Origin of the sequence: Pantoea phytobeneficialis (assembly GCF_009728735.1) — a bacterium.
GTDB classification, from domain to species: Bacteria; Pseudomonadota; Gammaproteobacteria; order Enterobacterales; family Enterobacteriaceae; genus Pantoea; species Pantoea phytobeneficialis.
Genome location: NZ_CP024636.1, coordinates 3,722,602 through 3,769,119, shown reverse-complemented (window position 1 = coordinate 3,769,119; position 46,518 = coordinate 3,722,602). Strand labels below are relative to the sequence as shown.

Below are 46,518 nucleotides of genomic sequence, written 5' to 3'. Positions count from 1 at the left end.
ACGACTTCTCCGCCTGAGGTCACGGCGGTCAGTGAGCCGTCTTCATATTGCCTGCGCCACTTGAAGATCTGATTAGCATTGATACCGTGCAGTCGTGCGACGTGAGACACGGTCATGCCCGGTTCCATAGTCTGCTGAATAATGGCAATTTTTTCCTGCGGAGTACGACGCCGACGTCGCTCAGGTCCTGATAACACTTCAACCATCTTATTATTCTGACTGGTGTTAAACATAGTTCCAAGACTACCTCTTATTTTAAGAGAGGCGAAGTGTCTGGTGATCTAAGGGGCTAATCTATCGTAACTGCCATATGTGAGTGTTCAAGGTTCAGTGATGGGAGACACATAGGAACACATACCCACTTCTAAATTTAAATTTTCAATAATTGACTTATAAACCAACAGACAAAAACTAATGAGGTGCAAATATGTCTCAATCACATCATTTTGGTTATGGTAAATTCACTAAAGAACTTTGGATAGCAGGAAAAAAAATCTTCCCCAAAGTTGTTGAAGTTGATGTAGAGTTTGAGACTGATGTTCAATGGGACTGGCTTATTGCTGATATTAATGGAAATATAATTAAAACAGTCACCGGAGGCAAGGCATCCTGGTCAAGCCTTCACCTTGCATCTCATGGACTTTATGGTGACTATAGCATTGGTTTTAAGAGTGATATCTCTGCTGTCAAAAGCATCAAACAGGGTGATGTTCAGTACGGATAGCACAATTTTTTATTAGTGGGGTAACGGTTAGCCCGGAACCTCACTAATATAAAAAATTTAAAATAAAACTTCACTTTTATATTTTTTACGTCATTATTAATGCCAAGAAAAATCATCTCAATGATATCATCCAAAGCATAAAACCTAATCAACACCCGCTCAAAAAACAAAGTCCATTGCTATTACAACCTTACCTACCGCAGTCACCTCATCAACACCACAAGAAAAAGTATTTCCTTTATTTGTCACGCTAATCCTTCTACCAGGAAGAAGTGTTATATTATAGATGTCATATTTATCATCAACACCAAGTAACCATCGGCCGTTGCTTATACCAGCCACGCTCATATCGACAATCCAGGCACCTGTGTTACTCGAAATAAAAATAGGTTCACTGATTGTGTGGGCGATAAAACTTAAATTGATTTCCCAGTATCCGGCATCTTGCAAGATTCCAGCGACTAAGTTTTTACGCGGAATTGAAGAGCTAACGCTTAGTTGAGCGTTCTCTTTTTGTTGTAACCCCTTCCCTGTTGCTAACCATTGCAGGGAAACCCCGGTATCAAGTGCGCAAGTTACAACGACCTCACCGGGAAAATGATTTCTGCGCACCCAAGTGCTTACAGTACCTGATGAAATACCTAACAGCTCACAAAGCTGCTTTTGCATCGTAAAGCCATAAGCATCCATGATACGACGTAACACTGGCTTACCGCCGTTAGAGATAATCTGTTTGTAAAGATCACCTCCTACTAACTGACCAACGCCAGCATAGTTTGCATTTGCAAGCTCACCAGTCACCAACCATCGAAGATCGACGCCGGTATCCAACGCACATTTGATAATGGCATTGCCTGGAACGCTGTCTCTTTGTGTCCAACCGCTGATATTGTTTGGCGGGATTTCAAGCGCGGATGCAAGATCTTTTTGAGTATTAACCCCATAAGAAGACATGAGTCTTTCGAGAATCTGAGCACTACCGCCCTTCTCTTCAATCATAAAAACACCAATAAGTGATAAATAATCATTTACCAAATCGTCTTTACGATCTAAAGTGCATTCACACCACATGAAACACCGTAGAACAAAACGACCACAAGGAGATACTGCGTTATGCATACTGAAAATGCAAACAGTCAGAACGCATTTGACTTAGTGCAATCTCAAGATTTTATTGCCAATGTTGCCGCCATTTTAATGCCAGCAATCAGCGAAGCGGTTAACGACGCTGTAAACAAAGCTGTCACGCTGGCAACATCCCCGACAATGTCCAAGCATGACTTCGCCACCGCAAACCGTATCAGCCTGTCTGTGCTAGAGAAATGGATCGCAAACGGTGTTGTCCTGCTGGCACCCACCCCATCCTTCACCTATACGCAAAACCGCACCAACCGTAAGACCGGTAAAGTAGTAGAAACCACCATGACCAAACATGGAAATCCGCTTATCAATGTTGCTGCCTGGCGCGAAAAGAATCGCCAACAAGCAATCAAATGTCGCTACATCAAACCCTAATTTGATTTTGCAAGTTGAGAGGGATTTGAACATGTTTGATTTCAAGGTTTCTACCCATGCGCACTATGACGATGCCTGTCGTAAATTCGCCTTAGCGCACAACATGGAAGACATTGCAAATAAAGCCGGGATGCGCGCTCAAACGCTGCGTAACAAGCTCAACCCGGATCAGCCGCATCAGCTCACAGTAACAGAGGTTCTTACTCTTACCGACGTAACTGAGGATGCAACGCTTGTCGATGGGCTGCTGGCACAAATTCAGTGCCTGCCATGCGTTCCAATCAACGAAGTCGCAAATGAAAAGTTACCCCTGTATGTCATGAAAGCAACCGCAGAAGTGGGCCAGTTAGCCGCTGGCGCAATTTCTACAGAGCCTATGACCGCCAGCAGTAAACGCGGTTTGCTGCAAAACGTTAATAGCGGTATCCGCTGCTTAACACTGGCAGCAATCGCGGTGCAGGCACGAATTCAGGCTAACCCAGCGTTGTCCTCTACTGTCGATGCTATCAGCGGTATCGGTGCATCACTCGGCATGAGTTGAGGTGTATTCATGATCTCGATGGCAGCAAGGCTTAAACGCCAAAGCCCATCCATGTCTTACGGGCACGGCTGGATCATGGGAGAAGATGGTAAACGCTGGAATCCAGCAGCGCCGTCATCATCTGGAGCAAAGTCTCAGGCATTACCAAAGAGAGGCAAATCATGGCTATCGAAGGCGATTCCATGCTGGTCGAACTGACAGCCGGTCAACGCGTTGCCGCGCTTAATCATGTTGCTCTGCTTCGCGCACAACTGATGGGCGGTAATTGCGAAAACGATGTGGCGCGTTTTATTGCTGAAATGCGAGATGTGACTGACAGCAATTATCAGGATAACAAACGTGCGTTAAGCGCCATCTTTTTCCTGGCGAATATCGGCAAAGACAGGCACTCAGCCGATTTCACTGATCTCACTACCGATGAAAGAAACGCGCTCATTCGCGCAATGAACCACCTGAAAGCCGTTGTGAGTTTATTCCCTAAACGAATGACGCTTTCTAATTAAATAACCCAAAGCACTTAATTGGCGTAAACCCGCCGGTATTCGCTTTGCCTGAAGAAAGGAAAATTACATGCTGAATAAATTTACTAAGTCCAGTAAACCAGCTTCATATATTGAACTTGATATGATGCTGAATGACGCACGCCGCGAAGAACGCCGCGGTCGTGCTGACCTTATGGTCTCCCGCCTTAACATCTTGGCCTCAAAAATTCGCCGGGATGAACTTACCCACGTCGAGGCCGCAGAGCTTCTTTATCAGGAAGCAGAAAAGCTACAGGCACAAATTGAGGAGGCGCATTAATGGCTGACTCAATGGACATCGTGCAGCAGCGCACCGACGAAATGCTGGCTCGCAACATCGCGATTATCGTAAATCGCGGTCCCGCTGTAAGCGCCTCATTTTGTGAAGACTGTGAAGCCCCAATTCCTGAAAAGCGCCGCCGCGCTTATCTGGGCGTCACTCGTTGTATTTCCTGCCAGGAGATTGAGGAACAGCGTAACAAACACCTGATGGGTAATTCCTGATGCATCAGGAATTCGCTTACCCGTGGAATGCTCCACGGGAAGCCATTGCCAGCCCTTATCCTACGTATGAGCAAATACACAGCCGCAGTCAGTTGATTGCGGCTTTAGCACATGCGCAGGAGCTGCTCGAACAGCAGCCGAAGCTGATCCAACTCGATGTTAAACGTCGTGCCAGCGAGCTGGAGAAAGCACAGGGAACAGCCCGCGCCAATGCGTACTTAACAAAAACTTTTGTTGAGCGCACATTGCCGCGTGTTGAATGCGTAAACGCAAAGTACCAACTCGACGAAATGAAGACAGCCACCTTTAACCTGCTGGCCGAAAATGCCGGAGAAAGAGCGGGTGCAGCACGCGCTGGCGGTGGGCTGTGGGAATTGATGAAGCGCTTTAACCGTCTGCCTGATATGGCGCGTGCTGATGTTGATCTGCTGGCTGGTGACGTGGCTAATTTTATTATGGCCGAACTGGTACAGACTCATAGCCAGGGTAGCGACGAGACAGATTACAAATACACGCATCGCGTTTATATGACCGCCGCGACCATCACCCGCGAACTGAATCAGACACCGCCGCTGTGGGATAAAGTCACATCACGTTTATTTGACCCGGAAGAAGTTACCCCGGCCATCATGCGCATGAAGACTGAAAAATGGTGGAAAGGCCGACTGCGTCGTGTTGCGTCTGCCTGGCGCGAGCACTTGCAGATCGCACTCGCTAACGTCAGCAAAAAGCACACCCCATATGCCAGCAATATGACGGTTGCGGAATGGCGTGAGCAGAAACGCCGCACGCGCGAATTTCTCAAAGGAATGGAGTTAGAAGACGATGAAGGCAACCGAATTAGCCTGATTGAGAAATACGACGGCAGTGTGGCTAATCCCGCTATTCGCCGCTGCGAGTTGATGACGCGTATCCGGGGCTTTGAAAATATCTGCAACGAGATGGGCTTTATCGGCGAGTTCTATACCCTCACCGCACCAGCCCGTTACCACGCCACTATTAAGACCGGCCATCGTAATCGTAAATGGAACGGAGCCAGCCCGACGGATACGCAACGCTACCTCTGCAACCTCTGGCAGAAAATCCGCGCAAAGCTGCATCGTGAAGAAATCCGTATCTTTGGCATACGTGTTGCTGAACCTCATCATGATGCGACCCCTCACTGGCATATGCTGATGTTTATGCTTCCTGAAAATGTCGATCGCGTGCGTGAAGTTATGAGCGATTACGCCTGGCAGGAAGATAACAAAGAGCTGAAAAGCGAAAAGGCTCGCAGAGCGCGTTTTCACGCCGAAGCTATCGACCCGGAGAAAGGCAGCGCCACCGGATACGTGGCGAAATACATCTCTAAAAATATCGACGGCTATGCACTCGATGGCGAGCTGGACGATGAAAGCGGCAAAGAGCTTAAAGAGACAGCGTCAGCCGTTTCCGCCTGGGCGGCACGCTGGCACATCCGCCAGTTTCAGTTTGTGGGTGGCGCGCCGGTAACGGTTTATCGCGAGCTGCGCCGCATGGCTGACAGCGAAACCGCTAACGGTCTGAGTGTTGAATTTGCTGCTGCGCACGATGCAGCCGATGCTGGTGATTGGGCTGGCTATGTCAACGCTCAGGGCGGGCCGTTCGTCCGTCGTGATGATTTAGCAGTGCGCACCTGGTATCAGCCGAGCGATGACGTAAACGAATACGGCGAGGAAACCGTGCGTATCAAAGGCGTTTTTGCAACTGAAGTTGGTGCAGACACGCCAATCTTAACCCGTCTGGCGCAATGGAAGATCGTCCCCAAACGTGCCGTTGATTTGGCCGTTGACCTTCAGGGCGCGTCTGCGCCCTCTCGGAGTTCTGTCAATAACTGTACGGAGCCTTCACTTGATGAGTTCCCTGTTGATTTCTCACGACCGCCAACCAGGGCTGAGAGAAAGCGGATTCTGAAAAGATTGTACGAAAGTGCACCAGTAAAACCGCCAAAGCCTCGACCTGCTCCGGTAAACGGTCGCTATCGGGAACAACGCGAGAAGTTAAAAGAGACTTTTTATGATGTCTCACGGCTGACTCTGTCCGAGGGGGAAGCCACACGCATGATGATGGGACACAGACTCAAGGTTGGTGATCAGGTTTTCTGGAGTGGAACCAGTGGTCATCTGTTCCGCGACAGGAGAAAAGCCTCAACTGCCCTGCAACGATTCCAGGCATTGGCCGCGTGCCATCAAAATGGTAGTGATGTTCAATAAACAACCGTTCGGACATTTCTGAGTGATACGATTCTTTACGGTTCCTTAACGGCATGATACTGTTTATACATACAGTATATTTTAAAGGTAAGGAGTTAACGCGCTGATGGACATCGATAATCTGAGCGAGACAGTGGCAAGAATCCAGTTTATTGCCGACGTCTCACTGATTGCACACTGCAAGGAAGATGAATTAAAAATGGCACTGTCGATGATTAGCGATATGGCCGGAACCATTGATACATCGTCTTTCCAGGACGCTATCTTCTTCCAGGCAGATTGATGCCTGCCGTATAACTCCCCAAGCCTGAGCCGCCGTTTTGGCGGCTTTTTTGATGGTGCAGTAGAACGCATGTGCGTGCATGAGATTGCATGATCCGAACAGGATCGCTAATCGTCCCTGCCCTCATGGCTGGCGCGGTTTTGGGTGGAACATGCATATGCATGAAAAGCGGTGCACAAAGCGGGCAGGCGTGGCGGGGAAAGCATTGCGCGCCAATGACAATTCATTTCAATAATATATTCTTGATTTTGCTGAGTTGCAGGTTTAAATTATTAAAATTGGTTGTACAAAATGTAATTCCAACTAAACCATTTCGCGAAATTAAGAAACTTACGGGCATGAATATGTTGATAGACAACAAAAATATTTTAGAAATCATAAACGATCCTTTTCATGCGGAAATATTTAATGAAATAATAAACGCACCATTCAATCAGGGTTTTACTGTTAAAGATGATAAATACAAATTTGGTTTTTCTACACATCCCGGCCTAGTTAGGAAGCGTAATGAAGATAGATTAGCCTTATGCATTGTTAATTTCACGAATAAAGAATATTATTTTTGCGCCATTTTGTGTGACGGTGTCGGGGGAACTGAGTTTGGGGATATTGCGGCATCGATAGCAATAAGTTCTATTCTTACTAAACTTAGCAAAAACCATAGCAAAACGCCTCTCAAAGAACAGCTGACTACAATTATTCAGGAAACAGATAACCTTATCAGAAAAATTTTATCAGGCAGAGGAAGCACAACGTTAAGCTTATTTCTTGCTTCCTCTACCGGGGATATTATTTCCATAAACATTGGGGATAGTAGAGTTTTTTCATGGCAACCTATAACAAAACAACTCAAACAAGTAAGTATAGATGACACATTAGAAAATGAATTAGCTCATCTCAAATTAAAAGATGCATCGGCCTTAAGAGAAATGAAATTAGGTGGGACATTGAGTCAAGCCTTGGGCGAAAAAAACAGATCTGAATATGATCTAAACTTCAATTTTTACCATAAAGAGAACTTTCCAGAGGGCGTTATTCTAGCTAGTGATGGCGCATGGAAAGAATCGGAAAGTGCCTTTAAAAAAATAATAATCAACTCCCCAAATCATGAAGTTGCCAGGAGAGTTGTTGTGTCATCAACTTGGCTTGGCGGTGGTGACAACACATCAATAATAACCATTCCATCACTAATTACGTTACAACAAGAAATTGAATCCAGCAGATTGAGTGTTTATTCCAATACTCTTTCTTTATGGTGTGGCGATTTCAAAGCCAAATTCATATCACCAGTAACAGTTCCCTCCAATGAAGCAAAAAAAGCCAATTATAAAAAATCGAACAAAAAGATTACAACACCTACCACGAAGAAAAATATCAATGAAAAAAACTTGAACATACAAGAAGAGATAATAATTGAGGAATTCAATCTTGATAATAAACATAAAAATGACCACTAAACATATCACACCCAAGAAGGATTGAAAATTGAACAGGTATGAGCTTATCAAAGGACAGACTTTTTCTGGTGGTTTTGGTAATCTTCAGTTAGTCAAAGATACCTACTTGGATAGAGAAGTCCTTTTTAAAAGAATGAGCAATCCTCAGGATAATGATCAATTAATAAATGAAATACAAGCGTTATCTAAAGCCAGATCGCGACATGTGATTGAAATATACGACTTAATTAGAAACCCACAATCAGGATTGCTTGAAGGTATAATTATAGAGTTCCTAAAAGGTCGAGATTATTTAAATTACCACAATGAAACACCTTTCGACTCTTATTCCTTCCTGATAATTTTATATCAAATTAGCCATGCTTTGTATGACCTACATAATTCCGGAATAGTGCATCGCGACCTAAAGCTTGAAAACATAAAGTCTTCTGAAACGGGCGTTTTAAAACTCTATGATTTTGGATTATCATCTACAAACGAAGATTATTATACAAAATCGAATAGAGGGACAATCATATACGCTGCTCCAGAGTTATATGTTAGCAATGCCAAAATCACAACTGAGATGGACATCTACGCCTTTGGGATTTGTGCTTGGAATTTAGTTACTACCACTCGTAACTTCAGCCCGGCATTACTTGAAAAACCACCTATGAGATCTAAACCATACACTACAATTGGTAGATTACTCACGGGCAAAGTAAATGATGAAATAATAAACACGATTGATTCTTGTTTAAATTCAAACCCTAGTTTAAGACCCAGCTCAAAAAGATTAACAGAAACATTCTACAAACATTTGTTATATAATAAACACAAAGGTTTGTTTGTGGAAAAGAACAGCAGTATTTATGAGCTATCTCATTCAAAAACCGGTGTTCGTATAAAACTCAGTCATGGTGAAATAATAGTTAATTATGATGGTTTTGACTTTATAATTAGCGCCGTTTCTGGAGAAGTTTATATAAATAACACACCTGCCCAGATTGGGGACTGCCTCCCTAATGCTTGCCTGATTACTTTTGGACGCCCGGAATTTGGTTCTGGCCGCAGGTTCGTCACTTTCTTATCATCACATCCGGAACTAGTTATATGATAAGCACAAAATTTAATAATGGTGCAGTTTTAATTGACAGATATGTCATAATCGAATACATCGCCGCTGGTGGGATGCAGGAGGTTTATTACTGTCATGATAAAGTTCTAGATAGATTCGTTGTTTTAAAAACACCAAAACAAGGTATAAGCGACCGTCGATTCAGACGCGGAGCAGAAATGGGAGCTAAGATTCATCATTCTAATGTTGCCTCAACACTGGATTACTATGAAGATGATCATTTGACATTTATGATTGAAGAGTTCATAGACGGAATGGATTTAGGAAAAAAATTAGAACAACACTTTTATTACCTTGACCCACACCTTGCTTCGCATGTAATTAAGAACCTTACTAAATCGCTCGTTGAAGCGCATAGCAATGGTATATGTCACCGAGACTTAAAACCCAGTAACATAATGGTATCAAATGACTTTAATCTATCCAAAGTCAAACTTACTGATTTTGGGATCTCTAAACTTGCAGAAAATGAGATCGCAAAAGAGATAGAGCTTTTTGAAAAAGATAATAACACCCTGACAACATCTCAAACATTGCTTGGCGCTGTCCCATATATGGCTCCAGAATGTTGGGATGATTGGAAAAATGCTGGCAAACCTATGGACATCTGGGCCCTAGGCTGCATTGCATATCACTTGGTGAGTGGAACCCCACCGTTTGGTACTGGCCGTCGAGCTATCAGAGATGTAGCGAGATATCAGGATGGTGCATTTACATTAACTAAACCGGCAACCTTTGGAAAACATAAATCAGTTGAAGCTCTTGAGGATGAAATATGGAATTTAATAAAAGAGTGTTTGAGAGCTGATCCCAAAGCACGGCCAACCGCAGACAATATTTTAACCAGCTTCAATGAAATATGCTATTCCAATGACACCAGAAGCAATGGCGTCATATTATCATATGGCGTGCCATTTGAATCCACTGGTTTCATAAGAGATGTAAAAACAAATGAAGAATGGTTCTATCATTCTTCGGAGGTATATGGAAAGTCATCATTCGATATTGGTGAGGAAGTTTGTTTCAATACTTTCCCAGGACATCCTCGCGGAAGATGCGCAACCATCCTGATATTAAAAAGCTAATGAGTATTCAGATAACCTAAAGCAATAAATGCTTTAGGTTATCTGTCAGAATGTATACTCTTTGAACTTTATAGCTTCCAAGTTCAGCTTGTAATTAATTTCCTTAAACCTTTCTTGCAAAGGAGTAAGCTCATTCCTAACAAACACCTGCGCCGCCTTAACCGCATCACCAAACCCACCCGAATTATCCGGGATGATACCCATCATCTGCGGCGGCACACGATGCGCACTCAACAAATCATCTCGACTCGCTTTCTTGATATTGAAAAAATCATCCCGTGTTGCCACCTCACTCAGCGGCAAAATTTTGATTCCATCCGGCTTGCCGTTAGGCGCATACATAAACAGATTCCGAAAATTGCCTAAGCCTTTTGTATCACGCATCGCCTGACGCATACGGTCGATATCGCTGCTGCTCTGCGCCGCGTCGGTCATGTACAGGATGTAACCGGCGTGCGCGCCGTTCTGGTAATACTTGCGGCGGAAGAGCGTGGCCGACTCATTCAGCCAGGCGGAGTTAAGCGCGCTGAGATATTCCGGCAGGCCGTACAGCTCCTGATTGATATCCGGCTCGATAAGGTGAAACACCTGCCCGGCTTCAAACTGGTGTGCGTCCTTCCATTCGTTAATAAACCAGTAGACTCCATCTTCAACCCCGCGTCGCGTATATTTGGCCGGAGAGGTTTCCAGTCGCAGTGGCTGGCCGAGCGCGTTGCGGCGCAGTTCGGCAAAGGCATTACCAAACACCAGATAATCAAGCGCAAACTTGCTGAATTCCTGCTGACTCAACAGCGGATGCGGGATAAAAGTTGAGGCAAGAATGTTGCGCTTCACATACAGCGGTGAGCTGTGATGCACCGCCGAGCGCAGGCTTTTCGCCAGCCCGTGAAAGCTGACCGGCGGCTCATACCAGCGGCCGTTATGGATGCATTCGGCATAATCCAGAATGTCGCGCTTATCCATCACCGGCGTGGGATCGCCAAAGGTGAACGCCTCAACCGGCTGCGATGCAACCGGTGCGGCGTGGGCGGGTGCGGTAAATGCCTTGCGGCCTTTGCGTTTGCTCATCAGTAAAATTCCATGAAAGAAGGATTTACGCCGCCGCTGGCTGCGGTAAGCGGTTCGTTTAGCAGTGCGTGCATGATGGCCCAGGCGACGTCGGCGTGGCTGGCGTCTTCGCTGCGGCTGGCCTCGTAGGTAGAACGGTTGCCGCTGGCGGTCATGGTTTTGCGGATAGCCATAAAGGATTGGGTGATGTCGGTCTGTCCCGCGTCGTATTCCAGTCGCCCGTTGCTGATGGTGTCTTTCGCCTTCAGCACCATTGCGGTTTTCACCTCGGGGGTGTAACGGATTTCCCTTGCGGCCGGGTAGAACTGGCGGACCAGCTGAAACACACCCTGGCCGATGCCGGTCGCATCAATGCCGATGTATTCAACGGTGTATTTTTCCGTCAGCTCCTTAATCGACTGCGCCTGCGCGGCAAAGTCCATGCCGCGCCACTGGTGGCGCTCCAGCACGCGGAATTTGCCACCGGCAACCAGCGGTGGCGCGATAACGGCACAGCCTGCGCTGTCGCCGGTGTGCGAGGGATCGTACCCAATCCACACCGGGCGGTAGTCGAACGGGCGCAGCGCATACGGGTTAAAGTCGGTCCACTCCTCCAGGCTGTCCACCATGCAGCCCTGCAACTCGGCGAACGGAAACACGCTGGCCTCGTCGTCGACAAATTCACACATCAGCAGGTTCTGATACTCAGCCGGGCTGTATTCGAGTTGCAGCTGGTCGATGTCGAACAGGTTGCAGCCGCCCGTCAGTGCATCCTCAACCGTGACAATCTGCCGCCACTGGCCGTCACCGCACAGCGCGCCTTTCGCCAGGTGCGAATGTGACAGGTCAATTTCAATGCGGTCATCTTTGTTGCGGCGTCCCTTATTGAACAGCTCCCCGGACCAGAACGGGTACGCGCTGTGCGACAGGCTCGACGGAGTGGAGAAATACGTCGTGCGCCATTTCTTGTGCAGCGACATGCCGCTGGCAACTTTGCGCAGTTCCTGGAATTTCGGTATCCAGAAATATTCATCCAGGTACAGATTGCCGGTGTAGCTCTGTGCGGTGCGCACGTTGGTGCCGAGAAAAATCAGGCGGGCACTGTTCGGCAGCACAATCGGATCGCCTTTCAGGTCCACATCCACCGAGCGGGCAAAATCGATGATGTAGTTTTTGAAGACGTGCGCCTGCGCCTTGCTGGCTGACAGGAAAATCTGGTTGCGACCGGTAGTCAGCGCATCAAGCAATGCCTCGCGGGCAAAGTAGAACGTTGCACCAATCTGGCGGGATTTGAGGATGTTGCGGATACGGTGCGCCAGCCCGGCTTTATGCCAGTTGAGCTGGTACTCAAAGCAGCCATCTATAAACAGGCCGGTCAGTTTGTCGGTCTGCTCGTCGCTGAAAATATTCTTGATAACCGGCTGACGTTCGCCCCGGTTGCGGTTGCGCACGTTCGGATTAAGATCCGCCTCGTTACCGCTGCCCCGGTAACGTTCAACGCGGGCCAGCCGTTCAATCTGTCGCCCGAGCAGGTCTATCTCTTTGTAATCCCTTCCTTCCTTCACGTCTTTGAGGATGAGCTGAGTCAGCCGCGCCTCAAGACTGAATTCCACGCGGCTGATGGGCGCAACATCTTCCCAGGCGTCGCGGAGTTTCCAGCTCTGCACGGTTGGTGTTTTCTGTCCGAGCGTCTCCGCTATCTGGCGCACGGAATACCCCTGCCAGTAAAGCAGTGCGGCCTGACGGCGCGGATCGCTGATGGTGGTGCCGGGTGTCATGTTCATGCCGCTAAGGCTACCGGCGGCAAAATGGGCGCGCCTGCCCTCACTGTCTGCTGGTCGGTGAGCGGGCGGGCATTCGTTGAGGGATGCGGTGCTGACGGGGAAACTGGCCCCGAACCGAACTTATCAACCGACCGGAGCCTGATAAATGGCAACTAAAGCAAAGCGTTTTCGCATCGCAACGGAAGGCGCAACCACCGACGGCCGCGTGATTTCCCGCGAGTGGATTTCGCAGATGGCGAAGAACTACAACCCGGCGATGTACGGCGCACGCGTCAATATGGAACACATCAAGGGTTACACCCCTGACAGCCCGTTCCGCCGTTACGGCGACGTCACCGCCCTTACCGCTGAGGAAATCACCGATGGTCCGCTGAAAGGCAAGCTGGCGCTGTACGGTGAGATTGACCCGACGCCGGACCTCGTCGAGCTGACCAAAGCCCGCCAGAAGATTTATACCTCCGTGGAAATCAACACCAAATTCGCGGACACGAATGAAGCCTATCTGATTGGTGTTGCCGTCACCGATGACCCGGCCAGCCTCGGCACCGAAATCCTGAGTTTCAGCGCCAGCGCCAAAGCTAACCCACTGGCGTCCCGCAAGCAGGACAAAGACAACCTCTTCAGCGCCACCGAGGAAACCCTGATCGAATTCTACGAAGAAGCCGACCCCGGTCCGTCCATTCTGGACCGTGTGAAAGAGCTGTTTTCCTCGAAAAAGAAAACCGATGACGAACGCACCAGCGCAGTGGATGGCGCGATCACCGCCGTGGCCGAACAGGTCCAGTTGAACAGCGATGCGCACGCGAAACAGCTGTCAGCGCTGGAAAAAACCTTTTCTGACCGCCTTGAGGCGCTGGAGAAGCAGACCGGTGAAGACCGCGAAGCCATGAGCGCATTACAGAGCACGCTCGCGAAAACCGACGGCAGCTTTAGCCGCCGCCCGCCTTCCACCGGTGGCGATGGTAAGAGCAGCGCGCAGACCGACTGCTGATAAGCCCGGCCTGAGAACACCCCGAACACTGATGAACAGGAGCGCCAATGCGCCAGAATACCCGCTTTAAATTTAACGCTTACATGTCCCGTCTGGCCGAGCTGAACGGCGTCGAAACCGGCGACATGAACAAGAAATTTACCGTAGAGCCGTCGGTGTCGCAGACCCTGATGAACCGCGTGCAGGAGTCATCCGAGTTTCTGACCCACATCAACATCGTGCCGGTGGCAGAGATGAAGGGCGAAAAAATCGGCATCGGCGTATCCGGCTCAATTGCCAGCACCGCCGACACGGCGGGCGGCGATGAGCGTGAAACCGCTGATTTCTCCGCGCTTGATGCTGAAGGTTATGAGTGTGTGCAGGTCAATTTTGACTTTCATATCCGCTATAACCAGCTCGACCTGTGGGCGCGCTATGAAGATTTTCAGGCCCGTCTGCGCGATGCCATTGTGAAACGCCAGGCGCTTGACCGCATCATGATCGGCTTTAACGGCACCAGCCGCGCCAAAACCTCCAATCGTGCGGCCAACCCGATGTTGCAGGACGTGGCGAAAGGCTGGTTGCAGAAGTACCGCGAAAACGCCCCTGACCGTGTGATGGACAAAATCACCGCTGGCGATGGCACCACAACCGCAAAAATCCGCGTGGGTAAAGGGGGTGATTACGCCAACCTCGACGCACTGGTGATGGATGCGACCAACGACCTGATCGAACCCTGGTATCAGGAAGACCCGGAGTTGGTTGTTATCTGCGGCCGTCAGTTGCTGGCTGACAAGTATTTCCCGCTGGTTAACCAGAGCCAGGCCAACACCGAACAGCTGGCGGCTGACATGATCATCAGTCAGAAACGCATCGGCAACCTGCCCGCCGTGCGTGTGCCGTACTTCCCGGCCAGCGCCCTGCTGATCACCCGTCTGGATAACCTCTCCATCTACTGGCAGGAAGGCACGCACCGCCGCCTGATTGATGAAGTGGCGAAACGCGACCGCATCGAGAATTACGAGTCCATCAACGAGGACTACGTGATCGAGGATTATGCGGCCGGTTGCCTGGTGGAAAACATCGAGCTGGGCGACTTCAGCGCAGCAGGAGAGTAACGGATGCTGAGTCCCGCCCGCCGTCACCGGATGCGCGTCCAGGCCGAAACCGTACAGCAGCGGGAGGCAAACCCGCTGCGCCACGCCACCGGCTATGAGCAGATGCTCGTGAAACTCAACGAGGACAAGCGTCGCCTGAAAAAAATCCACTCAACAGAGCGCAAGGCAGAACTGAAACGCCGGTTACTGCCTGACTACCTGCCGTGGATTGCAGGCGTGATGAACAGCGGACGCGGTGCGCAGGATGCCGTCGTGATGACCGTCATGATCTGGCGACTGGACACAGGCGACATAACCGGCGCGCTGGAGATTGCCCGTTATGCCCTGCAACACGGTCTGGTATCGCCCGACGGATTCAAACGCGACAGCCTGCCCTATCTGCTGGCCGAAGAAGTGGCCAGCGCCGCGACACGCGCCTGGACGGCAAAAGAGACGGTGGATATGGCACCGCTGCTGGAAACCATCCGGCTGACCGAGGCCGAAGACATGCCCGATCAGGTGCGCGCCAAGCTGCACAAAATCGCCGGGTATGTGTATCGCGACGCGGGCGGGACTCATGAGGCGATGATCCACCTTAAACGTGCGCTGCAACTGCATGAGGGTTGCGGCGTGAAAAAAGACATTGAGCGGCTGGCGACTGCCATGAAAAAGCAGGCACAGGCCAGCCGCTGACCGGACGCGCCCCGCGCCGGGCGGCAGGACAGCAACGGGCCTTTCAGGCTCCTGCGCTGTCCTCCACCGCCCACTTATTCAGAGGCCATTTATGACCACCTTAGTGATCCCTGCACCGCGACCGGCAGAGAGTGCCGAGCCGCCGGTAAAGAATACGTTTTTCTGGCCTGACATTGACCTGAAGCAGCTGCGCGACGCGCTGCGCTACGAGGGCACGGTCACGGCGGAACGTCTGCGTCTGGCGGTGAAAACGGCAATTTCAGAAGTAAACGCCGAGCTGTACGACTGGCGCGCCGACCAGATGGCAGCGGGCTTTAAGACGCTTGTCGACGTTCCGGCCGAAACCCTGGACGGTATCAGCGAAAAGGTGACGCATTACGTTGCTGCCGTCAGTTCACTGACCGCCGCCACCATTGCCGAACGCTATCGCGGCTATGACGCCACCGGCACGAAAAAGGCCGGTGAGATTGAGGCAGCAGCCGACGAATACTGGCGGGATGCACGATTCAGTATCAGCCGCATCGCCTCGCGTCCGGGCTGCATTGTGGACCTGCTGTGATGAAGGTGTACGCACTTCAGGGCGACACGGTTGATGAAATCTGTAACCGCTATTACGGGCGCACTGAGCAGGTGACGGAGCTGGTTTATGCGGCCAATAACGGTCTGGCGGATGCCGGGCCGGTACTGCCGCACGGCTATGCCGTCGAACTGCCCGACCTGCCGGAATCATCGACCGGGGAAACCGTCAACCTCTGGGACTGAATATGAATATATCGCTGGAGCGCATCAGCACCTTTATCACCTACTGCGTGGCGGCGGTGCTGGGCTGGCTCGGTAAGTGGAATTTGCAGGACATGGCGACCCTGCTCGGCATGGTGCTGGGCTGGCTCGGTAAGTGGAATTTGCAGGACATGGCGACCCTGCTCGGCATGGTGCTGGGCGTCGGCATGTTCCTGGTGAGCTGGTACTACCGCCGCAAGACCTATCAGCTTCTCGCAAGTGGCCGCATCAGCCGGAGGGATTATGAATCTGCAAACCGTTAAGCGCTGCATGGTCGGTGCGGTGCTGGCAATTGCCGCCACGCTGCCGGGCTTCCCGCAACTGCATACCTCCGTTGAGGGATTAAAGCTGATTGCAGATTACGAGGGCTGTCGCCTGAAGCCGTACCAGTGCAGCGCCGGAGTCTGGACCGACGGCATCGGCAACACGTCCGGTGTCGTTCCGGGCCGGAGCATTACCGAACGGCAGGCGGCGGGCAATTTCATCACCAACGTGTTGCGCACCGAGGCGGCACTCTCCCGCTGCATCTTCACGCAGCTGCCGCAAAAGGTTTACGACGCCGTGGTGTCGTTTGCCTTCAACGTCGGCACCGGCAACGCCTGCGGTTCAACGCTGGTGCAGTTGCTGAATAAGGGCCGCTGGTCTGATGCCTGCTATCAGCTGAAACGCTGGGTGTATGTGAAAGGCGTGTTTAACACGGGGCTGGATAACCGCCGTGGGCGGGAAATGGCCTGGTGTCTGAAGGGGGCAACATGACCCGCATCATCGCCACGCTGTTAGCCGTTGCACTGCTGGCACTGTCCTTTACCGGCTGGCGCTGGTCGGTTGCCAGTGACGAGCTGGCCGGTGCGCAGAAGATTATCGGCACCCTGTCGGCCGGGATTGAAAGCCGCGACAGGGCGATCACCCGGCTGAGTACGGAAAACCGTGAAGGCCAGAAACGCGAGGCCACGCTGCGACTGATGCAGGGGCGGGCCAGTTCCGGCGCGCTCCATCGTGAAATGCAAATACAGAGAGAAACCGATGCGAACCCGACATTACGCGACTGGTCTGCTGCTCCTTTGCCTGACGCTGTTATCCGGCTGCACACCCGCCCCACCTTCACCAGCGCCAGAAATTATCTGGACTGGCTGTCCACGCGTGACAAGCTGCCTGATACCGGGCAACAGCCTGAAAACGGCGGGCGATCTGGCGGCGGATAACCGACAGTTAGAGGCGGCGCTCGTCTCATGCGGGTTGCAGGTGGAAACCATTAAAGACTGCCAGGAGGAACACGATGCTGAAACCGAAACAACTGCGCGAGGCGCTGACCGCCAGCGTCCCGATGCTGCAACGAAATCCTGACTGCCTGAATGTGTTTATCGACAACGGGCGTATTGTCTCAACACTCGCCACGTCCCTGTCGTTTGAGTATCAGTACCAGCTGAACATGGTGATCACCGACTACACCGGCGACATTGATCTGCTGATTGTACCGCTGCTGGCCTGGCTACGGGTAAACCAGCCTGATGTGATGGCAACGAAAGAGAAACAGCAGACCGGTTTTACCTTTAAAGCGGATGTCATCAGCGACACGGCCAGTGACATCAGTATTGATATTCAGCTGACTGAGCGGGTGATCGTGAAGCAGGAAGGTGATGAGCTGCACGTAAACCACGCTGGTGAGAATCCGCTGCCGGAGAATGATGCGCGCCCGATACAGCTGTACCTGCGGGGTGAGTTAATCAGCGAGTGGCAGTCATGAGCGAGCTGAAAGTGGTCGAGGACAGGCTGAACGCGCTGATTAATAACCTGTCAGCCCCGGCACGCAAAGAGATGGCGCGAAACATCGCTAAAAAGCTGCGGGCCAGCCAGCAGCAAAACATCAAACGCCAGCAGGCACCGGACGGCACCCCGTTTAAACCCCGCAAAACGCAGCGGGTTCGCCGTAAGAAAGGCCGGGTTAAGCGTGAAATGTTCGCGAAGCTGCGCACCGCAAAATACATGAAAGCCCAGGCCGATTCTGATGAAGCCGTGGTCAGCTTTACCGGCCGCGTGCAGAGCATGGCCCGTGTGCATCATTACGGGCTGCGCGACCGGCCATCACGGAAAGGCAAAGATGTGCAGTATGAGGCCCGCCCGTTGCTGGGACTTAATAACACGCAAATTGATTTTATCGAACAAATCATGATTGATTATTTATCCGTTGATTGAGCTTTCATTTTGCGCGAATGGAGAACTTCGTTTGCCACGCCGCCATAGCCAGGAAAAATTCTGGCTTCACCATAACCATGTCGCTCCAGCAAACTAAAAGTTTCAAGTGCTAAATTAGCTGGAAATATCAGCTTTGTAAGGATATTTACATTATTCAAAGCACCCTTATTGAAAATGTCAGCCAACCTAACATCTAATGGTCGGCGATCAACAAGCATAGAGCCGCCGTCAACTGACCGAAATTGCATGGCCGTTTCGATATGTGTAAATATTCCCTTCTGAGCGTTCAAATGTGGATTTTCGTAATATGGCGGGGTAACAAATTTCAAGGAGCTATGTTTTGATAGCATCGCATGTGTTGATAAATGCTCTTTGTTTAAGCACCAAATAACGATATTTTCTTCATTGTTCAAAGCCCCCTTTAGCGCAAAAAATGCTGCAACAAATGGATCATGAGTCCAGTCTAATAACCTGGTCGGTAAACCGTAATGCTGTGCTAAAGCTGCAATTTCCTGCATGTAAGAAGGAATCCAATATGTTTCCCCTTCAGGCTGAGTCGCGAATGTTAAATCATATTCCGATGCCAGATTTTTTCTCAAGAAATCTGATGAAGGCACTTTCAATCCATACCTGTCAGCTTTTTGATAAAATTCTCTTAACAAGATAAATTCAGATTGAATTTGAGTAATCTCATAATCTGCCCCTAAACTTTTGGGCCATGAGTGATCGGCGAAAAATCTATTTTCCTCCCTTAGAACAGACGGAAGTAACTCATAACTTTCTTTTGAATGCCCTCTGAATATATATCCATCAAGCTTGTTATTCCAGCTGGAAAGGAAGTCTAGCAATTGCTCTGGATATGTGAACTTTTTTTCTTCTATGTTCAATTCTGGCTGCCTTTTGAAATTTAACATGATGATGTTTGTTAGTTTACCACCATACCGACTGTGATTGTTTTCAGGCATCAAACAACGAAAATTGAAGCATGAACGAACAACTCTCTGAAATCCTGCGCCTGCTGCGCAACGTGATCCGCATTGGCACCGTGTCCGCCGTAAATCTGGACGGCGGGTTATGCCGCGTCGATACAGGAAAAAACACGACTGACTGGCTGCACTGGCTGACTACCCGCGCGGGTAAAACCCGTTCGTGGAATGCGCCGTCAGTAGGCGAGCAGGTGCTGGTCCTCTGCCTCGGTGGCGAACTCGATACCGGCTTTGTGCTGCCCGGCATTTTCTCCGATGACAACCCGGCCCCGTCTGCCTCTGCCGATGCGCTGCACTGGTCCTTTCCCGACGGCGCGGTGATTGAGTATGAGCCGGAAACCGGCGCACTGATGGCAACCGGCATCAAGACCGCCACCATTAAAGCCGCCGTCAAAATCCTGCTGGATGTGCCAGAGGTGGAATGCACCACACTGCTCAAAACCGCCACGTTAAAAGTGACGCAGGGCGGCACGATGGAGGGCGATATCAAACACAGCGGCGGCAGCTTCAGCTCTAACGGTGTTGTCGTGCACGACCATAAACACGGCAAGGTCCAGAGCGGCGGCTCGATGACGGAGGGCACCGAGTGACAACCGAAAAATACATCGGCATGAACCGCAACACGGGCAAAGCGCTGACCGGCCTCGAACATATCCAGCAGTCCATACGCGACATTCTGGTGACGCCGATTGGCTCCAGGGTGATGCGCCGCAAGTACGGTTCACTCCTGTCAGCGCTGATTGACCAGCCTCAGAATGCGGCGTTGCGCCTCCAGATTATGTCGGCCTGTTATGTAGCGATCATCCAGTGGGAGCCGCGCGTAAAGCTGACCGGCATCAGCTACGAGTCCGATTTTAACGGCGGCATGGTGGTCGAGCTGACCGGCAACCGAATCGACACCGCACAGACCTTCTCCTTAACCGTCCCTGTGAGCTGAGAACATGGCAACTATCGACCTGAGCCAGCTGCCCGCGCCCGACGTGGTGGAAACGCTGGACTATGAATCCCTGCTGGCTGAACGCAAAGCCACGCTGATTTCGCTTTACCCGGAAGAACAGCAGGCCGCTATCGCCACCACGCTGGCGCTGGAGTCTGATCCCATCGTGAAGATTCTGGAGGAAAACGCCTACCGTGAGCTGATCCTGCGTCAGCGTATCAATGAGGCAGCGCAGGCGGTCATGGTGGCTTACGCGCTGGATGGCGATCTTGACCAGCTCGGCGCAAACAACGGCGTCACCCGCCTGACCATCACCCCGGCCGACGACACCACCATTCCGCCTACGGCGGCAGAAATGGAGGGCAACGACGATTTCCGCGCCCGTATCGCCGCCGCGTTTGAGGGGCTGAGCGTGGCCGGGCCAACCGGTGCCTATGAGTATCACGCGAAAAGCGCCGATGGCCGGGTGGCGGATGCGTCTGCCATCAGTCCGTCGCCTGCGGTTGTCACCGTCACCATCCTTGCACGCGAGGGTAACGGCGTGGCGGATGATGACCTGCTGGCCGTAGTGGATGCCGCGCTGAACGATGAAGACGTGCGGCCGGTGGCTGACCGCGTCAGCGTGCAGTCGGCTGAGATCGTGAATTATACGATTGAGGCCGAGCTGTATCTCTATCCGGGGCCGGAGGCCGAACCCATCCGCGCCGCCTCTGAGGCAAAGCTCGCGGCCTATATCACCGCACAGAAGCGCCTCGGGCGGGATATCCGCCTCTCAGCCCTGTATGCCGCCATGCACGTTGAGGGCGTGCAGCGCGTTAACCTGATCCAGCCGGTTGCCGACGTGGTGCTCGATAAAACGCAGGCAGCGTACTGCACCGGTTATGTGCTGACTGTGGGGGGATCGGATGAGTGATCGCCTGGTTCCCACCGGCTCATCAACGCTTGAGGTTGCCGCCGCGCAGGCGCTGGCCTCGCTGACCGATCTGAATGTTCCGTTGCGCCAGCTGTGGAACCCTTACACCTGCCCGGTGACACTGCTGCCGTATCTGGCGTGGGCGTGGTCGGTCGACCGCTGGGACAGCAGCTGGAGTGAGTCCACCAAACGCGCCGTAGTGGCGGCATCGCAGTACGTGCACCGGCACAAAGGCACCATCGGCGCGGTGCGTCGCGTGGTGGAGCCACTTGGCTATCTGATCCGCGTTATCGAATGGTGGAAAACCAACGATGAGCCGGGCACGTTCCGGCTTGACGTGGGTGTGCTGGATACCGGCATCACGGAGGAAATGTATAACGAGCTGGAGCGGCTGATAGCCGATGCCAAGCCCCTCAGCCGTCATCTGATTGGCCTGTCCATCAACCTTGATGCAAACGGGGAAATCCCGGTTGCCGCTGCCAGCTACTGCGGCGACCTGCTGACCGTTTATCCCTATACCCCTGAAATCATCAGCACCGGCGGCACGGGCTATTCCGGCGTGGCGGTGCATCTTATTGACCTGACGGAAGTGAGCGCATGACAACAAAATATTTTGCCCTGCTGACCACACAGGGCGCGGCCAGGCTGGCAAACGCTGCCGCGCTCGGGACAAAGCTGCAAATCACACAAATGGCGGTCGGTGACGGTGGCGACACGCTGCCCACGCCTGACGCCTCGCAGACAGCCCTCATCGGCGAGAAGCGCCGCGCGGCGCTGAACTCACTGAGCATCGACACCGCCAACAGCAGCCAGATTATCGCCGAGCAGATCATCCCGGAAAGCGAGGGCGGTTTCTGGATACGCGAAATCGGCCTGTTTGATGCAGACGGTGTGATGATTGCGGTAGCGAACTGTGCTGAAACCTACAAGCCACAGTTGGCCGAGGGCAGCGGGCGCACGCAGACCGTGCGCATGATCATCATTGTGAACAGCACCGGCGCGGTGACGCTGAAGATTGATCCGGCCGTGGTGCTGGCGACGCGGCAGTATGTCGATAACGCCGTGATCGAGGTGAAAGCCTATACCGATGACCTGATGGCGAAACACGTTGCGGCAGCGAACCCGCACAGTCAGTACCTCCAGGCGGCGAATGCACTGAAGGAAATAAAGGATGCGGGTAAAGCCGCTGATGCACTGGACAATCTCGGACTGACTATCCTCGGTGCAGGTTCTGCCCTGCCGGTTGGCATCCCGGTGCCGTGGCCGACCGCGACCGCCCCCACGGGGTGGATTAAGTGCAACGGGGCGTCCTTCAGCTCAGCCACTTATCCCGAACTGGCAAAAGCCTATCCCGCACTGAAACTGCCTGACCTGCGCGGGGAATTTCTGCGCGGCTGGGATGACGGGCGTGGTGTGGACAGCGGGCGCGCGTTACTGAGCCTCCAAGACCATACCATGCAGATGCACAACCACTACATGTACACACAGGGCGCACTAGCGGGGACGATATGGGCGCCGATTGATGACACGAATAACTCGCAGACTAACGGGGATGCTGCCATCGGTAATGGCACCTCGTCAGGAATATGGAGCACACAGAGCAACGGCACCGTAGGTAATTTTGCCTCAGAAACCCGCCCGCGAAATGTCGCATTTAACTACATCGTGAGGGCTGCATAATGGCAAAAGTGACCTTAGATAAAAACGGACTGGCGAAGGCGTCCGGCACCCTGACCGTGTACAGCTATGACGCCATCAGCGGGGGATTTACCGGAGCCTCTGACGAGTACCTTTTGCAGGGGCTGGGCCTGCCCGCAAATGCCACCACCACCGCACCACCTGATGTGACGGCAGGCAGTATTGCTATCTGGCGTGATGAAGTCTGGCAGACAGTCAGCGATCACCGTGGGGAAACGGTGTATTCAACGGCTGACGGCGCTCCCCGACTGATAACAGAAACCGGTGATTATCCGGCGGATACCACGACGTTAAAACCCGCGACTGGCTTTGATAAATGGGACGGTGAAAAGTGGGTAACGGATGCTGACGCGCAGAAACTGGCCGATGAGGCAGACGCCGATAAGCAAAAGAGCACGCTAATCAGCATCGCCAATACCACCACTCAGGCATGGCAGACGCAGCTGATGCTCGGCATCATTACCGGTACCGACAAAGAAAAGCTGACCCACTGGATGAAATATATTCAGGATGTGCAGGCGGTCGATACTTCCGCCGCTCCGGATATTGTCTGGCCGGACAAACCTGAATAAAAAAACGCCCCCGTTATCGCGGGGGCGCTTATGCGCATAGCCAGGAAATCAGAATGTTATTCCGGCCAGGCAATCATTTCATCCAGCCGCTTAAGGATTTCCGGGAAATAGCTTTCATTAATGCCGAGTTCACCTTTTACCTGAACACTATCGGCATGAGCTTCCGGGCGTAGTACATATTCAATCATCACAATGTCATCACCCTTCACTTTCCTTAGCAACATATTCAACTGGTTGAGGTCGCTACGAAAATTGAAAGGTTCAATCTCCCGCTGAACCTTTACCGCTTCATAATATGCAGCAAAGTGTTCACGCAGAACTTTAAGCTCACCAACAGTAAATTCGGTTTGAAACTGGACCTTCACTCCGCTGACGGAAAACTCCACGAAGGACTTAATCCAGTCCCAGAGGTGATTAACCGGATCGGCTTCGTCATCCACGACTCGCTCAAAGGGAGAGACCGCGAAAACGAATTCTTCATTTCTGATATCAAACATGCGTACTTTCCTGCCGGTTAATCAAAGTATTTAAAATGGGTAATCGTCCAGTCTGACTCCCGCACCACAACCTCAAGAGTGTACTTCTTATACTCGGTGACGTTTCTCTTGCGATTCAGTTTATACATCTCAGTTTCATAGCGGAACATCCCTTCCCCGTTACGGGGATCAGCCATACGCCTGCCGTAACGGATGGCTTTTTCCTGAATATGTAAGGGAACATAGCGCCCCGGTTCGTACATATGCCGGGCGGCTGTTTCAGTCATTTTGAGATTACGGGCAGATAACCCGGTTTTTAACCGGGCGCGCAGAAACATAATTGTCGCCTGGCTGAGTTTCGCGCTGACAGCCGTGCGCGTACCGGCTTCAAACAATGCGCGACCCGCACGAAAAATACGGAAGACACCAAAAGCGATAAGCGCAATATCGGTTGGATCTATCAGTGGTGTTTCAAGCGGTGCCTCTTCCAGGCGCAGAAAATGGCCCTGTGTATCGTAAATCTGCCACAGCCCCGGTGCCTGGGCGACTGAGTAGCCGATACACATGCCGCTGGTTTCATCCAGCACGGGTTGCGCATTGTGTGGCAACGTCCGGGGGCGGAGTTCAAAAAAGACATCAGCCGGTAGCGGCGACTGGAAGGTGTAATATCTGCCCGGCTCTTTCGTTGCGGTTCCTGCAATCATCATCGTTCCCTCATTTTCAACGGGTTGCCTGTAGTGCCACGGGTTATCAGAGTTACAGCTCAAGAGTAACTGCCCGCTGAGCGATCAGCAAACTTCTATCACATGCACCACTCTGCCTGAGCTGCCACCCTGAGCACACCTTTAACCAGGAGTGCAACAGATGGCAGATTATCATCACGGTGTCCGCGTCGTCGAAGTGAACGACGGCACGCGCACCATCTCCACCGTATCCACCGCAATCGTCGGCATGGTCTGTACAGCCGACGATGCGGATGCGGCTACCTTCCCGCTGAATAAGCCGGTACTCATTACCAACGTGCAGGGCGCAGTCGGCAAGGCGGGCGTCAAAGGCACGCTGGCGGCGGCGTTACAGGCGATTGCCGACCAGTCGAAACCCGTCACCGTCGTGGTGCGCGTGGCTGAAGGCGACGACGAAGCCGAAACCACGTCCAACATCATCGGCGGCACCGACGCAAACGGCCAGTACACCGGCATGAAAGCGCTGCTGGCTGCGCAGACCGAACTCGACGTCAAGCCGCGCATTCTCGGCGTGCCGGGCCTCGACACGCTGGAAGTCTCCACCGCGCTTGCCAGCATCGCGCAGCAGCTGCGCGCCTTCGCTTACGTGTCGGCGTGGGACTGCAAAACCATTTCCGAGGCCCGCCTCTATCGTCAGAACTTCAGCCAGCGTGAAATCATGGTTATCTGGCCGGATTTCCTCGCCTGGAACACCACAACCAGCGCGTCAGATACGGCTTACGCCACCGCCCGCGCGCTGGGCCTGCGCGCCAAAATCGACAACGACACCGGCTGGCATAAAACCCTGTCGAACGTCGGCGTCAACGGCGTGACCGGGATTTCAGCCTCGGTATTCTGGGATCTGCAACAGACGGGCACCGATGCCGACCTGCTCAACGAGGCCGACGTCACCACGCTGATCCGTAAGGACGGTTTCCGCTTCTGGGGCAACCGTACATGCAGCGATGACCCACTGTTCCAGTTTGAGAACTATACCCGCACCGCGCAGGTGCTGGCCGACACCATCGCTGAGGCGCACATGTGGGCGGTGGATAAGCCGCTGACGCCGGTACTAGTGCGCGAAATCATTGCCGGTATCAACGCCAAATTCCGCGAAATGACCAGTGCCGGTTATCTGCTGGGCGCGTCTGCCTGGTATGACGAAAGCGCCAACGACAAAGACAGCCTGAAGGCGGGCAAACTCTTTATCGATTACGACTATACGCCGGTTCCGCCGCTGGAAGACCTGACTTTCCGCCAGCGTATCACCGACACCTATCTGGCGACCTTCGCCGCATCCGTGAACAGCTAAGGAGCCGGGTAAATGGCACTGCCACGCAAACTTAAGGCGATGAACCTTTTCAACGACTCGAACAGCTATCAGGGCGTGGTGACCGCCGTCACCCTGCCGAAGCTGGCGCGCAAGCTGGACCCGTACCGCGCAGGCGGCATGAACGGGGCGGCGCACATCGACAACGGTCTGGAGGATGACGCACTCGATATTGAATGGACCATCGGCGGCATTGATGAGCTGGTGCTGTCACAGTGGGGCGCATCCGATGTGCCGCTGCGCTTCACCGGCTCTTACCAGCGCGATGACACCGGCGAGGAAATCGCAGTTGAAATCGAGGTGCGCGGTAAGCACCAGACGTTTGATTTTGGTGAGGCCAAACCGGCTGAGGACACCGAAACCAAAATCACCAGCAAAAACACGTATTACAAACTGACGTTTAACGGCAAAGAACTGATTGAGATCGACACCGTCAACATGGTGGAGAAGGTCAACGGCACAGACCGCCTCGAACAGCGTCGCAAAAATATCGGCCTGGTATAACCCTGATGCCAGCGCCCGGCGCTGGCTTTCCCTTACTACAGTCAACAGAGATTTCGAACATGGAAAAGAATGAATTAATCGTCGTACTGGAAGCCCCGATTAAACGTGGCGAGAGTGAAATCAGCCAGGTGGAGCTGATTAAACCCAACGCGGGCGCGCTGCGCGGCGTGCGCCTGTCTGACCTTGCAGGCTCGGATGTGGATTCGCTCATCACCGTCCTGCCCCGTATTACCGTTCCGGCGCTGACCAAAGCAGACTGCAACAACCTTGACCCGGCCGACCTGATTACGCTGGCTGGCAAGGTGATCGGTTTTTTGTCCTCGAAGTCGGCCGAGTAGACTGGCCGCGCGGCCTGACGGTTAACGACATGATGGCCGACGTTGCCACGATATTTCACTGGCCCCCTTCCGAGCTGTACGACATGCCGCTGGCCGAGCTGATGGACTGGCGGCTGAAAGCCTTTATCCGCAGCGGAGCAAACCCGGATGAGCAATAACCTCAAAATACAGGTGCTGCTGAATGCGGTCGATAAAGCCACCCGCCCGTTCAAAACCGTACTGAACGCCACCAAAGGACTAACCGCCGAAATCCGCCAGACGCAGACCAGCATTAAAGAGCTGGATGCGCAGGCGGGGAAAATCGACGGTTTCCGCAAGACCAGCGCACAGCTGGCCGTCACGCAGCAGAAACTCAAAGATGCGAAAGCCGAAGCGGCGGCGCTGGCCGTGACGTTTAAAAGCACCGAGCGCCCGACCACGCAACAGGCCCGCGCGCTGGAGAAAGCCCGCCAGGCGGCATCGGAGCTACAGACCAAATCCAACTCGCTGCGCCTGTCGGTGCAACAGCAGCGCGAGGCGCTGACGGCCGCAGGCATTTCAACCCGTAACCTCAGCACCGAACAGCAACGTCTCAAAACTGCCTCGGCGCAGGCAACCGTCAGCCTGAGCCGCCAGAAGCAGGAACTTCAGCGCCTGAACGCGCAACAGGAGCGGCTGAACCAGACCAGTGAGCGTTACCGCAAAGGCCAGGAGCTGTCGGCGAAAGTACGCAACGCCGGTGCGGCCGGTATCGGTGCCGCCACGGTCGGCGCGGTGGCGGCTTCCTCGGTGCTGCGTCCGGGCTATGACTTTGCCCTGGCAAACTCCACGCTACAGGCAACGCTCGGCCTTGATAAGAACTCACCTGAGTTTCAGTCGCTGAGAACGCAGGCGCGCAGTATCGGCGACAACACCGCCGCCTCGGCCAACGATGCCGCACAGGCGCAGATCATTATCGCCAAAGCGGGCGGCAGCGCGGACGACATCAAAGCCGCCACGCCGGTGACGCTGAACATGTCGCTTGCGAACAACCGCACGATGGAAGAAAGCGCAGAGTTGCTGATGAGTACCAAAAACGCCTTTGGTCTTGCCAACAGCGAAGTCGCGCACCTGGGCGATGTCATCTCCGCGACGCTCAACAGAACTGCGACGAAATTCGAAGACCTCAGCGACGCGATGCCTTATGTGGCGTCAGTCGCCAAAAATGCAAAAGTGAGCGCAGAGCAGACGGCAGCGATGATCGGTGCGCTGGCGAATAACGGCACCACCGGCAGCATGGCCGGTACGGGTATTCGCGCCATGTTACTGCGCGTGCAGGCACCGACCGGCGAGGCATTCAAGGCCATCAAGGAGCTGGGCGTCAAAACGGCCGACAGCAAGGGCAACATGCGCCCGTTCTTTACCATCCTCAAAGAGATGCAGAAATCCTTTGAGAAAAACAGGCTTGGTGATGCGCAACAGGCTGAGTATCTGAAAACCATCTTTGGCGAAGAGGCAGCATCATCGGCGGTGACGCTGATGAAAGCCGCCGCCAGTGGCGAGCTGGATAAGTTAACGACAAACTTTCAGCAGTCGGATGGCAGCACCGAAAAACTGGTCAAGGTGCAGCAGGACAACCTCGGCGGCGATTTTAAAGAATTGCAGTCGGCGTATGAGGCTATCGGCACCGATATCTATGACCAGCTGGATACCAGCCTGCGCACACTGACGCAGGACACCACAAAATTTTTGTTAAAGGTGGATAACTGGATACAGAAAAACCCCGCGCTTTCATCTGGTATAGCCAAGGCCGCGACGGCGGGCCTGATTCTGGTTGGCGCGATAGGGGCTATCGGGCTGGTTGCCTGGCCGGTTATCGCAGGGGTTAACCTGCTGATTGCCGGGGCCGGGTTGCTGGGAACGGTATTCAGCATTGCAGGCGGCGCAATAGTGACCGCCATCGGTGCGATTTCCCTGCCGGTTGTCGCCGTGGTGGCGGCCGTTGTTGCCGGTGCGCTGCTCATCCGCAAATACTGGGAACCCATCAGTGCCTTTATCGCCGGTGTGGCAGAGGGCTTTACCACCGCAATGGGGCCGATAAGCAATGCATTTGGCCCACTTAAACCGGTGTTTGAATGGCTCGGCGGCAAAATCAAAGAGCTGTGGGACTGGTTCGGCAAGCTGCTGGAGCCGGTGAAATCGACTCAGGCGGAACTCGCATCAGCCGGTGATATGGGTAAGAAGTTCGGCAACATGCTGGCCGAGGCGCTGAAAATCCCCGGTCATGCCCTTGACCAGCTGCGCAGCGGTATCGACTGGGTGCTGGAAAAGCTCGGCATCATCGACACCAAATCGGACGGGCTGAAAGATAAAGTGCCTTCACCTGACCCGGTGGCGACCGGCGGCGCAGGCGTGGATACCAGCGGGCTTCAGTACAGCCTCGCCACCGGTGGAGCGCCGTACCGGCCGGTGTCGTCACCGTCAGCCGCTGGCGGCTATACCGACCGCAGCCAGAACACGTATCAGTATGAAATCAATATGCACGAAGGCATGAGCAAAGACGATGCGCTGGCGCTGCCTTATGGCGAGATGCAGCAGAATATCGATTACCGCTGGCCGACCAACAGCCGCGTTGGTCAGCGCCCGGCGGCGCAGTTTATCGGGCCGGGCGATGAAAAAATTACGCTGTCGGGGGAGCTGCGCCCGGAGATTACGGGCGGGGCCATTTCCCTGATGACGATTCGCCTGCTGGCCGATCAGGGGATGGCGTGGCCGCTGATTGGCGGTAACGGCATGATTTACGGCATGTACGTGATCGAGAACATTTCCAACACGCACAGCGAGTTTTTCAGCAACGGCACCGCCAGTAAAATCATGTTTACCCTGAGCCTGAAACGTGTGGATGAGTCCCTGACGTCGATGTTTGGCGACCTGAAACAACAGGCCGACGGCTTAATCAGCGGCATCAGCAATCTGCCCGGCCAGGTGACATCGGCCATCAGCAGTACTGTTTCATCTGTCGGGGGATTACCCGGATGACAGGAATAAGCAGCCTGCCGGTGCAGGCCGGGGCGCGCCTGACGCCTGATTTTATGCTGACGGTGAATTCACAAGACGTGACCGCAAACATCCGTGACCGGCTGATTTCGCTCACGCTGACCGATAACCGCGGATTCGAGGCCGACCAGCTCGACATCGAACTGGACGATGCCGACGGACAGCTGGCGATGCCGGTACGTGGTGCCGTGGTCACGCTGTTCCTCGGGTGGAAAGGCCAGGCACTTATCGGCAAGGGCAACTTTACCGTTGATGAGGTGGAGCACCACGGCGCGCCGGATACGATGACCATTCGCGCCCGCAGCGCCGATTTCCGTGGCTCGCTCAATTCCCGTCGCGAGGTGTCCTATCACGACACCACCTTGGGCGATATCGTCACGCAGGTGGCCGGACGCAACAGCCTGAAACCCATGCTGGCCGATGGCTTTGCCGCGATCGCCGTGGCGCACATCGACCAGACGCAGGAGACTGACGCAAAGTTTCTGACGCGACTCGCCACGCTTTACGGCGCGGTAGCCGCAGTGAAGGCCGGGCGGTTGCTGTTTATCCGGCCGGGGAACGGCGTCACCATCAGCGGCAAACCCATCCCGCAGATGACCATCACCCGCAAGGATGGCGACCGGCACAGCTTCAGCATTGCCGACCGGGGAGCCTACACCGGTGTATCAGCAAGCTGGCTGCACACCAAAGACCCGAAGCCGAAGAAGGTGAAGCTACAACGCAAACCAAAAGAGAAGCACCTGCGTGCGCTTGAACATCCGGCGGCAAAAAAGACCACGACCAGAACCACGAAAACACCGGAAGCGAATGAGGGGGATTATCTGGCGGGCAGCGAGGATAACGTGTTTACGCTGACGACGGTCTATTCCAGCAAAGCCACGGCCATGCGTGCTGCTAAGGCGAAGTGGGAGAAGCTGCAACGCGGCGTCGCGGAATTCTCGATTACGCTGGCAATGGGCCGGGCCGATCTTTACCCGGAAACGCCGGTTGCCGTGAGCGGATTTAAATCGGTGATCGATGCACAGCCGTGGCTCATCAGTAAGGTGACGCATAGCCTGAGTGGCAGCGGTTACACCACACAGCTTGATTTTGAGGTCTTGCTGTCCGACGTGGAATATCAGACAGAAACAGAGGGTGAAACGGAAAGCGGCTAATTCAGCTGTAATTTGCAAACCACAATTTGCTTATTCAAAATTAGCCTTCACCGCCCTGCTCTGTCTGTAAGGAAAACAACATGATGCATTGCCCGCTGTGCCAGACTGCTGCTCATGCCAAAAGCAGCCGCTATGTCTCTAAAGAGACTAAAGAACGTTATCACCAGTGTCAGAACATCAATTGCAGTTGCACATTTAAAACCCTTGAGTCAGTTGCGGGGATCATTGTTTCGCCCGGCCAGGTAAACAAAGTTCCCCTCTACTCCAACCAACAGCACCAACCGTCCCTACTCCACTAATTTAGCCCGCTGACGCGGGCTTTTTCATGTTTACTTTCTGAAAATCAAACATTGAATACTGTATTTGTATACAGTATTTTAACCCCGTTTTTTGAAATGGGGTTAAGACATGGCGATTAGAAAACTGAATACGGGCAAATGGTTATGCGAGTGCTACCTCAATGGCAGAGACGGCAAACGTGTAAGACGTCAATTTAAAACCCGTGCAGAAGCGATCGCCTTTGAGCAGTACACACTGGACGAAAGCAAAGCCAAACCCTGGTTAAGCGAAAAGGAAGATAACCGCCGCCTGAGCGAGTTGATTGAGCTGTGGTACAACCTGCATGGTCGCTCACTCAGTGATCGCAAAGGACGCCTGGGAAAACTCAACATCATCTGCAATGGCATGGAAAATCCTATCGCAGCCAATATCACAGCAAAAGATTGGGCGCATTATCGTAATAGCCGACTCGAAGGGAAAATCGAGAATGGATATAAAACCAGCGCTAAGTCGTTAAAGGTTTCACCCGGCACAGTTAACTGTGAACACGCCTTTTTGCGTGCGCTGTTTAACGAACTGGAGCGACTTGGCGAGATCTCCTACCCTAACCCGCTGAAGAACGTCCGCGAGTTTGACCTGCCTGAAAAAGAGATGTCGTGGCTTACCGAGTCACAGATCCAAAAGCTGTTTGCTGCCTGCGCTGTACACGGCAATCCTGACCTGACGCTAATTATAAAAATCTGTCTATCGACGGGCTGTCGCTGGAGTGAAGCCGCAAACTTAAAGGCTTCACAGCTTTCACCCAATAAGCTGACCTTCATTAATACCAAAGGGAAGAAGAATCGCTCAGTGCCAATTAGCGACGAGTTGCATAAGGAATTAAAAGGCAAGGAAGGTAAATACTTCGAAGAATGCTATCGCCAGTTTTATCGCGTGATACACCTGGCGGGTATTGAGTTACCAGAAGGACAGATGAGCCACGTTTTGCGCCACACCTTCGCCAGTCACTTTATGATGGCCGGGGGTAACATCCTGGTACTGCAACGCATCTTAGGCCATTCCGATATACGCGTTACGATGCGCTATGCACACTTCGCCCCTGATCACCTGGAAGATGCTATCCACTGTAATCCCCTGTCACTTATGGCTCAGAAGAGTGGCGGCAAAATGGCGGCAGAGGTTCCGGCAGGGTGATACAGAAGGTAACAGGATAAGCATTAACTCATTGATTTTACGATAAGTCACTGATGCCAAACAACAGACAAAAAAAGACCGAATACGATTCCTGTATCCGGTCCAGGGAAATGGCTCTTAGAGAGCCGTGCGCTAAAAGTTGGCATTAATGCAGGCGAGGTCGCCTTGCATTTTAAAGGTAGACCACGGGTGATTATTTTCCAGCCAAGTGTCACCGGGGGGGCGGAAAGCTGTCGACTCTGTGATCGCGACGGCAGAATACTTGAGGGATGAGGCGCAGCAGGCTCTGCCGCGCCATGCAGCGGGATTTACTTGTCGCAGAGTGCCTGAGCACGGGCGATAATCGGTTCCAGGCTCATTTTCTGTCCGGGATGGGCTTTATCATCAGCCTGAATTGAGCTGATCGATTCAGTGGTGCCGCGTCCGGACTTTTGGTTCGCTTCCGCTTTATCATTCAACGGGTAACGCAACAAGGTGCTGGGGTTGATGGCGAACAGCGCTCCCCCCTTCTCACAGCTCAACATGACTTCTTCCCGCGTGAACGGCCACTTGTCTTTGCCAATCTCAAAACGGCTGATGGTGATAATTTCAGCAGCCATCGCCTGGCTGCAAAGTGCCATCAGTACACAAGCTGGAATCAGTTTCTTCAGCAAAATGTCGACCTCATACATTCAATCGGTATCAATGATTCAGGCTGGTGCCAACGTGGCCAACACGCTGACCAACCCAATTACAGCGATCGCCAGCAGCAGCTCAAGCTGCGTCAGACGAATAAAAAGTGTTGCTGCATCGCTTCCGGCCAGACGAAAACGAGGAACCAACCAGTAGCGGTTAATCACAGCAATGGTCACCATCAACATGACCAGCAACACTTTGACAATCAGCAGCGTGCTCCACCATGTGGGCTGCCATTGCAATGGATCACCGGCAATCAACAGGCTGTTGAACATCCCGGTCAGCAACGCCAGCGCAACCGCCAGATGCCCATAGCGAGAGAAACGCATCATGCTGCGGATGGCATCAGCCCGATGGGCTATGTTGCGTGCGTCGCGCATCAGTAGTAGCAGTGGTAGCAAACCACCACTCCAGAACGCGGCAGAAATCAGATGCAAGGCGTGGTTTGCCTGCTGCAAGCTTCCCAGCCAGCCATCACGCATCGCCGCGTGGCCCACACCCGCTAATGCGATAAGCTGGAGTAATCCGGTCAGTAACAACAATTGCTGACACAACCTGCCTCGAAGCAATAACGCCAACACGCTCGCTAACGCGAAGAGAATCTCCCAGCGCCATACCCCGCCAAAACGGGTGCTCAGTACTGCCAGCCAGGTTTCTGCATCGGACACATTGCGCCAGTCACCGCTCATCAGGCCTGTTTGCGTCGCCAGCATTAACACTGCCGCCAGCAAACTCACCAGTGCGCTTAACGCCAGGATGCCACGCAGACTAAACGCCAGTACCGGACGAAAACGCGCCGGCGCCAGCAGTGCGGTGTAAAACGCACTGCCAGTCAGCAATAATACCGACAAAAAGTGGATCGCCCGCAGGCTTACCCACAGCGTGCTTAGCCCCATTACTTCACGCTAAACTGATAACTACCTTTGGTTTTATGACCATCAACCGAGAGCACATGCCAGTTCACCTGATAACTTCCCGCTGGCAGTGGCTGGCTCAGCGGTACAATCAGTTGATCATGTTGCTTTGCGTTAATCTGAGCTTTCCCAACCGGTACGGTTTGATTCTGTGCATTGCGGATTTCAACGCCGCTAAATGCCGGTTCGACATCTTCGGTAAACGTCAGAGTTAACGACTTGGGTGAAGCATCAACGGTAGATTTGTCAGCCGGAACCGGCGTTTTAAGGTGGGCATGCGCCAGCGCAAACTGACTGAAGGCCAGCGCGGATGACGCCAGCAACAGCGCCGCCAGGCGGCTTAATCTCGTCTTCTTCATCAGGCTATCCTCTTTTTTACGGCAATCTGCCGCAAGCGTGGCAGCAGGATACGCTGCTGTTCCGCAGGTGTCGATACCTGCAATGCGATCCCTTTTCCCTTGATCCTGAACGGGGAAAACATTACTTTTGCCCCTGTTTATCAGGAGAAAAACATGAGTCAAAACCTTGCCCTGCTGTCGCAGGAAGAGAAAGACAAAGTGAATGTCGATCTGGCAGCCGCTGGCGTGGCGTTTAAAGAGCGCTACAACATGCCGGTGGTGGCGGATTTGGTCGAAAGGGAGCAACCGGAAGCGCTGCGTGACTGGTTTCGCCAGCGTCTGATGCAATATCGTCAGGCGTCACTCAGCCTTTCTCGCCTGCCCTACGAACCGAAGCAGAAATAAGCCATGCTACGCGTAATCGATACCGAAACCTGCGGTTTACAGGGTGGTGTGGTTGAAGTGGCATCCGTGGATGTGATTGACGGGCAGATCCTCAATCCGATGAGTGATCTGATCTGCCCGGATCGCCCCATCAGCCGCCAGGCGATGGCCGTGCATCGCATCACTGAAGCGATGGTCGTGGGGAAACCCACCATTGAGCAGGCAATCGGTCGCTACCACGGCAGCCCCCATTACGTCGCGCACAACGCCAGTTTTGACAGGCGAATGCTGCCGGAAATGCCGGGGCAGTGGATTTGCACCATGACGCTGGCGCGTCAACTTTGGCCCGGTCAGAAATACGGTAACCAGGCCCTGCGTCATAGCCTGAAACTGGACGTCACCCCGCCCGCCAATTTGCACGCGCACCGCGCGCTGTACGATTGTTACGTCACCGCGGCGTTGCTGATTCGCATCATGGAGAAGTCTGGTTGGGATGCTGAGCAGATGGTCAGCCGTTGCCAGCCCGCACCGGTGGCCGATGATGTGTTCCCGTTTGGAAAATATCGCGGGCAAAGTATCGGCAGCGTGGCGCGCAAAGATCCCGGTTATCTGCGCTGGGTGCTGGAAAATGTGCGTGATTTGCGCCCACCACTGCGGCAGGCGCTGCGCAAGTACGTCAAAAATGTTCAGTAGTCATGACGGTCTGGCAGAACACCCTGCGCCAGACCAATCAGGAAGGTAAACTCCTGCGCGACCCCTTCATAGGATTTAAAACGGCCTGATTTGCCACCGTGACCAGAATCCATATCGGTGCACAACAACAGCAACGTATCGTTGGTTTTTAGCTCGCGCAATTTCGCCACCCATTTTGCCGGTTCCCAGTACTGTACCTGTGAATCGTGCAGACCGGTGGTCACCAGCAAATGCGGATAGTCTTGTGCGGCCACGTTATCATACGGGCTGTATTGTCGGATGCTGTGATAATACGCCTCCTCCTCTGGATTGCCCCATTCATCATATTCCCCGGTAGTCAGCGGAATGGAAGGATCCAGCATGGTGGTCACCACATCCACAAATGGCACCTGCGCCACCACGCCGTGGTAAAGCTGCGGAGCCATATTGATCACCGCGCCCATCAATAACCCCCCGGCACTGCCCCCCATCGCGTATAACCGTTGCGGGTGACCAATTCCCTTCGCAACCAGCGCTTCCGTGACGTCGATAAAGTCAGTGAAGGTGTTCATCTTGTTGTGCAGTCGGCCATCGTCATACCATTGCTGACCCAGCTCGCCACCGCCCCGCACATGGATAATCGCATAGACAAAGCCACGTTCCAGCAAACTGATACGGCTGGTGCCGAAGCTGGCGTCCATGCTGCTGCCATAAGCACCGTAGCCATAAACCAGCATCGGGTTATTGCCCGTCTGGAAGTGCTTACGATGGTAGACCAGCGAAACCGGAACTTCCGTGCCATCGCGTACGGTTATCCAGTGATGTTCACTTTTATAATCATCCGGATTGAAACCCGGGACAGGCGTCTGCTTCAGCACACGCCGCTCGCCGCTTTCCATGTTGAGTTCAAATAACGTCGTTGGGGTGGTCATTGACGAGTAGCCGTAGCGCAGCGTATCGCTCTCCGGCGTTGGATTGTAGGCCAACCAGGTGACATAGGTGGGATCGTCAAAAGCAATGCCGGTGCTCTCACCGCTTTCCCAATGAATCTGACGCAGACTGGTCATCCCACGCGAGCGCTCTTCTACCACCAGCCAATGCTTGAACAGTTGAAAATCTTCCAGAACCACCTGATCGCGAGCCGGAATCAGCGTCTGCCAGCGATTTTCCGCCAACCAGGCGCTGCGGTATAAACCGAAATTCTTCCCTTCACGATTCGAACGAATATAAAACTGATGATTGTAGTGATCGATGGTGTATTCATGGTCGCGACGGCGTGGGCAAAAGACCTGGGGTTGAGCGTCAGGATATTCCGCATCGATCAGCTGAATCTCGCTGGTGGTGGTGCTAAACAGCGCAATCAGGATGAAGTGTTCAGAGGTGGTTTTGTGCACGCTGAGATGGAACGTATCATCCTTCTCCTCGTAGACCAGTTGATCATCAGATTGCGGATGCCCTAATTCGTGACGCCAGACCTGATAAGCCAGCAAAGTCTTGGGATGTTTACGCACGTAATAGACGGTACGCGAATCATTGGCCCAGGCGAGGCTGGAAGAGGCATCACTCAGCACCTCGGGATACCAGCTGCCGCTGACCAGGTTGCGAAAGCGAATGCCATACTGGCGGCGAGAAAGAAAATCCTCCGCCAATGCCATCACCTGATTATCCGGGCTAATCGCCAGCGCCCCCATAGTGTAAAAATCGCTGTGCGACGCGCGCTGATTACCATCAAGCAGCAATTGCCATTCGGCATCGAGATCAGCTTCTTTCGGCTGGCGATAATAGGCCGGATATTCATTGCCGGTTTCATAACGACTCTGGTAACGGTAGCCGTTTTTCACGTAGGGCACCGAATGATCCTGCTGAGGAATGCGGTCGATAATCTCTTTCAGCACCCGATCCTGTAGTGGCGCCTGCGTAGCCATCATCGCTTTGCCATAGTCATTTTCAGCATGCAAATAGTCGATCACCTCGGGATTTTCCCGATCATCATCACGTAGCCAGAAATAATTGTCGGTGCGAGTTTCCCCATGCAGGGTCATTTGGTGAGGGACTTTTTTTGCCTGAGGCTGATTCATAATGGTTCATTTCCCTGAAGAGACAACATTGTGCAAGCGTGGCACCGATCGCGCAGGAAGCCAAGCCATTGAGTACAAGGAAAATGTAAAACAAGGCCACCCAGGTGGCCTGTGCGGGGGTTAACTGGCGGGTAAGCTGGCTTTTTCAGCGGCGAGATCTTTTTGCATTTCGTCGCGTACATCCTGCGGGATCTTTAAGGCATCGCCCAATGCGGTCAGGTAACTGCGCTCCATAAAGTGGTCGACATCAATAGCTGCGCAACTGAGAAAATAGAGTTCCAGTGCCTCTTCTTCATTTTTCACATCAGCCGCCAGCCAGTGCGGATCGAGCGGGCGGTTCATCGCCTGCTGAATCAGGGCTTCCGCTTGCGCGCCGTAACCCGCCTGATGAATATTCTGCTCAATCGCCGCACGTTCACGATCGTCGATATGCCCATCACTCTTGGCCGCAAACACCAGGGCGGTGACCAACCTTTCAGCACGCTGATCCAGCGGCGTTTGCACCTGGCCGAAACCCGGTTGATCCTGATGGGTTTCACGTACCCGTTGCTTATATTTATTCCACAGCACGGCACCCGCTGCGGCTCCACCGCCAATAATCAACGCCTGCCCACCGTACTTGGTCAGCAACTTACGGGAGGATTTGCTGGCAATCAGCAAACCCGCCAGCCCACCTAACGCCCCCGGTGCCAGCATGTCGCTTAACCCGCTACCCTTACCGCTGCTTCCCTGCTTTTTCAGTACCGATTGAATTTGCTGCAACCAGTTATTCATCGTTTAACTCCTGTTTAAGAACCGGGTTTCACATGCTGCCGCAGTGGATGTCAGGAAACGTCAGAACGACGCAAAGTAAGGCAAACGTTGCCGTGCTGAAAAGATGAGAACGCAAACGTTTTCGTATATACTGCGCGCGCATTTTGACTGCTAAGGTGAAATTATGACGACTCTCGGAACCGCGCTGCGTCCTGCCGCAACGCGTGTCATGCTGTTAGGTTCAGGCGAGCTGGGTAAAGAAGTGGCACTGGAGTGCCAGCGTCTGGGTGTGGAAGTGATTGCTGTCGATCGCTACGCCGATGCGCCTGCTATGCATGTTGCCCATCGCAGCCATGTCATTAACATGCTGGATGGCGACGCATTGGCCGCGCTGATTGCCCAGGAGAAACCGGATTTCGTGGTGCCGGAAATCGAAGCCATCGCCACCGAAAAACTGCTTGAGCTGGAGCAGCAAGGGCAAAAAGTGGTGCCCACCGCGCGCGCCGCGCGTCTGACTATGAATCGTGAAGGGATTCGTCGTCTGGCTGCCGAGGAACTGGCATTGCCGACTTCCACCTACCAATTTGCCGACAGCAAAGAAAACTTTGTTGCCGCCGCCAATGCCATTGGTTTTCCATGCATCGTCAAGCCGGTGATGAGTTCTTCCGGTAAAGGGCAGAGTTTTATTCGCGAAGCCAGCCAGCTCGACAAGGCCTGGGATTATGCGCAACAAGGTGGGCGCGCCGGTGCCGGTCGTGTGATTGTTGAAGGCGTGGTGAAGTTCGATTTCGAAATCACGCTGCTGACCATCAGCGCTGTCGATGGCATACATTTCTGTGCCCCGATCGGCCATCGTCAGGAAGATGGCGATTACCGTGAATCCTGGCAACCCCAGCAAATGAGCGACCTCGCCCTGCAACGCGCGCAAGCTATCGCGGAAAAAGTGGTTAAGGCACTGGGTGGTTATGGCCTGTTTGGCGTGGAATTGTTCGTGTGTGGCGATGAGGTGATCTTTAGCGAAGTGTCACCGCGTCCACACGATACCGGCATGGTAACGCTGATTTCTCAGGATCTGTCTGAGTTCGCCCTGCATGTCCGTGCCTTCCTCGGTTTACCGGTTGGCGGTATTCGTCAGTATGGCCCAGCGGCCAGCGCGGTGATTTTGCCGCAACTGGAAAGCACCAATGTACGCTTCGTAAATGTTGAAGCGGCACTGGGTGCGGGCTTGCAGTTACGTTTGTTCGGTAAGCCGGAAATCGCCGGTCAACGCCGTCTGGGCGTGGCGCTCGCCACCGGTGAGAATACCGATGACGCCGTTGCTCGCGCTATCAAAGCCGCAGCCGCGGTGAAAGTCGAAGGTTAACACCTGATGCGGTGAGCACCCGGCTCACCGCTCATCACTTATTTCGCGCCCGCTACCGCTTCGCGAGCCAGATGGGTAATACGATCCCAGTCACCCGCCTCCAGCGCATCGTTCGGCACCAGCCATGAGCCGCCAATACACAGCACGCTCTTCAGCGCCAGATAGTCACGATAGTTAGCCGGTGAGATACCGCCAGTTGGGCAGAAACGTACTTGTGGGAAGGGTCCGCCAATCGCCTGTAACGCTTTCACGCCACCGTTGGCCTCCGCCGGGAAGAATTTAAACTCGCGCAGACCATAGTCCATACCCGTCATCAGCTCGGATACGGTGCTGATACCCGGAATCAACGGCACCGGGCCTTCTACAGCCGCTTTCAGCAACGGTTCGGTGATACCGGGGCTGATGACAAACTGCGCGCCCGCGTCGGTCACTTCTTTCAACTGCTGGGGGTTGATAACGGTTCCCGCCCCGACAATCGCTTCCGGAACTTCTTTAATCATGGCACGCAGCGCATCCATCGCCACTGGCGTGCGCAGGGTCACTTCCAGCACGCGAACACCGCCCGCCACCAGCGCTTTAGCCATGGGTACGGCGTGTTCGAGTTTGTTTACCACAATGACCGGAACAACCGGTCCGGTGGTCAGGATCTGTTCTGCACTTGTTTTCCAGTTTTTCATCACGTTTCCTAAGGGTTTCAGTCAGGCCGTAGCTGGCCCGCAGGATGTTCCTGAGCATTACCATACAAGATCGGCGTGACTTACGTCTATCGGTGACGCCAGGTTTTTGAAACCACGGTTCAATTCAGGATGATGAAAAGGTTATACCGCCATGATCTCGCCGGAATCCGTTGCCAGCTGCACTCGCGTGCCATCCTGCCATTGTCTGGTACGCTTGCCGTTGCGGTCGACAAACACCGCTATCCCGCGTGCGGCGGCCAAAATCGCCGCATGAGATTGGGCACCGATGGTGGTAAAACAGACGCCCTCGGTCAGCATGCTGTCTAAGGCCATAATTTCCGAGGGCAAGAGATAATTAGCGATAATTAATGTGGGCGAATGCGCTGGCGGCAGAGTAAACAGAGGATGGCCGAGCAACAGCCCCAGCACCCGCATACCAACGTCATAAACATCGATATACCGTTCACGCAGATACGTATCCTCAATCGCCCGGTATTCATCGGCCATCTGGCTAATCACGCCAAGCCACAACTGCTCGACAGGTGCTGGTTGTTGCTCCAGCCGTTCAAGGGTGGTGTCGAACAACTCGCCATCTTCCAACATCATCTGGTGAGCGGAGAACATTGCCGCCTCATTGTCCGTCAGTTGCTCAGATGTGGTGGCAATCAATATCTCCAGTTCCTGCTTCGCCGCCGCAATCGCCTGACTCAGTCGGGCAATTTCGACGTCTTTTGCGGCCACTGCACGTTGCGTCAATTGTGGCAGGTCACGTTCGATGCGGCAGATCGTCACCGCCAGCACGCCGGACTTTTTTTTCACCACCGCCTCCGGCCCCGCGTTGTCATCGCCAAATTGCGTTGCTGCCAGCGCGGCAAATGCATCGATTGCCTGCTGCGCCTCAGGTCCATGAGCGTGCAACGTAATGACATCACCACATTTGATGCCCAACAGCGCCACATTGTTCATGCTCTTGGCATTCAACACACGGTCGCCATTGACGATTTGTACCTCCGCATCAAATTGATTCAGACAACGGGCAATCGCCGATGCCGGACGGGCGTGAATGCCGGTCGGATTGGTTATTGTCCAGGAAAAGCTTTTGCTGTCGTTGTGCGTGTCAGTTGGCCCCACCGGGAGCGGCATCGTTGGCAACGCCGCGCTCTGCCCCAACTGGGCGTACTTTGCTGTCAGCGCCTGATGTGCCTCTGCCATCACCTGTTCAACCGATTGCCCGGATGCCGCCGCGACCGCTGCCGCCACCGTGCCTTCCACCAGCGGCGCTGCGCAAATCTGCACCCGTGCCATCTTTTCCTCGCCAAGCAGCTCTTTCGCCATGTCGGTACTGAGGATCGCGCTTCCCATATCGACCATCACCAGCACATCGTCATCCAGCACCTCCTCAATGGCCATCATCACCGCGACCGGATCAGTACCAATCGGGTTTTCAGGATCATCAATGCCAGCCGCCAGGGCGAACTTTACTTTTCCCTGCGTCATTTGTGACGCCAGCTCAATCACGCCTTCAGCCAGCTTCCTGCTATGCGAAACCACCACAATATTGACCATAGTTGGATCACCTTATTGAGGACCACGTTTGTTAGCCAACAACCTCACAAAGTGTTTTAAATAACAGATAACTGGAGGTCGCACCGGGGTCCTGGTGTCCGATAGAACGTTCACCAAGATAACTGGCACGCCCTTTTGCGGCCCGCATCGGAATGGTGCTTTTCATCGCGGCCTCGGCCGCCACTAATGTGCTATTCAATGCACTGGTTAGCGGAGCTTCCTGCTGGGTTTGCAACGATGAAACAATGGCCGACAATGTATCCACCATGGTTTTATCACCCGGGTGTGCCATCCCGCGTGCGATGATACGCTCCGTGCCTTCGCGGTACAGGTTGTATAAATCCGTCACCGTTAATTCTTCTTTCGCCATGACACATTCGGCGGCTTTCAGGAAAAAAGTGCCATAGAGTGGCCCGCTGGCACCGCCAATGCTCGACAACAACACCATCCCGGTATTTTTCAAAATGGTGCCAATATCCTTATCTTCCAGCGTCGGCAGTTTCTCTTTGACCTTTTTGAAGCCACGATTCATGTTCAACCCGTGATCGGCATCGCCGATTTCGCGGTCCAGATTGGTCAGAAACTCTTGCTGCTGCTCAAAAACCGTTGCTGAGGCATCCAGCCAATCAATCACCTGTTTTTTGCTTACGACCATTGTTATCCCCCACAGAATGCTCTCTTCCCGCGTCACAGCGGCCTGGCTTTACTGACCAGACCGCGACACCAGGTTACATTTTCCAGCGTAGCGCTGGGGTGCTGACCGGAAAATCCCACAACGTCAGCATCTCTTCGTCGACTTTCAACAGCGTGATCGATACCCCCTGCATGTCGATGGAGCTACAGAACGTCCCCACCAGGTTGCGGGCGATATGGATGTTGCGCGCGGTCAGGATTTCTGCCGTTTTGCGGTACACCGCATACAGCTCTGATAACGGCGTGCCACCCAGCCCATTGACCAGCACAATCACGCTGTCCTGTTCATTCAACGGCTCGGTAGTCTGGCTGTTTTCCACCCACTCGCCTTTATCACCGTCCCACTGCCGCAACACGCGACTATAGGGCGTATTGTCGAGAATTTCGTTGAGCATCTCTGTGACCAGGGTATCGCAGTCACTGTACTTCTCGCGGCGGATACCCGGTTCACCGTGGATACCAATACCAAATTCAATTTCATCATCAGCTAAATCAAAACTTGCCCGGCCCGCAGCGGGCACCGTACAGGCCGACAGTGCCACGCCGATTGAACGCCCACGGTTACTAATACGCGTCGCCAGTTGCACGCATTCATCCAGGCTGTAACCCTCTTCCGCCGCTGCGCCCAGAATTTTCTCTGCCAGCACCGTCGTGGCAACACCACGACGACCTGCGGTGTACAGGCTATCTTTCACCGCCACGTCATCGTCAATCACCGCCACCTGTACCGGAATGCCCTCGCCATGCAGCAATTCAGCGGCGGTTTCAAAGTTAAGAATGTCGCCGGTGTAATTTTTAATCAGCAACAGGATGCCGTTATCGCTGTTGACCTTTTGCGCGCATTCGTACATCTGATCGGGGGTTGGCGAGGTAAAAATATGTCCAGGGCAGGCACCGTCCAACATGCCAAAACCGACAAATCCACCGTGCATCGGTTCATGCCCTGACCCACCACCGGAAATCAGTGCAACCTTCGGTTTATCGGTGCGGCGACAGACATAGAAAGGTTCGATATTGACCGTTAATTCCGGATGCGCCAGGGCAAAGCCTTCAAGTTGTTCCCTGACAACATCATCAACCTTGTTGATTAACTTTTTCATCAATCTTTCCTCGTCATGTCCCCAGGCCGGTGCGGCCTGGGGGGGACTGTTATGGGGTAGTTAAGAGAGGTAATAAGAATTTGTATAATAGAGAGCCGACCGCACCGCCAATTAATGGACCGACAATCGGCACCCAGGCATAGCTCCAATCGGAACCGCCTTTGTTTTTAATCGGCAATAACGCATGCGCGATACGCGGGCCAAGGTCACGCGCCGGGTTGATCGCATAGCCGGTAGGTCCGCCTAATGACAAACCGATACTCCACACCAACACGCCGACCGCATAAGGCCCAAAACCACCGGCAATACCGTTGTGCGAGTTGAAAATCGCCAACACGCCGAATACCAGCATCGCAGTACCGATAATTTCAGTGACCAGGTTCCATTTATAGTCGCGGATAGCAGGACCGGTACAGAAAGTGGCAAGAATTAAGCCGGGATCATCGGAAACATCATAATGGCGCTTATACGTCAGCCAGACGAGGATAGCGCCAAGAAACGCCCCCACCAGTTGGCCGAGCATGTAAACCAGCACCATTCCCGATGGAATGCCCCCCTGAAGCCAGACAGCCAATGTCACTGCCGGATTGAGATGCGCGCCGCTGATCCAGCCGACGGCGTAAACAGCGACCGTCACCGCAAAACCCCACCCTGCGGTAATCACAATCCAGCCGCTACTTCCTCCCTTGGTTTGTTTTAAGACCACGTTGGCCACCACACCGTCGCCAAGCAGAATCAACAGCATGGTGCCGACCATTTCTGATAAAAAGATGTTCATCTTCCTTTCCTTTTATTAACAGTTGATATAACTGGTCGTCTTATGCAAGAACATGCTGAGAATAGAAAGGGAGAAAAAGGCTGTAAAAAATATTTTTTTGTTTAATTCAGAAACGTTATTTTTTCCGGGAAGGTTGCAAAAAGAAACATAATGACGGATGAAAACAGGGTTATTTGAACCCGGTCATACTGTATTCAAAGATGTGAGACATTTCACATCAGTTGTTTAAATAAATAAAAAACAAATTAAATACAATTGGTTAGTTTAAAATAATAGTGAACATTGATGCGGGAAACTATTTCCAGATCGCTGTCACAATTTGGCACGCTGCTTTACCGGGAAGCGTCAAAATACACTACATATAGCGTTATGCTCCGCGCCAGTGATCGGCTCTTACCCTGACAGACTCAATTAATAGCTGGGCCATTTTCAGCAGGAAGGCAATGCATGCGTCTCAATATGAAAGCAATATGGCGGGCATTCATCGCCAAGGATCCGGAGTTATATAACAACCTCACCAGTCTGGACCGCCCGGACATCAAACCCTGGCTGAAACAATCCTGGCTGCGTTGCCGACGCCTGTTGCGTCACGATCACTGGCCACAACAACTTTATGCCCGAGGCATAACCTTTGAGTCGCTGTGCCGCAACCAATCCGAAATGCTGAATATCTCATCCCCCATCATCGAAGATATTTTCGAATATCTTGATGCGCCGGATTGCGCCATCTTCGTGACCGACGAAACCGGTTGCACGTTGAAGTTTTATGCTACGCCGTCGATGGCGATCAGGCTGGCACCGCTCGGGATTCGCGAAAGCATTTATTGGCGCGAAGGCATGATGGGCAATAACGCCATCTCCAGCGCATTGTTGTTGCATGAAACCCTCAGCATCAAGGGCTATGAACATTTCAACCGACATCTGCACCCGTTTGAGATCTGCGCCGCACCGGTGTTCGGCAGCGACAGTACGCTGATGGGGGCGGTGGGGATTATTTTACTTAGCGCTCAGGAGAGCGCCCCGGCGCTGGGGTTGGCGCTGGTGCATTCCATTGAGCAACAGATCACCGCCAAACTGAATACCGATTTGATTCTGGCTGAGTCCAATCAACATCTCAGCGAAGTCCACGCCCTGCTGGATGGCGTGGAGGAAGGGGTACTGGCATGGGATAATAAAGGCACTATCCTCTATCTCAATATCCACGGTAGCGACTTGTTCGGGGTCAAAAGTGAAAAAATTCTCGGCAAAAATATTCACGATATCATCAAGCTACCGCAAAGCATTCTCAATGCGATCGCTCACAATCGTGAGGTTGATCTATTTGAAACCGCCATCGAATTTGCGGGTTCCTTCATCTCTCTGGCGATTTCACTGAAAATCGTCAAGGGACCGAACAATACCTCGGATCGTTATATCGCTCTGATGCACCCGATTGATCGCATCCGCGAGTTGGTCCATCGCCATAGCGGTATTGGTGCTCGGCTCACCTTTGATGACCTTGATTATGTCGGCACCTCAAATACCATTCGCCGCGTGGTGCGCCTGGCGCAACAGGCGGCGAAAGGTCGAGGTTCGGTGCTGCTGCATGGTGAGGAAGGGTTGGGTAAGTCCTATCTGGCTCAGGCCATTCATAATGCCAGCGAGCGTCAGGATAAGCCCTTTATCACCATCAACTGCCAGGCAATCCCGCGCGAAACCATGACCAGTGAGTTTCTCGGCGGCATCGTCAATGGCGACAAACATGTGATCTCAAAGTTTGAACTGGCCAAAGGCGGCACGCTTTTGTTGGAGAATGTGGAGTACCTGACCACCGAAGTCCAGACCGCCCTGCTGCAACTGCTGAAAACCGGCTTGCTGAGTAAGGCCA

57 protein-coding genes and 1 pseudogene (1 of these 58 only partly in view) are annotated in these 46,518 nt (G+C 53.2%); 41 read left to right on the top strand and 17 right to left on the bottom strand.

Features of this window, described 5'->3' with window-relative positions; all coding sequences use genetic code 11:
- Positions 1-206 (bottom strand): transposase (locus CTZ24_RS17420; protein WP_208723780.1); only part of this gene is annotated, 206 nt, incomplete at its 3' end.
- A 221-nt stretch (positions 207-427) separates the two neighbouring features.
- Between CTZ24_RS17420 and CTZ24_RS17415 the strand changes: the two genes are divergently transcribed.
- Entirely contained in the window at positions 428-724 is a 297-nt protein-coding gene (locus CTZ24_RS17415; protein ID WP_208724209.1) for a hypothetical protein, read from the top strand.
- Between the two features lie 159 nt (positions 725-883).
- Here the strand turns inward: CTZ24_RS17415 and CTZ24_RS17410 are convergent, their stop codons facing one another.
- Positions 884-1,723: a phage repressor protein CI gene (locus CTZ24_RS17410; RefSeq protein WP_208725582.1), complete on the bottom strand. Its 840-nt coding sequence runs from the start codon at positions 1,721-1,723 to the stop codon at positions 884-886.
- A 114-nt stretch (positions 1,724-1,837) separates the two neighbouring features.
- On the opposite strand from CTZ24_RS17410, the gene CTZ24_RS17405 reads away from it, so the two are divergent.
- The 11 genes from CTZ24_RS17405 to CTZ24_RS17355 all read left to right on the top strand — a co-directional run bounded on the left by CTZ24_RS17405 (position 1,838) and on the right by CTZ24_RS17355 (position 9,978).
- Entirely contained in the window at positions 1,838-2,239 is a 402-nt protein-coding gene (locus tag CTZ24_RS17405; protein ID WP_208724208.1) for a hypothetical protein, read from the top strand.
- 31 nt (positions 2,240-2,270) lie between these two features.
- Entirely contained in the window at positions 2,271-2,780 is a 510-nt protein-coding gene (locus CTZ24_RS17400; protein WP_208725581.1) for a phage regulatory CII family protein, read from the top strand.
- A 9-nt stretch (positions 2,781-2,789) separates the two neighbouring features.
- A complete protein-coding gene (locus CTZ24_RS17395; protein WP_208724207.1) occupies positions 2,790-2,978 on the top strand; it encodes a phage filamentation protein Fil family protein in 189 nt (62 codons plus the stop codon).
- Positions 2,942-3,283, top strand: a complete 342-nt coding sequence (locus tag CTZ24_RS17390) for a DUF5347 family protein (protein WP_208724206.1) — start codon at positions 2,942-2,944, stop codon at positions 3,281-3,283. Before CTZ24_RS17395 ends, CTZ24_RS17390 begins: the two co-directional genes overlap by 37 nt.
- A gap of 67 nt (positions 3,284-3,350) precedes the next feature.
- Entirely contained in the window at positions 3,351-3,581 is a 231-nt protein-coding gene (locus CTZ24_RS17385) for a DUF2732 family protein (RefSeq protein WP_208724205.1), read from the top strand.
- Entirely contained in the window at positions 3,581-3,805 is a 225-nt protein-coding gene (locus CTZ24_RS17380; RefSeq protein ID WP_208724204.1) for a TraR/DksA family transcriptional regulator, read from the top strand. Before CTZ24_RS17385 ends, CTZ24_RS17380 begins: the two co-directional genes overlap by 1 nt.
- Positions 3,805-6,036, top strand: a complete 2,232-nt coding sequence (locus CTZ24_RS17375) for a replication endonuclease (RefSeq protein ID WP_208724203.1) — start codon at positions 3,805-3,807, stop codon at positions 6,034-6,036. Before CTZ24_RS17380 ends, CTZ24_RS17375 begins: the two co-directional genes overlap by 1 nt.
- Before the next feature lie 106 nt (positions 6,037-6,142).
- Positions 6,143-6,319: a hypothetical protein gene (locus CTZ24_RS17370; RefSeq protein WP_208724202.1), complete on the top strand. Its 177-nt coding sequence runs from the start codon at positions 6,143-6,145 to the stop codon at positions 6,317-6,319.
- A gap of 89 nt (positions 6,320-6,408) precedes the next feature.
- Positions 6,409-7,776 (top strand): PP2C family protein-serine/threonine phosphatase, encoded by a 1,368-nt coding sequence (locus CTZ24_RS17365; protein WP_208724201.1) that lies wholly within the window; start codon positions 6,409-6,411, stop codon positions 7,774-7,776.
- A gap of 28 nt (positions 7,777-7,804) precedes the next feature.
- Positions 7,805-8,872 (top strand): protein kinase family protein, encoded by a 1,068-nt coding sequence (locus CTZ24_RS17360; RefSeq protein WP_208724200.1) that lies wholly within the window; start codon positions 7,805-7,807, stop codon positions 8,870-8,872.
- Positions 8,869-9,978 (top strand): serine/threonine-protein kinase, encoded by a 1,110-nt coding sequence (locus CTZ24_RS17355; protein ID WP_208724199.1) that lies wholly within the window; start codon positions 8,869-8,871, stop codon positions 9,976-9,978. The genes CTZ24_RS17360 and CTZ24_RS17355 overlap by 4 nt, the downstream gene beginning before the upstream one ends.
- Before the next feature lie 45 nt (positions 9,979-10,023).
- Here the strand turns inward: CTZ24_RS17355 and CTZ24_RS17350 are convergent, their stop codons facing one another.
- Complete coding sequence (locus CTZ24_RS17350; protein ID WP_208724198.1) at positions 10,024-11,046, bottom strand: phage portal protein; 1,023 nt, start codon at positions 11,044-11,046, stop codon at positions 10,024-10,026.
- The gene (locus CTZ24_RS17345; RefSeq protein ID WP_208724197.1) at positions 11,046-12,809 is read right to left on the bottom strand and encodes a terminase ATPase subunit family protein; all 1,764 of its coding nucleotides are present in this window, start codon (positions 12,807-12,809) and stop codon (positions 11,046-11,048) included. Before CTZ24_RS17345 ends, CTZ24_RS17350 begins: the two co-directional genes overlap by 1 nt.
- Before the next feature lie 145 nt (positions 12,810-12,954).
- Here CTZ24_RS17345 and CTZ24_RS17340 point away from each other — a divergent pair, with 145 nt between their 5' ends.
- The 11 genes and pseudogenes from CTZ24_RS17340 (at position 12,955) to CTZ24_RS17295 (ending at position 18,542) form a co-directional block, all read left to right on the top strand.
- Positions 12,955-13,800, top strand: a complete 846-nt coding sequence (locus CTZ24_RS17340) for a GPO family capsid scaffolding protein (protein ID WP_208724196.1) — start codon at positions 12,955-12,957, stop codon at positions 13,798-13,800.
- 47 nt (positions 13,801-13,847) lie between these two features.
- The gene (locus tag CTZ24_RS17335; protein ID WP_208724195.1) at positions 13,848-14,897 is read left to right on the top strand and encodes a phage major capsid protein, P2 family; all 1,050 of its coding nucleotides are present in this window, start codon (positions 13,848-13,850) and stop codon (positions 14,895-14,897) included.
- Positions 14,898-14,900: 3 nt separating this feature from the next.
- The gene (locus tag CTZ24_RS17330; protein WP_208724194.1) at positions 14,901-15,569 is read left to right on the top strand and encodes a phage terminase small subunit; all 669 of its coding nucleotides are present in this window, start codon (positions 14,901-14,903) and stop codon (positions 15,567-15,569) included.
- Between the two features lie 91 nt (positions 15,570-15,660).
- Positions 15,661-16,128: a head completion/stabilization protein gene (locus CTZ24_RS17325; protein WP_208724193.1), complete on the top strand. Its 468-nt coding sequence runs from the start codon at positions 15,661-15,663 to the stop codon at positions 16,126-16,128.
- Positions 16,128-16,331 (top strand): tail protein X, encoded by a 204-nt coding sequence (locus CTZ24_RS17320; RefSeq protein ID WP_208725580.1) that lies wholly within the window; start codon positions 16,128-16,130, stop codon positions 16,329-16,331. Before CTZ24_RS17325 ends, CTZ24_RS17320 begins: the two co-directional genes overlap by 1 nt.
- Before the next feature lie 8 nt (positions 16,332-16,339).
- On the top strand, positions 16,340-16,612 hold the full coding sequence (locus CTZ24_RS17315) for an HP1 family phage holin (RefSeq protein WP_244634050.1): 273 nt from the start codon (positions 16,340-16,342) through the stop codon (positions 16,610-16,612).
- A complete protein-coding gene (locus CTZ24_RS17310) occupies positions 16,593-17,105 on the top strand; it encodes a lysozyme (protein ID WP_208724191.1) in 513 nt (170 codons plus the stop codon). Before CTZ24_RS17315 ends, CTZ24_RS17310 begins: the two co-directional genes overlap by 20 nt.
- A pseudogene (locus tag CTZ24_RS17305) lies at positions 17,102-17,452 on the top strand (Rz-like lysis system protein LysB); the annotation flags it as partial. The gene CTZ24_RS17310 and the pseudogene CTZ24_RS17305, both read left to right, overlap by 4 nt.
- Complete coding sequence (gene lysC / locus CTZ24_RS26750; protein ID WP_244634000.1) at positions 17,373-17,693, top strand: Rz1-like lysis system protein LysC; 321 nt, start codon at positions 17,373-17,375, stop codon at positions 17,691-17,693. The pseudogene CTZ24_RS17305 and the gene lysC, both read left to right, overlap by 80 nt.
- Positions 17,626-18,093, top strand: coding sequence for a phage tail protein (locus tag CTZ24_RS17300; protein WP_208724189.1), 468 nt, complete (start codon positions 17,626-17,628; stop codon positions 18,091-18,093). Before lysC ends, CTZ24_RS17300 begins: the two co-directional genes overlap by 68 nt.
- Positions 18,090-18,542: a phage virion morphogenesis protein gene (locus CTZ24_RS17295; protein ID WP_208724188.1), complete on the top strand. Its 453-nt coding sequence runs from the start codon at positions 18,090-18,092 to the stop codon at positions 18,540-18,542. The genes CTZ24_RS17300 and CTZ24_RS17295 overlap by 4 nt, the downstream gene beginning before the upstream one ends.
- Here the strand turns inward: CTZ24_RS17295 and CTZ24_RS17290 are convergent.
- Positions 18,524-19,429 carry an FRG domain-containing protein gene (locus CTZ24_RS17290; protein ID WP_208724187.1) on the bottom strand — a complete coding sequence of 302 codons (906 nt, stop codon included), beginning with the start codon at positions 19,427-19,429 and terminating at the stop codon, positions 18,524-18,526. The genes CTZ24_RS17295 and CTZ24_RS17290 overlap by 19 nt on opposite strands.
- Positions 19,430-19,527: 98 nt before the next feature.
- Between CTZ24_RS17290 and CTZ24_RS17285 the strand changes: the two genes are divergently transcribed.
- From CTZ24_RS17285 to CTZ24_RS17260, 6 genes are read left to right on the top strand one after another with little or no spacing between them, the layout of a single operon-like run.
- A complete protein-coding gene (locus tag CTZ24_RS17285) occupies positions 19,528-20,118 on the top strand; it encodes a phage baseplate assembly protein V (RefSeq protein ID WP_208724186.1) in 591 nt (196 codons plus the stop codon).
- Positions 20,115-20,465, top strand: coding sequence for a GPW/gp25 family protein (locus tag CTZ24_RS17280; RefSeq protein WP_208724185.1), 351 nt, complete (start codon positions 20,115-20,117; stop codon positions 20,463-20,465). Before CTZ24_RS17285 ends, CTZ24_RS17280 begins: the two co-directional genes overlap by 4 nt.
- Positions 20,466-20,469: 4 nt before the next feature.
- The gene (locus CTZ24_RS17275; RefSeq protein WP_208724184.1) at positions 20,470-21,378 is read left to right on the top strand and encodes a baseplate assembly protein; all 909 of its coding nucleotides are present in this window, start codon (positions 20,470-20,472) and stop codon (positions 21,376-21,378) included.
- Positions 21,371-21,979, top strand: coding sequence for a phage tail protein I (locus CTZ24_RS17270; protein ID WP_208724183.1), 609 nt, complete (start codon positions 21,371-21,373; stop codon positions 21,977-21,979). Before CTZ24_RS17275 ends, CTZ24_RS17270 begins: the two co-directional genes overlap by 8 nt.
- A complete protein-coding gene (locus tag CTZ24_RS17265) occupies positions 21,976-23,058 on the top strand; it encodes a phage tail protein (protein WP_208724182.1) in 1,083 nt (360 codons plus the stop codon). The genes CTZ24_RS17270 and CTZ24_RS17265 overlap by 4 nt, the downstream gene beginning before the upstream one ends.
- Entirely contained in the window at positions 23,058-23,648 is a 591-nt protein-coding gene (locus CTZ24_RS17260) for a tail fiber assembly protein (protein WP_208724181.1), read from the top strand. The genes CTZ24_RS17265 and CTZ24_RS17260 overlap by 1 nt, the downstream gene beginning before the upstream one ends.
- Positions 23,649-23,704: 56 nt before the next feature.
- Here CTZ24_RS17260 and CTZ24_RS17255 read toward each other — a convergent pair whose 3' ends face one another.
- The gene (locus CTZ24_RS17255; protein ID WP_208724180.1) at positions 23,705-24,145 is read right to left on the bottom strand and encodes a WapI family immunity protein; all 441 of its coding nucleotides are present in this window, start codon (positions 24,143-24,145) and stop codon (positions 23,705-23,707) included.
- A gap of 17 nt (positions 24,146-24,162) precedes the next feature.
- A complete protein-coding gene (locus CTZ24_RS17250; RefSeq protein WP_244633998.1) occupies positions 24,163-24,711 on the bottom strand; it encodes a hypothetical protein in 549 nt (182 codons plus the stop codon).
- Between the two features lie 277 nt (positions 24,712-24,988).
- Here CTZ24_RS17250 and CTZ24_RS17245 point away from each other — a divergent pair, with 277 nt between their 5' ends.
- The 8 genes from CTZ24_RS17245 to CTZ24_RS17210 all read left to right on the top strand — a co-directional run bounded on the left by CTZ24_RS17245 (position 24,989) and on the right by CTZ24_RS17210 (position 32,660).
- The gene (locus tag CTZ24_RS17245) at positions 24,989-26,158 is read left to right on the top strand and encodes a phage tail sheath protein (RefSeq protein ID WP_208724179.1); all 1,170 of its coding nucleotides are present in this window, start codon (positions 24,989-24,991) and stop codon (positions 26,156-26,158) included.
- 12 nt (positions 26,159-26,170) lie between these two features.
- On the top strand, positions 26,171-26,680 hold the full coding sequence (locus tag CTZ24_RS17240; RefSeq protein WP_084876882.1) for a phage major tail tube protein: 510 nt from the start codon (positions 26,171-26,173) through the stop codon (positions 26,678-26,680).
- A 59-nt stretch (positions 26,681-26,739) separates the two neighbouring features.
- Positions 26,740-27,018, top strand: coding sequence for a phage tail assembly protein (locus CTZ24_RS17235; protein ID WP_208724178.1), 279 nt, complete (start codon positions 26,740-26,742; stop codon positions 27,016-27,018).
- 29 nt (positions 27,019-27,047) lie between these two features.
- Entirely contained in the window at positions 27,048-27,176 is a 129-nt protein-coding gene (locus tag CTZ24_RS17230; RefSeq protein ID WP_208724177.1) for a GpE family phage tail protein, read from the top strand.
- Positions 27,166-30,015, top strand: a complete 2,850-nt coding sequence (locus tag CTZ24_RS17225; RefSeq protein ID WP_208724176.1) for a phage tail tape measure protein — start codon at positions 27,166-27,168, stop codon at positions 30,013-30,015. Before CTZ24_RS17230 ends, CTZ24_RS17225 begins: the two co-directional genes overlap by 11 nt.
- Positions 30,012-31,187, top strand: coding sequence for a phage late control D family protein (locus CTZ24_RS17220; RefSeq protein ID WP_208724175.1), 1,176 nt, complete (start codon positions 30,012-30,014; stop codon positions 31,185-31,187). The genes CTZ24_RS17225 and CTZ24_RS17220 overlap by 4 nt, the downstream gene beginning before the upstream one ends.
- Before the next feature lie 80 nt (positions 31,188-31,267).
- The gene (locus tag CTZ24_RS17215) at positions 31,268-31,486 is read left to right on the top strand and encodes an ogr/Delta-like zinc finger family protein (RefSeq protein WP_154193718.1); all 219 of its coding nucleotides are present in this window, start codon (positions 31,268-31,270) and stop codon (positions 31,484-31,486) included.
- A gap of 109 nt (positions 31,487-31,595) precedes the next feature.
- The gene (locus tag CTZ24_RS17210; protein WP_208724174.1) at positions 31,596-32,660 is read left to right on the top strand and encodes a phage integrase; all 1,065 of its coding nucleotides are present in this window, start codon (positions 31,596-31,598) and stop codon (positions 32,658-32,660) included.
- 308 nt (positions 32,661-32,968) lie between these two features.
- Here the strand turns inward: CTZ24_RS17210 and CTZ24_RS17205 are convergent, their stop codons facing one another.
- Genes CTZ24_RS17205 through copC form a run of 3 tightly spaced genes read right to left on the bottom strand, consistent with a single transcriptional unit; the run spans position 32,969 to position 34,608 of the window.
- A complete protein-coding gene (locus tag CTZ24_RS17205) occupies positions 32,969-33,316 on the bottom strand; it encodes a YebY family protein (protein ID WP_036625101.1) in 348 nt (115 codons plus the stop codon).
- 33 nt (positions 33,317-33,349) lie between these two features.
- Positions 33,350-34,231, bottom strand: coding sequence for a copper homeostasis membrane protein CopD (gene copD / locus CTZ24_RS17200; RefSeq protein WP_208724173.1), 882 nt, complete (start codon positions 34,229-34,231; stop codon positions 33,350-33,352).
- A complete protein-coding gene (gene copC / locus CTZ24_RS17195) occupies positions 34,231-34,608 on the bottom strand; it encodes a copper homeostasis periplasmic binding protein CopC (RefSeq protein WP_208724172.1) in 378 nt (125 codons plus the stop codon). The genes copD and copC overlap by 1 nt, the downstream gene beginning before the upstream one ends.
- A gap of 153 nt (positions 34,609-34,761) precedes the next feature.
- Here copC and CTZ24_RS17190 point away from each other — a divergent pair, with 153 nt between their 5' ends.
- Positions 34,762-34,992 carry a DNA polymerase III subunit theta gene (locus CTZ24_RS17190; RefSeq protein ID WP_021182980.1) on the top strand — a complete coding sequence of 77 codons (231 nt, stop codon included), beginning with the start codon at positions 34,762-34,764 and terminating at the stop codon, positions 34,990-34,992.
- 3 nt (positions 34,993-34,995) lie between these two features.
- Complete coding sequence (gene exoX, locus CTZ24_RS17185; RefSeq protein WP_208724171.1) at positions 34,996-35,664, top strand: exodeoxyribonuclease X; 669 nt, start codon at positions 34,996-34,998, stop codon at positions 35,662-35,664.
- On the opposite strand, the gene CTZ24_RS17180 is transcribed toward exoX, so the two are convergent.
- Positions 35,658-37,721 (bottom strand): S9 family peptidase, encoded by a 2,064-nt coding sequence (locus CTZ24_RS17180; protein ID WP_208724170.1) that lies wholly within the window; start codon positions 37,719-37,721, stop codon positions 35,658-35,660. The genes exoX and CTZ24_RS17180 overlap by 7 nt on opposite strands.
- A gap of 120 nt (positions 37,722-37,841) precedes the next feature.
- The gene (locus CTZ24_RS17175) at positions 37,842-38,495 is read right to left on the bottom strand and encodes a tellurite resistance TerB family protein (RefSeq protein ID WP_208724169.1); all 654 of its coding nucleotides are present in this window, start codon (positions 38,493-38,495) and stop codon (positions 37,842-37,844) included.
- Between the two features lie 163 nt (positions 38,496-38,658).
- Here CTZ24_RS17175 and purT point away from each other — a divergent pair, with 163 nt between their 5' ends.
- Positions 38,659-39,837 carry a formate-dependent phosphoribosylglycinamide formyltransferase gene (gene purT, locus CTZ24_RS17170; RefSeq protein ID WP_021182976.1) on the top strand — a complete coding sequence of 393 codons (1,179 nt, stop codon included), beginning with the start codon at positions 38,659-38,661 and terminating at the stop codon, positions 39,835-39,837.
- Positions 39,838-39,875: 38 nt separating this feature from the next.
- On the opposite strand, the gene CTZ24_RS17165 is transcribed toward purT, so the two are convergent.
- The 5 genes from CTZ24_RS17165 to CTZ24_RS17145 form a co-directional block, all read right to left on the bottom strand.
- Positions 39,876-40,514, bottom strand: coding sequence for a bifunctional 4-hydroxy-2-oxoglutarate aldolase/2-dehydro-3-deoxy-phosphogluconate aldolase (locus tag CTZ24_RS17165; RefSeq protein ID WP_208724168.1), 639 nt, complete (start codon positions 40,512-40,514; stop codon positions 39,876-39,878).
- A gap of 141 nt (positions 40,515-40,655) precedes the next feature.
- Complete coding sequence (dhaM, locus tag CTZ24_RS17160; RefSeq protein WP_208724167.1) at positions 40,656-42,080, bottom strand: dihydroxyacetone kinase phosphoryl donor subunit DhaM; 1,425 nt, start codon at positions 42,078-42,080, stop codon at positions 40,656-40,658.
- A gap of 31 nt (positions 42,081-42,111) precedes the next feature.
- The gene (gene dhaL / locus CTZ24_RS17155; protein ID WP_208724166.1) at positions 42,112-42,735 is read right to left on the bottom strand and encodes a dihydroxyacetone kinase subunit DhaL; all 624 of its coding nucleotides are present in this window, start codon (positions 42,733-42,735) and stop codon (positions 42,112-42,114) included.
- Between the two features lie 73 nt (positions 42,736-42,808).
- Positions 42,809-43,873: a dihydroxyacetone kinase subunit DhaK gene (gene dhaK / locus CTZ24_RS17150; protein WP_208724165.1), complete on the bottom strand. Its 1,065-nt coding sequence runs from the start codon at positions 43,871-43,873 to the stop codon at positions 42,809-42,811.
- A 49-nt stretch (positions 43,874-43,922) separates the two neighbouring features.
- The gene (locus CTZ24_RS17145; protein WP_208724164.1) at positions 43,923-44,651 is read right to left on the bottom strand and encodes an MIP/aquaporin family protein; all 729 of its coding nucleotides are present in this window, start codon (positions 44,649-44,651) and stop codon (positions 43,923-43,925) included.
- A gap of 447 nt (positions 44,652-45,098) precedes the next feature.
- Here CTZ24_RS17145 and dhaR point away from each other — a divergent pair, with 447 nt between their 5' ends.
- Positions 45,099-46,518 carry the 5' portion of a dihydroxyacetone kinase operon transcriptional regulator DhaR gene (dhaR, locus tag CTZ24_RS17140; protein WP_208724163.1) on the top strand. It continues 566 nt past the right edge of the window, so only the first 1,420 of its 1,986 coding nucleotides appear in the window; the start codon lies at positions 45,099-45,101; its stop codon lies beyond the right edge, outside the window.

Excerpts from the sequence above, each read along its gene's own strand:
- CTZ24_RS17345 (WP_208724197.1), bottom strand. The coding sequence starts at position 12,809 with ATGAACATGACACCCGGCACCACCATCAGCGATCCGCGCCGTCAGGCC.
- CTZ24_RS17380 (WP_208724204.1), top strand. The coding sequence starts at position 3,581 with ATGGCTGACTCAATGGACATCGTGCAGCAGCGCACCGACGAAATGCTG.
- CTZ24_RS17400 (WP_208725581.1), top strand. The coding sequence starts at position 2,271 with ATGTTTGATTTCAAGGTTTCTACCCATGCGCACTATGACGATGCCTGT.
- CTZ24_RS17240 (WP_084876882.1), top strand. The coding sequence starts at position 26,171 with ATGGCACTGCCACGCAAACTTAAGGCGATGAACCTTTTCAACGACTCG.
- CTZ24_RS17245 (WP_208724179.1), top strand. The coding sequence starts at position 24,989 with ATGGCAGATTATCATCACGGTGTCCGCGTCGTCGAAGTGAACGACGGC.
- CTZ24_RS17335 (WP_208724195.1), top strand. The coding sequence starts at position 13,848 with ATGCGCCAGAATACCCGCTTTAAATTTAACGCTTACATGTCCCGTCTG.
- CTZ24_RS17340 (WP_208724196.1), top strand. The coding sequence starts at position 12,955 with ATGGCAACTAAAGCAAAGCGTTTTCGCATCGCAACGGAAGGCGCAACC.
- dhaK (WP_208724165.1), bottom strand. The coding sequence starts at position 43,873 with ATGAAAAAGTTAATCAACAAGGTTGATGATGTTGTCAGGGAACAACTT.
- CTZ24_RS17145 (WP_208724164.1), bottom strand. The coding sequence starts at position 44,651 with ATGAACATCTTTTTATCAGAAATGGTCGGCACCATGCTGTTGATTCTG.
- CTZ24_RS17275 (WP_208724184.1), top strand. The coding sequence starts at position 20,470 with ATGGCAACTATCGACCTGAGCCAGCTGCCCGCGCCCGACGTGGTGGAA.
- CTZ24_RS17165 (WP_208724168.1), bottom strand. The coding sequence starts at position 40,514 with ATGAAAAACTGGAAAACAAGTGCAGAACAGATCCTGACCACCGGACCG.
- CTZ24_RS17230 (WP_208724177.1), top strand. The coding sequence starts at position 27,048 with ATGATGGCCGACGTTGCCACGATATTTCACTGGCCCCCTTCCGAGCTG.
- CTZ24_RS17385 (WP_208724205.1), top strand. The coding sequence starts at position 3,351 with ATGCTGAATAAATTTACTAAGTCCAGTAAACCAGCTTCATATATTGAA.
- CTZ24_RS17225 (WP_208724176.1), top strand. The coding sequence starts at position 27,166 with ATGAGCAATAACCTCAAAATACAGGTGCTGCTGAATGCGGTCGATAAA.
- CTZ24_RS17190 (WP_021182980.1), top strand. The coding sequence starts at position 34,762 with ATGAGTCAAAACCTTGCCCTGCTGTCGCAGGAAGAGAAAGACAAAGTG.
- CTZ24_RS17270 (WP_208724183.1), top strand. The coding sequence starts at position 21,371 with ATGAGTGATCGCCTGGTTCCCACCGGCTCATCAACGCTTGAGGTTGCC.
- CTZ24_RS17370 (WP_208724202.1), top strand. The coding sequence starts at position 6,143 with ATGGACATCGATAATCTGAGCGAGACAGTGGCAAGAATCCAGTTTATT.
- lysC (WP_244634000.1), top strand. The coding sequence starts at position 17,373 with ATGCGAACCCGACATTACGCGACTGGTCTGCTGCTCCTTTGCCTGACG.
- CTZ24_RS17350 (WP_208724198.1), bottom strand. The coding sequence starts at position 11,046 with ATGAGCAAACGCAAAGGCCGCAAGGCATTTACCGCACCCGCCCACGCC.
- copD (WP_208724173.1), bottom strand. The coding sequence starts at position 34,231 with ATGGGGCTAAGCACGCTGTGGGTAAGCCTGCGGGCGATCCACTTTTTG.
- copC (WP_208724172.1), bottom strand. The coding sequence starts at position 34,608 with ATGAAGAAGACGAGATTAAGCCGCCTGGCGGCGCTGTTGCTGGCGTCA.
- CTZ24_RS17180 (WP_208724170.1), bottom strand. The coding sequence starts at position 37,721 with ATGAATCAGCCTCAGGCAAAAAAAGTCCCTCACCAAATGACCCTGCAT.
- CTZ24_RS17210 (WP_208724174.1), top strand. The coding sequence starts at position 31,596 with ATGGCGATTAGAAAACTGAATACGGGCAAATGGTTATGCGAGTGCTAC.
- CTZ24_RS17405 (WP_208724208.1), top strand. The coding sequence starts at position 1,838 with ATGCATACTGAAAATGCAAACAGTCAGAACGCATTTGACTTAGTGCAA.
- CTZ24_RS17295 (WP_208724188.1), top strand. The coding sequence starts at position 18,090 with ATGAGCGAGCTGAAAGTGGTCGAGGACAGGCTGAACGCGCTGATTAAT.
- CTZ24_RS17300 (WP_208724189.1), top strand. The coding sequence starts at position 17,626 with ATGCTGAAACCGAAACAACTGCGCGAGGCGCTGACCGCCAGCGTCCCG.
- CTZ24_RS17215 (WP_154193718.1), top strand. The coding sequence starts at position 31,268 with ATGATGCATTGCCCGCTGTGCCAGACTGCTGCTCATGCCAAAAGCAGC.
- CTZ24_RS17265 (WP_208724182.1), top strand. The coding sequence starts at position 21,976 with ATGACAACAAAATATTTTGCCCTGCTGACCACACAGGGCGCGGCCAGG.
- CTZ24_RS17330 (WP_208724194.1), top strand. The coding sequence starts at position 14,901 with ATGCTGAGTCCCGCCCGCCGTCACCGGATGCGCGTCCAGGCCGAAACC.
- CTZ24_RS17260 (WP_208724181.1), top strand. The coding sequence starts at position 23,058 with ATGGCAAAAGTGACCTTAGATAAAAACGGACTGGCGAAGGCGTCCGGC.
- dhaM (WP_208724167.1), bottom strand. The coding sequence starts at position 42,080 with ATGGTCAATATTGTGGTGGTTTCGCATAGCAGGAAGCTGGCTGAAGGC.
- CTZ24_RS17355 (WP_208724199.1), top strand. The coding sequence starts at position 8,869 with ATGATAAGCACAAAATTTAATAATGGTGCAGTTTTAATTGACAGATAT.
- CTZ24_RS17395 (WP_208724207.1), top strand. The coding sequence starts at position 2,790 with ATGATCTCGATGGCAGCAAGGCTTAAACGCCAAAGCCCATCCATGTCT.
- purT (WP_021182976.1), top strand. The coding sequence starts at position 38,659 with ATGACGACTCTCGGAACCGCGCTGCGTCCTGCCGCAACGCGTGTCATG.
- dhaL (WP_208724166.1), bottom strand. The coding sequence starts at position 42,735 with ATGGTCGTAAGCAAAAAACAGGTGATTGATTGGCTGGATGCCTCAGCA.
- CTZ24_RS17320 (WP_208725580.1), top strand. The coding sequence starts at position 16,128 with ATGAAGGTGTACGCACTTCAGGGCGACACGGTTGATGAAATCTGTAAC.
- exoX (WP_208724171.1), top strand. The coding sequence starts at position 34,996 with ATGCTACGCGTAATCGATACCGAAACCTGCGGTTTACAGGGTGGTGTG.
- CTZ24_RS17235 (WP_208724178.1), top strand. The coding sequence starts at position 26,740 with ATGGAAAAGAATGAATTAATCGTCGTACTGGAAGCCCCGATTAAACGT.
- CTZ24_RS17220 (WP_208724175.1), top strand. The coding sequence starts at position 30,012 with ATGACAGGAATAAGCAGCCTGCCGGTGCAGGCCGGGGCGCGCCTGACG.
- CTZ24_RS17390 (WP_208724206.1), top strand. The coding sequence starts at position 2,942 with ATGGCTATCGAAGGCGATTCCATGCTGGTCGAACTGACAGCCGGTCAA.
- CTZ24_RS17415 (WP_208724209.1), top strand. The coding sequence starts at position 428 with ATGTCTCAATCACATCATTTTGGTTATGGTAAATTCACTAAAGAACTT.
- CTZ24_RS17175 (WP_208724169.1), bottom strand. The coding sequence starts at position 38,495 with ATGAATAACTGGTTGCAGCAAATTCAATCGGTACTGAAAAAGCAGGGA.
- CTZ24_RS17325 (WP_208724193.1), top strand. The coding sequence starts at position 15,661 with ATGACCACCTTAGTGATCCCTGCACCGCGACCGGCAGAGAGTGCCGAG.
- CTZ24_RS17365 (WP_208724201.1), top strand. The coding sequence starts at position 6,409 with ATGATCCGAACAGGATCGCTAATCGTCCCTGCCCTCATGGCTGGCGCG.
- CTZ24_RS17375 (WP_208724203.1), top strand. The coding sequence starts at position 3,805 with ATGCATCAGGAATTCGCTTACCCGTGGAATGCTCCACGGGAAGCCATT.
- CTZ24_RS17255 (WP_208724180.1), bottom strand. The coding sequence starts at position 24,145 with ATGTTTGATATCAGAAATGAAGAATTCGTTTTCGCGGTCTCTCCCTTT.
- CTZ24_RS17310 (WP_208724191.1), top strand. The coding sequence starts at position 16,593 with ATGAATCTGCAAACCGTTAAGCGCTGCATGGTCGGTGCGGTGCTGGCA.
- CTZ24_RS17410 (WP_208725582.1), bottom strand. The coding sequence starts at position 1,723 with ATGATTGAAGAGAAGGGCGGTAGTGCTCAGATTCTCGAAAGACTCATG.
- CTZ24_RS17285 (WP_208724186.1), top strand. The coding sequence starts at position 19,528 with ATGAACGAACAACTCTCTGAAATCCTGCGCCTGCTGCGCAACGTGATC.